Genomic DNA, 57,671 nt, shown 5'->3' on the forward strand with positions numbered 1-57,671 from the left:
ACAAGAACTTGACCACACCAACAGAACCGAAACATACATAAAAGGCGGGTCAAATCTCGGTGGAAATACCGGGTCAGTTCCTACCGGAAATCAACATGCGGTGATCATGAAGAATCCCAACATCATGGCCATGGCTCTCGCTATCTCGGCGCGCCGTCTGGTGGTCGATTATCGTGATTGCTGCCGGCGACCCATTAATTTGGGTTAGCAGTCAGATGCGCTGCCGGTAGTAAGTCTTTCCCCGATTGACGGAGCAACCTGACAACCGGCGGACTCATGGTCGATCAGGGCGAGCTGAATGCGCTGGCCGCGATATCTGGTTGCTGCCGGTCGTGGTTTAAAATCTGCGGCCGGCTGTCATGGATGAGCTTCCACGGTCGTAGCCGCATCCTCCGTCCGCCTTGAGAAATAATTGGCGATCAGCGCGCCCGAGATATTGTGCCAAACGCTGAATATCGCGCTGGGTACGGCGGCAATGGGCGAGAAGTAGGCCGTCGCAAGGGCGGCGCCGAGACCGCTGTTCTGCATGCCCACCTCGATCGCCAGCGCCTTGCGCTTCGGCAATGAAAGGCCGAAAAGCTTGGCGGCAAAATAGCCGAACAAGTAGCCAAAGCCATTGTGCAGGACGACGATCGCGAAGATCAGGAGGCCAGATTGGGCAATCGCGCCCTTGCTGGCGCCGACCACTGCTGCGACGATAAGAACGATACCAACGACGCTGACGATCGGCAGCAACGGCATCGCACCTTTGACAACGCCGGGAATGAGCTTCTGGAAGATGAACCCCAGGGCCAGAGGCAGCAGGATGACCTGCACGATGCTGATGAACATGGATAGCGGATCGACCGGCAGGTATTGGCTTGCAAACATCCAGACCAGGAACGGCGTGACAATCGGCGCAGCGAGCGTGGTGACGCTGGTGCAGGCGACGCTCAATGCCACGTCGCCCTTGGCAAGGTAAGTCATGACGTTACTCGAAGTCCCGCCCGGGCAGCATCCGACGAGAATGACGCCGGCGGCGACTTCCGGCGGCATCGGGATAATTCTTGTGAGGATAACCGCGATCGTCGGCATGATCAGAAAATGCGCGAAGACGCCGATGGCCACTTCAAACGGGCGTTTCAGCAGCTCCCGAAAATCGTCGATCGACAATGTCAGGCCCATGCCGAACATGATGATCCCGAGCAGCCAGACGATGTAAGGTGCAACATGCTTGAACACATCAGGCAGGAAGAAGCCGAGAACGGCAAATACGATGACCCAGAGCGCGAAGGTCCTGCCTACAAAGGTGGAAAAAGATGCAAGTGCTTTCATGATATCCTCACAGTGGCCGTTTCCGCTTTATTCCCGTGAGGCAGGCTGTCAAGCGGCCTGAGACCGGGACCGGTTCCGCGCGCGAAATTTGGATGAGGCGATGCTTTTCTGCATATGCCGGCTAAGTTGCCAATCAAGAGATTCACGGGCTAGGCTTCGATTGGCTTTCCCAGCCTGCATCCGCGCTTTGACTTAACAAGTGCCGTGGCTGGCCGCAGCGATGGAGGAAGTTTCCCATCGCGTGTGAACGCATCCAGCGGGCTTCGTGTTGTCCACTGGCAGATTTCCAGAGGCCGAACGTAAAAGCCTCTTGCAGAAAATCGTTTTTCTGATACGACTCCCCGACATCAGAGGGAGGCATCATGAGCCGCAATATCATTCTCGTCGATCCGCTGCCGCGGACTGTCGATCTCATTATGGAGCCGAGCGTCAAGGCGAGGCTGCATCAACTCGGTGATGTCGTTATCTCCGAGGATCGGCAGATGCCTGCCGATCAGGTCGATGAACTTCTTCCTGATACCGTGTTGATTTTCGGCCAGACCGACATGCCGAAGGAACGTCTTGATCGCGCGCCGAGACTGAAGGCGATCATCAATGTCGAATCCAACTTCATGCCCAATATCGACTATCAGGCCTGTGTTGAGCGGGGCATCTGGGTCATTACGCCGGCGTCTGCCTTTGCGTCACCCGTTGCGGAATCCTCTCTGGCCATGGCCTTGGATCTGGCTCGCGGCATTACGCAGGCTGATCGGGATTTTCGCCAGGGCATCGAGCAGTATGGTCTTGCGGGCAACACAGATACCTTCCGCTTTGCCGGTGCGTCCGTCGGCATCGTCGGTTTCGGAGATCTTGGGCGCCAGCTGCGAGAACTGATCCGGCCGTTCCGCAATCATGTCCGGGTTTTCGATCCCTGGCTGCCGAATGAGATCATCGAGCGGGCCGACTGCGTTCCGGTCGGACTGGACGAGGTTCTTTCGCAGAGCCAGGTGGTTTTCGTCTTTGCAAGCGTGACGAGCGAGAATGAAGGTTTCATCGGTGCGCGCGAATTTGCCATGATGAAGCCGGGGGCTGCCTTCCTGTTGATGAGCCGCGCCGCTGTCGTCGACTTTCCGGCGATGTTGGCCGCCGCTGCTTCCGGGCATATTCGCGTCGCGACAGACGTGTTTCCCGAGGAGCCCGTTGCGGCTGATGATCCGGTTCGCTCTACGCCGGGACTTCTCTTGTCCGCGCACAGGACGGGCGGCACGCAGGATGCGCTATATGCGCTTGGCTCCATGGCGGTCGCGGATGCCGAGCTGATCATGAAGGGCCTGCCGCCGCAGCTTTGCCGGCGAGCCGATCCCGCCACGGCAGCTCGACTGAAGTCGAAGCCGGTGTCGGTGACCTGAGTAAGGGAATTTATATTTTAGAAAATCGATTTTCTAGATCGGGGAATGGTCCCCAAACCCGGTGTTGGATACCGGGCGCGGCGAAGCCGTGATTTATCGGAGGAGAATGATCATGAACAGGATGAAGCTTTTTGCCGCGGCCGCAATCGCGGCGACCGCACTTTTTAGCAGCGTTCAGGCCCAGGCCGCCGACTATGCCGTCATCTTGAAGACGCTCGCCAATCCCTATTGGCAGGACGTCCAGAAGGGCGTGCAGGCGAAAGCCAAGGAACTCGGCGTCGAGGTCGACATCTTCGCGTCGCCGTCGGAGGACGATACGCAGGCGCAGCTGCAGCTGTTCGAAGATGTCCTGAATCGCAACTACAAGGGCGTCGCCTTCGCGCCGATCTCGTCGGTGAACCTGGTGCAGCCGGCAGCGAAGGCCTACAAGGCCGGAATCGCGCTCGTCAATATCGATGAGCAGATCGACATGGCGGCTCTCAAGCAGGCCGGCGGCAATGTCGAAGCCTTCATCACCACCGACAATGTTGCCGTTGGCAAGAAGGGCGCCGACTTCATCATCGGCAAGCTCGGCTCTGCCGGTGGTGAAGTTGCCATTATCGAAGGCAAGGCGGGTGTCGCCTCGGGCGAAGCCCGCAAGAGCGGGGCCACTCAGGCCTTCCAGAGCGCAAAGGGTGTCAAGCTGGTCGCGAGCCAGCCGGCCGATTGGGACCGCCTCAAGGCCCTCGATGTGGCCAGCAACATCCTGCAGTCTTCGCCGGATCTGAAGGCATTCTATTGCGCCAACGATACGATGGCGCTCGGCGTCGTTCAGGCCGTGCAGAATGCCGGCAAGGCGGGCCAGGTCATTGTTGTTGGAACTGACGGTGCGCCGGAAGCAAGAGATTCCGTCAATGCCGGTCGTCTGACGGCGACGGTTGCCCAGGATCCGCAGAAGCTCGGCGCAGATGGTCTCGAACTTGTCGTCGCAGCCGCCAAGAAGGGTTCGCTGACGCCGGTCGATACGCAGGCAAAGCAGGTCGCCGTCGACTCCGTGCTCGTCACCAAATAACGCCAGACCGCCGCGGACTAAACCAACCGCGGCGGCATCTCTCCCGTAAGGAGTATGGCCATGGAGAATGGCGAAAAGACCTTGAAAACTCCGATCGTCAGGATGAGAGGGATTGAGAAGTCCTTCGGCGGCATTCGCGCACTGAAAGGTGTCGATCTCGATATCCATGCAGGAGAAGTTCACGTCGTGCTCGGTGAGAACGGCGCGGGCAAATCCACACTGATGAAAGTGCTGTCCGGCATCTATCAGCCGACCGCCGGGACGATCGAGATTGACGGTAACCCGTTCTCGCAGTTGACACCGGCGGATGCCTCGGAAGCCGGCATCTCCATCATCTATCAGGAACTAAGCGTCATCAACGAGCTCTCGGCTCTCGAGAACCTGTTCGTCGGGCGCCTTCGCACCAAGCGGCGTTTCGGCTTTCCGATGATCGACTGGAAGAGAATGGAGACGGAAGCCCGGGCCATTCTCTCGCAGCTTGGTCTTGACATAAATCTTCGGCGACCCGTCGCCGAGCTTCCGATCGCTCACCGGCAAATACTCGAGATCGCCAAGTCGCTAATGGGCAAGGTCCGGGTTTTGGTCATGGACGAGCCGACCTCGTCGTTGACCAAAATCGAGGTCGACCGTCTGCTTGATCTTGTTCGCAAGCTTCGGGAGCAGGGCATGGCGATCCTGTTCATTTCGCATAAATTCGATGAAGTACGGGCCATCGGCGATCGTTTCTCGGTCTTGAAAGATGGCAGTTCCAACGGCACCGGCCTGATCGCCGAGCACACGAATGACGACTTGATCAGGATGATGGTGGGTCGCGTCGTACAGCAGAAATTCCTTTCGTCCCATCCAATCGACAGAACCGGATCACCGGTGCTTGAGGTGCGCAATGTCACTTCGGCCGATCGCAAACGCGTCAAGGATGTCAGTTTCGACGTGCACCATGGTGAGGTCTTCGGTTTTGCCGGGTTGATCGGCTCCGGCCGGACGGAATTGATGAATTGCCTGTTCGGCGCTGAAAAGCGCGCATCCGGATCCATCGTTCTCAATGGGCGGGATATCACGCCGCGCAATCCCTTGAAGGCGTTGAAGAGCGGCATGGCCTATATCACCGAAAGCCGCAGGCAGACCGGCTTCATGCCCAACTTCACGATCATGGAAAACACCGTCGTTTCCGCGCGCGTCAAGGCATCTCCGCTGCGCGGCGCTCTGGGGCTTGTCTCGTCGCGGGCCGACAGGGCGCTTGCCGAGCGTGAAAGCAAGAGATTGGCCGTCAAGGCCCGGTCCGTCGACCAGCTCGTAACGGAACTGTCGGGCGGCAACCAGCAAAAGGTGCTGGTCGGCAAATGGATGGCGACGAACCCGGAGGTCTTCATCTTCGATGAACCGACACGCGGGATCGATATCGGCGCCAAGGCGGAAATCTACGCGATCATTCGAAAGCTGGCTGACGAGGGCAAGGCCGTCATCGTCGTTTCCTCCGAGCTGCCTGAGATTCTTGCCGTCTGCGACCGGATCGCGGTGTTTCGCGCCGGCTCGATCGGCGGCCTCGTCGAGGGCGCCACCGCCAATGAGGAAATGCTTCTACAATATGCAATCGGAGGAGTTGCCTGATGGGCCGCCTTGAAAAATTCTGGGAGACCTACGGTACTCTCTGCATACTCATCGTCATCCTTGTGCTTTTCAGCATCCTGTCGCCGGCCTACTTCCTGCGCAAGGATAATCTGGTGCAGATCGTGCTTCAGAGCTCGATCACGATCCTTCTTGCCCTGGGTGAATTTTTCCCGATTCTGATCGCCGGCATCGATCTTTCCGTCGGCTCCATCCTGGCGCTTGCAGGTATCGTGACAGGCAAGCTGCTGCTGATGGGTTTCGATCCCTGGCTTGCCGTGCTGATAGGCGGCGCTGGCGTCGGCATTCTGCTTGGAGCCATCAACGGCCTTTTGGTCAATTTTACCGGATTGCACCCCTTCATTATCACGCTTGGCACCAATGCCATCTTCCGCGGCGTCACCTTGATCATCTCAGGCGCTACGCCGGTCTTCGGCTTCCCCTATGCCTTCACGGATGCGCTGACAGGCTCGCTTTTCTACGTTCCGGTGCCGATTATCGTTGCGCTCGCGATGGCGCTGATCCTCTGGTGGATGACCCGGCAGACGCGCCTTGGAAGGAACATATACGCGGTCGGCGGAAACAAGGAGGCGGCGTTCTTTTCGGGGATCGATGTGAAGTTCCATACGCTGATGGTTTTCATGATCTCGGGGCTTTGTGCTGGGCTTGCCGGCGTTCTCAGCACCGCCCGCCTCGGTGCGGCGGAGCCTGCTGCGGGAACCGGGTTCGAGACCTTCGCCATCGCCTCGGCCATCATCGGGGGAACGAGCTTCTTTGGTGGCAAAGGGAGAATTCCCTCCGTCGTCATCGGCGGCCTCATCATCGGCACGATCAGCAACGGCCTCAACCTTCTGCGTGTTCCGACTTTCTACCAGCTCGTGGTCATGGGTGGCCTGATCATCCTTGCCGTCTCACTCGACCGGTTGATCGGTACGCGACGCTAACCTCGTCTTTGATGCCGGGATAGGGATCGTTATGATCGGGTGAATCAATGAGGGTGGCGAGAGTGAAAATGGCAAATACAGGTGCTAAAAAGGCTCCGACGATCAAGGACGTGGCGGCTCTTGCCGGTGTCGCTCCTGGCACGGTTTCGAACGTCCTCACCGGAAAGAAGCTGGTGGCGGAGCCTCTGCGCAAAGCTGTGTTCGATGCCATTGCAACTCTCGACTACCGGCCCAATCACCTCGCCTCCAGCCTTCGGTTCGGGAAAACGAAAACCATCGGGATCGTCGTCCCGGACCTGACCAACCCGTTCTTTTCCGGGCTGGTCAAGGAGCTTGAACTTCGGGCCCTGAAATCGGGGTTTCAGACCCTGCTGATGAGCAGCCATGAAGAGGTCGCGGAAGAGAAGGAGAGGATAAAGGCGCTCGTGTCTCGTCAGGTCGATGGTTTGATCATCTCGTCGAGCGGCGATTCCATCGATCCGTCCCCGAATTCCAGCATCAACGGCGTGCCGACGGTTCTCGTCGACCGGGCTTTTACGGTCGAGGGGTTCGATACGGTGTCTGCCGACAATGAACAGGCTGCATTGACGGGAACGCAGCATCTCATCGATCTCGGCCACAAGCGCATAACCTTTCTGGCGACGGCGCTTGGCCTCGGTAACATGGAGGAGCGTGTATCGGGCTACCGCAAGGCGATGGCTGCGGCAGGCTTGCCGGACGCCAATGTCGTATATGGAGGGCTGACGATCGAGAGTTGCCGGAGCGCGCTGGAGCAGGAGCTGAGGCGCGCTGATCGGCCGACGGCGATCTTCGCGTCAGCCTATGTGGCGACGCTCGGAGCAGCCAAGGCGATCAGGGCGGTCGATCTGGCGTTTCCGAACGACGTATCCTTGCTCGGCTTTGACGACTCCGATTGGATGACCGTTTTGCGGCCCTATGTCAGCACGATCGAGCAGCCCTTGGGGGAACTCAGCGAGGCGTGCTGGGAGATGCTGCAACGGCGCATGAAGAAGCGCGACAGTCCGATGGCGCACAAGCGTGTCACTTGCGCCTTGAGGGCGCGTGAATCCACCCGCAGGGTTGTTCGCAAGCCTGTTCAACCTCCACCCGAAAACTAGCTGTACACGCCGATGACCGTGCGCAGCGACGGCCCTTGGCGATCGCCTTCAAAAGGATATGAGATGACAAGAATTCGACTGGGCATGGTCGGTGGTGGCAGGGGTTCATTTATCGGTGGTGTTCATCGCATCGCCGCACGGATGGATGGATTATACGACGTCGTTGCCGGCGTCTTTTCCTCGGATGCCGAACGCAACAAGGGTTCGGCCGAAGATATCGGCGTTGAAGCCTCGCGTGCCTATGGCAGCATCGAGGACATGATCCGCGGCGAGCAGGGAAGGGCTGATGGCATAGAGGCGGTCGTCATCGCGACGCCGAACCATCTCCATTTCGAAGCGGCCAAGGCGTGCCTCGAGGCCGGCCTGCACGTCATCTGCGACAAGCCGGTGACCGCGACGCTCGAAGACGCGATCGAGCTTGAGAAGATTGTGGGCCGGACAGGCAAGCACTTCTTCCTGACGCATAATTATACCGGCTACCCGATGGTCCGTCAGATGCGTGACATGGTCGCCGCCGGTGAATTGGGAGAGATCAGAACCCTTCATGCCGAATATGTTCAGGACTGGCTGACGGAGCCGATGGAGCAGCGCGGGGCTAAGGGTGCTGAGTGGCGCACGGACCCTTCGAAATCCGGCGCCGGCGGGTCGATCGGCGATATCGGCACCCACGCCTACAATCTGGCCACCTTCGTGCTCGGTCGCCGCCCCTCGCATCTTCTGGCTGATCTCTCGTCCTTCGTTCCCGGACGCCGGCTTGACGATAACGCGTCGATCCTTCTGCGCTACGAGAATGGCGCGAAGGGCACGATGTGGGTGAGCCAGGTTGCGGTCGGCAACGAGAACCACTTCACGTTCCGGGTTTACGGCACCAAGGGCGGCCTCGAATGGGAGCAGGAAGATCCGAACCGGCTCTGGTTTACGCAATATGGCAAGCCGAAGCAGCTCCTCACCCGAGGTGGCGCGCAGGCGACCTCAGGCAATACGGACTCGATCCGGATACCTGCCGGCCATCCCGAAGGTTTTCTTGAGGCCTTCGCCAATCTCTATCGCGACGCTGCGCTGGTGCTTCGTGGCAAGGCGACCGACAGGAAGCTCTCGCTCCCCGGCATAAGAGAAGGCGTGCAGGGGTTGGAGTTTGTCGACGCCTGCGTTCGGTCGTCGTCGGCGAACGGTGCATGGGTGGACGTGCTCGCATGAAGCTGTCGGCAGATATGACATCGCGAGCGATCGTTTCGCTCCATGACGCAATACAGAAAGAGACATTATGACTGTGCAGGGTTTCGGCATTCACGCCGCCATGTGGACAATGACCTGGGACCGCGCCGGCGCGGAGCGGGCGATTGCCGGTGCGGCAAAGCACAAGGCGGATCTCATCGAGATTCCTCTGCTCGACGCGCCTTCCGTCGACGCACGGCATACGCGCGCGCTGCTGGATCGGCATGGCATCCGTGCTGCCTGCTCGCTTGTCTTGCCGCAGCCGGCCTGGGCATCCATTCGCCCGGATGCGGCGATCGCGCATCTCACGACCGCGATGGACAAGGCAGCTGAAATGGGCGGCGAGGCCCTGACGGGCGTCACCTATGGCGGCACGAACGAGCGCACGGGTTTTCCGCCGACGCAGGGCGAGTACGACAATCTTACGCGCGCGCTGGAAGCAGCCGCCAGACATGCGAAGAAGCTTGGTATCCAGCTGGGCGTCGAGGCCGTCAATCGCTATGAAAGCCATCTGATCAATTCCGCCGAGCAGGCCGTTGCGCTGGTCGAGCGTATCGGAATGGACAATGTCTTTGTTCATCTGGACACATTCCACATGAACATGGAGGAGAAGGGCGCGGCCAACGGCATTATCGTGGCACGCGACCACCTCAAATACATGCATATGTCCGAGAGCGACCGGGGAACGCCGGGCGCCGGCAACGTCCCCTGGGATTCGATCTTCACGGCACTTTCGGCCATCGGCTTCAAGGGCGCGCTGACGCTCGAGAGCTTCGTGAGCATGCCGGCTGAAATGGCGGGCGACATCTCGACCTGGCGTCCGGTAGCCCGCGATGCGGAAGAGGTTTTGGATCATGGTGTTGGGTTCTTGCGCGGCAAGGCTGCGCAATTTGGCTTGAGCTGACAGCGGCAGGATCGGAGTTGCTTTGACCACGTTAGAAGAAAATGCTCGCGAGATTGCCGAGATCGCCACGCAGCGGTTTACCGCCGGCGGCGGCCGGAGAGTGCTCGTCGCCATCGCCGGCGCGCCGGGCTCCGGTAAGTCTGCGGTCGCCGAGCGCATCGTTGAGCTGATCGCCGGCAATCACGGCATCAGCGCGGCTTTGTTCCCGATGGATGGCTATCACTATGACGACGCCGTTCTCAAGCAGATGGGCCGCCTTGCCTATAAGGGCGCCATCGACACGTTCGATGCGCATGGCCTGCGCCACATGCTCAATCGCCTGAAGGCGAATGAAGACGATCTCGTCGCGGTGCCTGTGTTCGATCGATCGATCGAGATCTCCCGGGCCGGCGGCAGGCTCATTCCGAAGTCAACGGACATCATCGTCTGCGAAGGAAACTACCTGCTGGCTCGGCAGGCTCCTTGGGACAGGCTGAAGGAAATCTTCGACTTCACCGTCTTTGTCGATGTTGGCGAGGCAGAGCTGCGCGAAAGACTACAGGCTCGATGGCGCAGCTATGGCCTCGATCCGAGCGAGATCGACCGCAAGGTCGAGGAGAACGATTTGCCGAACGGACGCGCGATCATGCAGGGAAGCGCTGATCCCGACCTCCGTATCGACAACAATTGAGCCATCCGGCTGATCGCAGCTGAGGCGATCCACCGACACATCAACACCGCAACCCGGAAAACGAAGGTTTCCGGGAAGCAAGATCTTTTGTGCAAAAAGTAGGAGCATTACCATGAACAAATTGGGTGTACACGCCTTGGTCTGGGAAAAGGGCTGGAGCCACGACGAATGCGAACGGGCGATCGCCAAGTCGGCCGAGGTTGGATACGACTTCATCGAAGCACCGGCGCTCGATCCAAGCTCCATCGATATCGACTTCACGCGCCGGTCGCTGGAAAAGCATGGCATCGGCATCAACTTCTCGCTCGGCCTTGATGCCGACACGGATATTTCGAGCGGCGATATCGAGAAAGGCAAGCGCGGCAAGGCAAAGCTTCTGGAAGCGCTGACGCTTGCGCGCGATGCCGGCGCAACGCATGTCTGCGGCATTCTGCACTCCGCATTCCAGAAGAGCAGCGTTCCGACGACAGCTGCCGGCGTTGCCATGTCTGTCGACATTCTGGGACAGGTCGCCGAAATCGCCGCAAAGAGCCGCATCACGCTCGGTCTCGAAGTGGTGAACCGCTACGAATCCAACGTTCTCAACACCGCCTCGCAGGGTGTTGAGCTCTGCAAGCGCATCGGCGCCGATAATGTGAAAGTGCACCTCGACGTGTACCACATGAACATCGAGGAATCCGATGTTCCCTCCGCGATCAAGGATACCGGCAGCTATCTCGGATATTTCCACACTGGTGACTCCCACCGTGGCTATCTCGGCTCCGGCACGATCGACTTGGCCGGCGTATTCCGCGCGCTCGTCGCCTCCGGCTATACCGGTCCGATCACCTTCGAAAGCTTCTCGTCCCGCGTCGTGGGCCAGCCGCTGGAAGGCATTCTCGGCATCTGGCGCAATCTCTGGGAAGACGGCTACGATCTGGCGTCCCACGCGCTCATGTACACACGCGCCCAGCTGAAATCCGCGACGGAAACACTTCGCCAAGTTGAACGGAGCCGACTGCCGTAACGGCGCAGACCAATGATTATCCGTTGCGGGGTCGACCCTCGCAACGGGCCTTCTTATCGGAACGCGGTGATATCTGAAGGGCGCTAAGCTGAGGGGTGCGCAAGGCGTTGCTATTGGTCAAATGCATTGCCGGACAGGCGTAATCTAGAGGTGATCTCACCATGTTGCCTTGCGTGCTGTACGCGAACAAGCAACATCGGTGCCTGTGCAGTTTATCCACCCCGCCTGTTGAATTCGGAGCCGATCATGAGCGGCTTCTTGTCGAGCCCCTTTTTCATCAGGACTCCGGTATCCGGGCCGAACATTGCGTAAATCGGCATCAGGCTTGCTCCCAGCGCCGAGCCGCGTGCGCCGAGGAACCCTGCGCTGATAACGGGGGCAATAAGGCCCGGTGGTATCATCTCCGCGAAACATCGCTGGATCCGTTCGACAGTGTCTGCAAGCAGAGCTTGCGGCAGCAATCCGTCAATAACCACCGCCTCGACGTCGACAACCGAGATGCTTCCGATAAGCGCCTGTGCCAATGCATCAGCGCAATCCTCCTGCCATTCGGACACAAGTTTTTGCGCCGCTGCCGGCATGGGATCGAGATCACGGACCCGGGTAATATCGAAACCGTTGAATCTCAGATGATGAACGAGGGTAAAAATAGAAGCGCGGTGGAGCAGGACATCGAATTTCCCCGAAGGTTTCGGGACGGAATTCAGTGTCGAGTGCGTTACCGGAAATGGGCCGAATGCGGCTGTGTTGCCGTTCGGGCCGGTCTGCAAGGTGCCGTCGAGAACAAGGCCGCCCCCGACAAAGGTGCTGAGCGAGATGTGCAGGAAGTCGGAATATTGCTTGCCCACGCCATAGACCAGTTCGGCAACCGCCGCCGCAGATGCATCGTTCTCGATCATCACGGGAAGGTCCTGGCTTTCGGCGAAATGCGACCGCAGATCGAAGGTGCGCCACTCCATCTGCACATCGGATGGGAAGCCCAGTTCCTCATCCCACCCGCCGATGAAATAGGGCGCCGAGATGCCGATCCCGATGAGGCGCTTCTGACCATCCCTGCCAAGTTCGCTTCTGAAGCGGGCGATTGCTGCATCACCAAGTTCCTTGATGCCGACCGGATTGGGGTGATCATATTCGTGTGTCTCGAAGGCAACCGTCTCGCCGGAAAAATCCGTCAGAATCGCATCCATCGCCCGACGCCCGACGTGGAGGCCAATGGAATAGGCTCCGTCTTTCGCAAGGCCGTACATCGCCGACGGTTGGCCCTTGCCGCCAAAACGTTTTCCATTTTCAACAAGATAGCCGCCAGCCACGAGGGCGTCGACGATCGTCGCGACGGCGGGTGGGGTGAGGTGCGCGAACCTGGCGATTTCTGCTTTCGAGGTTTCGCCAAACCGGCGAACGGCGTCGAGAACGACGCGCTCATTGTAGTGGCGCAACTGAACAGAGTTACTGCCTTTGCCCGCCATTTTTCCTGCTCCCACGTCTCGAAAACTTGCCCCGATGCGTTCTTTTACGCGCCGCCTGTCGATTGTCAAAAAGACCTTTACGACTGCTCTTGACGGACTTCAACAACAATTATAGTAAACTGCTTTAATAAATACGCCAAAGGGAGCTGGCGTGTCGAAAGAGACTTGGTGAGGACCCCCAAATGATTTCCTGCAAGAGCCAGGCCCCGCATTCCCGCAGCGATACCAGCGGTGTTGACCATGCTTGAGGCAGCGCCCCTCTCGCCTGTGAGCTCGTTGCCGAACAGCGATGGTGTCATTGCATCGCTTGCCGGCGTCACGAAGATATTCTGCGGCACCGTCGCCGTGTCTGATGTCACCATCGAGCTTCGGGCAGGGGAAGTCCTTGCTCTGCTTGGAGAGAATGGCGCGGGCAAGAGCACCTGCGTGAAGCTGCTTGCGGGCGTCCACAGGCCTGACACGGGCGCCGTCCTCATTGGTGGCCAACAAAAGCGGTTTTCGTCGCCGCTTGAGGCGCAGCATTCCGGCGTTGCCGTCATGCACCAGCATCCGGGGCTCTTTCCCGATCTGAGCATTGCCGAAAACCTCTTCATCGGACAGACCGGCACGAAGTGGAAGCTCGACTACAGTGCCATGCAGGCAGAGGCCGCGCGGCTTCTGAGGACTATTGGCCTCGATGCCGACGTTTCCCAGCCTCTTGGCAAGTTGCGGACATCGGAACAGCAGCTGGTGGAAGTTGCCCGCGCCCTGTCGCTCGATGCCCGCGTGCTGATCATGGATGAACCGACTGCTGCACTTTCGCAGCGCGAGGTCGAACGTCTATTCGGCGTGGTGGATGGGCTGCGCAAACGCGGCGTCGCCATGATGTTCGTCGGGCACCGGATGGACGAAATCTACCGCGTCGCCGACCGGATTGCCGTTCTGCGCGATGGGCGCCTCGTCGGCACGGAACTGACGGCGGATCTGTCCCGCGAGCGTGCCATCCAGATGATGGTCGGGCGGTCGCTTGACGGACTGTATCCGCGCCACACCGCGACACCAGGCAATGTCGTGCTCGAGGTCAACAACCTCACGCGAAAGGGCACCTTCGAAGATATCTCGTTCCAGCTGCGGGCAGGAGAAATCCTCGGCTTTGGCGGCCTCGTCGGAAGCGGTCGCACCGAGATCGCGCGGGTGCTCTTCGGCATTGATCAACCCACGTCAGGCACGATCGCGATCGATGGCAATGCTGTCCGCTTCGGGTCGGCAAGCGCCGCCATGGAGCAAGGTATCGCCTATGTCTCGGAGGATCGTATCGGCCAAAGCCTGGTCATGGATTTCTCGATCCTCAACAATGCCTCGCTGACAGTTCTCGACGAGGCAACCAGCGGCGGGATGATGTCGCGCTCGAAAGAGCTCAAGCTTGCCGAGCCGTTCCTCGATCGGCTGCGTCTTCGTTTCAGCTCCTACGGACAGCCGGTCAGCTCCCTGTCGGGCGGCAATCAGCAGAAGGTCGTCCTGTCAAAATGGCTGGCGACCAAGCCGCGGATCCTCATCCTCGACGAGCCGACACAGGGTATCGATGTTCAGGCCAAGGCGGACGTCCATGCGATGATGGCCGATCTTGCCAGCCAGGGCATGGCGATCATCCTCATCTCGTCGGAGTTGCCCGAATTGCTCGGAATGTCCGACAGGATGATCGTCCTGCGCGAAGGACACATTTCGGGAAGGTTCGAGCGCGACGAGGCAACGCAGGAAAAGGTCATCGGCGCTGCGACCGATGCCGTCGTTCAAAAGGTCGATGGCGATCTCGTCGCCAAGCCGGTCCATTCGGGCATCGAGCATGTCGAGCTTCAGCCGCAGCAAAGCCTTCTGAGGCAAATATTCTCGCGCCGAGAATTCGGGCTCGTCGCTGCGATGCTTGCGGTGATCATACCCATATCGATCCTGAATATTCGCATGCTGAGCGGCGCGAACCTTTCCGCCCTGGCCATGGATGCGGGTTTGCTGGTGATCGTTGCCATCGCACAGATGCTGGTGCTGATTACCCGAAGCATTGATTTGTCCGTGGCTGCCATCATCGGCCTTGCCGCCTACGGTGCTGCCTCGACCCTGCATGCTCATCCCGAGATTGGAGTGGCCGGCGGCGTGCTGCTCGCCTGCGGCATCGGCCTGATCGCAGGCACGGTAAACGGGTTGATCATTACCTACGGAAAGGTGCCGGCAATCGTCGTGACGCTGGGGACAATGTCGGTTTTCCGCGGCTTGAACAGCATTTGGGCCGGCGGCACGCAAGTCAGCGCCGATCAGGTTCCGCAATCCTGGCTGGATATGACCAGCGCCAATATCCTCGGTATCCCGGCGATCCTCCTGATAGCCATCGCCACGTTGCTGGTTGCCGGCTACATCCTCCGCTACACCTCGCTTGGCCGCGAACTTTATGCGATCGGCTCCAACCCGGATGGTGCCCGGCTGATCGGCATACCCGCCAGGCCGCGAATCCTGCTGGCCTTTGCGGCGGCAGGTCTGCTGGCGGGCTTCGACGGCGCGTTGTGGGCGTCGCGTTACGCCACCGTCGATGCCCGCGTCGCCTATGGCTTCGAACTCACCGTTATCGCAGCCGTCGTCGTCGGCGGTGTCGCGGTGCGCGGCGGTTCGGGAACGGTGCTTGGCGTTGCCGCCGGTGCTCTGCTGCTGCTGGTCATCAATAACGGCCTGACACTCGTGCGCGTCGATCCACTTTGGCTGCAGGGCGTCTACGGCTTGGTCATTCTCGTCGCCATCGGCATCGACGCCTATGTCGCCCGCCGCGCGTCCCGTGGAGGTGCGCATTCATGACAGACACATCGAAGCACAAGACGGACTTCGTTGCCCGCATCGGCAACTGGGACAATTTCCTTGCCGCCATCACCATCCTTGTCATCCTCTACGCGATTTTCGCCGTGCCGAACTTCGCTTCGACCTTCAACATCTCGCAAGCCGTGGCCGGGATTTCCGAACGGGCGCTGATCGTCCTGCCGATGGTCTTCCTGATCATTGCTCGCGAAATTGACCTTTCGGTCGGCAGCACGCTGGCGCTCACGAGCGTCGTCTTCGGCTTGCTGACGCAGGCGGAGTTTCCCCTTTATCTGGCTATTCCTCTGACCTTGCTCGCAGGTGCCGCTTGCGGAGCGTTCAACGGAATTCTGGTCACGAAGCTGGGACTGCCGTCACTCGTGGTAACGCTGGGTACGATGGCCCTCTTCCGGGGCATCGGATACATCCTGCTCGGCTCTGACTCGATCAACGACTTCCCGGACAGCTTCCTCGATTTTGGTATCAACACGGTGGGCGATACGGCTGTTCCCTGGACCATCGTCCCTTTCATCGTGCTGGCGCCGCTGTTTGCGATTGCTCTTCAGAAGATGCCGCTCGGACGCCGGATCTATGCCATTGGCGGCAGCCCGGAAGCGGCGCGCTATTCAGGCATCCGCCTGGCCCGCACGGTGCTCGGCCTGTTCATCACCTCCGGTGTCGTCTGTGCAGCAGCGGGCATGGTCTATGCCGCGCGTCTTGCCAATGCCCGCGCCAACAATGCGCTGGGCATCGAGCTTGATGTCATCACTATCGCTCTTCTTGGCGGCATCAGCGTTTTCGGAGGCAAGGGCAAGCTGACGGGTGTGCTCTGGGCGCTCCTGCTGTTTGCGACCATCCGCAATGTGCTCGGCCTCCTGCAGATCGGTGGCGATGCACAGGGGACCGTCATCGGCCTTCTTCTGATTGTCTCGCTACTCGCCAGCAATGCAGCGGAGCGGATCTTTGCCAGCGTCAGAACCTATTACTTCAAGCCAAAGGCAAACGAGTAGCCTCCGGCGGCTCGTCTGTTCATTCAAGCCGGATTTTAAGAGGAGGAAACCACATGAAATCCAAGATTTTGACATCGATACTTCTTGCCAGCACCCTGATTGCGAGCGTTGCAACGGCAAGCGCGGAGGATTGCGCGAAGGCTCCCGTGACTGTCGGCTTCCTGCCGAAGCTCGACACCGATCCGTACTTCCAGGTTGCCCAGACCGGTGCCGAAGAGGCTGCAGGCGAGATCGGCGGCAAGGCGATCAAGCAGGCGCCTTCGCAGGCAACCGCCGAAGCGCAGATCGACTTCATCAACAATCTGGTCTCGCAGAAGGTCGGCGTTATCGCCATCTCAGCCAATGACGCGAATGCCGTTGCTCCTGCTCTTCGCCGCGCCGAAAAGCAGGGCGTCAAGATCGTCTCCTATGACTCGGATGTGGCGACGAACGCACGTACGGTGTTCCTCAATCAGGCCGCCGGCGACAGCCTGGCCGAGATGATGCTGGAATCGATGGGCCAGCTCATCAACTATGAGGGCGACTTCGCCATCCTGTCCTCCACGCCGACTGCTGCGAACCAGAACGCCTGGATCGCCTTCATGAAGAAGAAGATGGAAGGCGACAAGAAATACGCCAAGATGAAGCTCGTTCAGGTCGCCTACGGCCAGGAGAGCGAGCAGGTGAACCAGCAGCAGGCACTCGGTCTTGCGCAAGCATTTCCCAACCTGAAGGGCATCATCATCCCGGCCGGCATCGGTCTGCCGGCAGCCGCGCGCGCCATGGATCAGGCCGGTCTTCTCGGCAAGATCAAGCTCACCGGCCTTGCACCCGCGACGTTGATCAAGAAGTACATCCAGGATGGCTCCGTCCAGGATATCTGGTGGAACGTCAAGGATCTCGGATATCTGACCTATTATGCGGCTCAGGCCGTCGCGCAATGCAAGGTTACCGGCAAGGAAGGCGAAACATTCACCGCAGGTCGCCTTGGATCGTATAAGGTCGGAGCAAAGGGCGAAGTCCTGCTCGGGCCAGCCAAGATCGTTACGCCGGCGAATATCGAAGAATTCAAGTTCTGATACGCTTCGGGCAACGCCACTCAGGCGTTGCCCTCGCTTCCATAGAAGGATTTATCATGAAGCCGGTATTGCTCGCGGGCGAGACCTTTCACGTCACGTCGTTTGCCTCCAAGGGCATGGAGGTTGGCGCCTCGTCCCGATACTTAAACGGCGCAACGCGCTACATCGAGGCGCTCGCGGCCCAAGGCATCGAGGTCGTACAAATCGGCGGGGAGCGATGCGAGGCTGAATTCCCAAGGTCACTCGAGGCACTCGCTGAATACTCCGCTGTCGTCATCTCGGATGTCGGTGCGCTGTCGCTGCTCTATACGCCAGAAACCAGAATGGGGCAGCGCTCGGTCAACCGTCTGGAACTGCTTCGCCACTGGGTGGAGCAGGGCGGGGGCTTGATGATGGCCGGCGGCTATACCGGTTTCCAGGGCATGGACGGATCCGGGATGTTCCATGGAACGGCCGTCGAAGACTGCATGCCAGTCGAGATCAGCCCCTATCCGGATGGGCTGGAGGCGCCTGAGGGACTCGATCCATTTGTGGTTGACACCAGCCATCCGGTGCTCGCAGGGCTGAAGTCCTCATTCCCCTTCGTCCTCGGCATGAACCGTGTCGTTGCCCGGGCGAATCTGGAAGAGGCGACGTTGGTCCGCTGCATCAACCGTGGACGTGATCTGCCGCTTTTGGCCGTGCGCGATTATGGCGCCGGAAGATCGCTTGCCTGGATGACCGATATCGGTCCTCACTGGCTGTCGGCCGAATTCATGCGCTGGGAGGGCTATGACATACTGATGGCCAATATGGTTCGTTGGCTGGCTCGCGAAATCTGATCGAACGCGACGACAACAAAGATGGTGCCGGAATTCTCTGCCGCCGCAGTTGGTATTTCCGGCCTTACTCGGCACTACCGAAAATTTTTTTTGAAATTGTCGGCTCCCGACAATCCCAATCGTCCTGCAGAATAGAGTTAACCGCGATGCGCCGGCGCGGATCTCTGCTCTATGGAGCCGGCACGGACGGAGGTAGGAATGACGAAAGTAAAAGTCGCTGGGTTGAGCGTCTCGCTTGATGGTTTCGCTGCGGGCATCGACCAGAGCCTGGATCGCCCGCTTGGTCTGCGAGGCGAGGAGCTTTTTCAATGGTTTTTCCCGACGCGGGCGTTTCGCCAGATGCTCGGAAAAGGCGACGGAGAAACGGGCCTTGATGATCGGTTCGGCCAACGCGCAATGGAAGGCTTCGGTGCCTTCATCCTCGGTCGCAACATGTTCGGGCCCATTCGCGGCGAATGGCCCGATGATCAATGGAAGGGCTGGTGGGGCGACAATCCGCCGTATCACGCGCCGACTTTCATATTGACGCACTACCCCAGACCATCAATCGAAATGCTCGGTGGAACGACATTTCACTTTGTCACCGGCGGCATCGAGGAGGCGCTGCAAAGGGCCCGCAAAGCGGCAGGCGCAAAGGACATCAAGATTGGCGGCGGCGCCGACACCGTGAGGCAATATATTCAAGCCGGCCATGTCGATGAAATTCACCTTGCCTTTTCTCCCGTTGCACTCGGGCAAGGAGAACCGCTCTTTAGCGGCATTGATCTTCACGCCCTGGGATATCGGACAGTCGAACATGTTCCGACGGAGCGGGCCACACATATTGTTCTGGCCAAGTAGAAACGGAAATTGATGGGACTGGTCCCTTGTGAGGTGCCGGTTTTTACCGGCCATCTCCGGCGTCTGCCATTGAGCCGGAGTGGAGCCTTGGTGCTCGACCGCTCAAGTCCGGCCCCAACTCCATTCGAATTTGAACACATCAGCTCGCCACACTCTGGTGGGCTGATGTGGAATGCTTGGCCTCAATCAACGCATCAGGAGCAGTGCCAAGCGATTGTCTCCCTCTTGCCGGCCGGACGTTCGGCATATATATATGCAAAATGTCTATCAGTTCATCCGAAGCATCTTCACACCAAAACATTCCGATGGATGCGCTAAGCGAAGTCTTGCAAGACTTTCGCTTGAGCGGCGTGAACTATGGTCGCTGCGAACTCCGGCATCCCTGGAGCATCGCTTTTCCACAACAGGCGTTTCTTCGCTTTCACTTTGTCAGCCAAGGTCCGTGCTGGATCCACACCGAAGCAGAGGGTTGGCAGGAATTGCGCAAGGGCGATCTGGTGCTGCTTCCGCAAGGCACCGCTCATCGGCTGGCCAGCGCGCCTGATGTTGTGGGAGATTCGCTCGATGGTTGCCAGATAACGAACCTCGGAAGCAATGTGTGCGAGGTGATGCGCGAAGGAACTGGCGCGGCAAGCACGCTTTTCTGCGGTTCCATGGCCTTGGGAGCCTGTGCGCTGAACCCCCTCATCACGCTGATGCCACCCATCATCAAGGGCTGCGACGTGGCCGGCCATGACCCGATCGTAGGTCCGTTGCTCGCGGCCATGACCGAGGAAGCCGCGCAGCCACAGATGGGCAGTGCCACTATTCTCTCCCGAATGGCAGACCTGCTGACCGCCCGGCTCATCCGCTGCTGGGTCCATTGCACGGGAGCCTCGACCACAGGCTGGCTTGCCGCCATCCGGGACCCGCATATCGGGCGTGTCCTTGCGGCCATGCACCGAGATCCGGGCCACAACTGGACCCTCGAAAACCTCGCCGGCTTGGCAGGCCAATCACGCTCGATTTTCGCCGAGCGCTTCAGTGCTGTCCTGGGCGAAGGACCGGCACGTTATCTCGCGCGCCTGCGCATGCAGCTTGCCGGGGAGTTGTTGGGCCAAAACGGTATGTCGGTTGCCGAAGTCGCGGCCCGTTTGGGCTATGAATCCGAAGCATCCTTCGCTCGCGCGTTCAAACGCATCACTAATGTCTCGCCGGGTGTTGTGCGGCGCACAATTTCCCGACGAACAGACATGAATTTCGGATTTTAAGATACATTTCATCCGGTCAGATTGGTCTATGAAGGTATCCAAACCTTGGAGATCTTCAATGACGGATACAACAATACAGCTTGATGGCGCGGCGGAAGACCTTGATGCCATCGCGCCGGTCGCTTGGAGCGCGAAGACCTGGTTTGCGGTCCTTTCACTGGCGGCCACCAGCTTCGCACTGGTATCAGCCGAATTCCTGCCGGCAGGCCTGCTGACGCCGATGGCGCGCGATCTCGGCATTAGCGAGGGAACCGCCGGGCAGGTCGTCACCGCGACGGCTTCCGTCGGCGCCGTGACCGCCTTGTTGAGCAATGTTCTTATCGGCAAAATGAATCGCAAGACGGTGCTGGTCGCCCTCAGCGCCCTGGCGATCGGCTCCAATATCCTGGCGACGGTGGCGACCGATTTCTGGTTGCTCTTGTTGGCCAGAGCGGGGCTCGGTATCGCCATCAGCTCCTTCTGGGCACTTTCGGTTGCAGTCGTCGCGAGACTGGTAGGTGCCAATGCAACGGGTCGGGGCATGGCCATCGTCACCCTCGGCGTCTCGCTCGCCACCATTGCCGCGCCGTCGATGGGTGCGTTGATCAGTGACTGGCTGGGCTGGCGCAGCGCCATGGCGATTACTGCGGGACTGGCCGCGATCGCCATGCTGCTGCAGCTACTTAGCCTGCCGACCTTGCCCGCAACGACAAGCAACAGTCTTGCCGACGTCTTCAGGCTAACGCGGCGTCGCGGGGTACAGCTCGGTATGCTTGCCATCCTTGTGCTGATGACGGGGCATTTTGCCGGCTCGGTCTATGTCCGCCCCTTCCTCGAGCACGTGACGCTCCTGACGACTGGCCCGATTGCGCTGGCATTGCTCGGATTTGGTATCGCTGCCGTCATCGGCAACATCGCCGGTGGTCGCATGGCCGACACCAATATCCACATGGCCCTCGCAGTCACGTCAGCATTGATGGCACTTGCGGCGCTCGCCCTGGTGCTTTGGGGCGCCCATATCGGCGTTGCCTTCGGCTTCGCTACGCTTTGGGGCTTTGCCTTCGGCATGGCACCTGTCGTGCTGCCGACCAACCTGTCCCGCGCGGCGACAGATGCGCTCGAAGCAGCAGGTAGCTTGATGGTCGTTTCCTTCCAGGTTGCCATCACCATCGGCGCGGTTGTCGGCGGCTATGTCGTGGACACCTATGGCCCAACCGGACCTTTGGCTCTGACCGCCGTGCTCGCCGCAGCGACGCTCGCGCTGGCGCTGCTGCAACCTCGCAACTGATCTCTGCCTCTGACGGAGAAACCAGCGCCATCGCAGAGTGTACAGGTTAAAGATGCGGCCAGGCTTGGCCGCATCATGCCGTTCTCCAGCAAGCTGGAATTGCGGGCGGATGAATGAGGAATGTCGGGTCGGGCTCTATAATCGCAACCCTTGCCCCGGCAGTGTTGCCGGGGCCAGATTTCGAAAAAGTATCGTTGGATACCAATGTCTATTTAAGCGAGACGACGCCGGACGCGATATCCGGCAGGGCCGGAATGATGCCGCTCTTGGCGTACCATTCGGCAACCTTGCCGATCTGCGCGACATCTGCCTGTGTGACGGCCGTCGTCGGTGCGGCATTGTTCTCGCCGATCTTTCCTGCAAGATCGGCCGGCACATTCATCTCCTTGACCCAGATGGCGCCGGCCTCGGCCTTGTGGGCAACCGCCCAGGCATTTTCCGACTTGATGACGTCGAAGACCAGCTGCAGCTGATCGGCCTTGGATTGGGCAAACTCCTTGCTTGCGACAAGGACCACCGCATTGTCGGACTTGATGGCGCCGCCGTCGGCAACGACCTTGCCGTCATAGGCTTTCTCGGCGATCGTCAGGAAGGGGTCCCAGGTCGCCCAGGCATCGACGTGGCCTTGCGTGAAGCTCGGGCCGCTATCGCTGGGGCTCAGATAGATGCGCTCCACGGACTTCGGATCGATGCCATTGGTCTCGAGGCCCTGCATCAGCAAATATTCGCCGGTTCCGCCACGATTGACCGCAACCTTCTTACCGGCGAGATCCTTGATGGATGTGATACCCGAGTCTTTCTTTACGACGATCCCTTCCGACCCCGGCGCCATTTTCTGATAGGCGAAAACGACCAGCGGGACCTTGGCCGCCAGCGCCGCAATGGCGGAGGTTGAGCTGCCGGCGGTGATGTCGATGCTGCCGGCATTCAGGGCTTCAAAGGCAGGGGCGGCGGCGGGGAAGGGGCCCGCCCATTCCACCTTGATGCCTTTGTCGGCCAGTGCCTTTTCCAGAGTGCCGCGCGATTTGGCGAGCGTGATGTCATTCGGGCCTCGCAGCCAGCCGATACGCACCACCTGGTCCGCCGCTTGGGCCGCAGGCGCAAGTGTGGCAATGGCGGCCGTCATGGCCATGGCCATGGCGATGAAGAATTGACGTTTGGTGATCATTTTCTGTTCCGATCTGCCGGGATGGCGGGCGTGAGAGCGATTGGTATCAGGCGTGTAAGGGTTCGACGCCGAGATCCGTCAGGAGTTCGGCTTCGATGCGGGCTGCTTCCGGGCTGCTGCGCCGACGCGGATGGTCGAGAGAGACACGAATTTCCTTGGTGAAGCGGCCGCCATCGAGGACGAGGATGCGGTCTGCGAGCGTGATGGCTTCCCCAATGTCGTGGGTGACGAGCAGCACCGCCGGCCTGTGCTTTTGCCAGAGATCGAAGACCAGCCCGTGCATGCGCAGGCGCGTCAGCGCATCGAGCGCGGCAAACGGTTCGTCCAGCAGCAAAATCTCGGGTTCGCGTACCAGTGCGCGTGCAAGGGCGGCACGCTGCGCCTCGCCGCCGGAGAGGGTGAGCGGCCAGGCATTCTGCCGATGCGAGAGGCCGGCATCCTCAAGCGCTTGCGCCGCAACGGATCGCGCATCCCGGCGCTTCACGCCGAGCGTGACATTGTCGGTGACCGTCTTCCAGGGCATCAGCCTCGGCTCCTGAAACACGACGGAACGGCGTTGCGGAAGCTGCAATTGCCGGGCCGGCGCGTCGTCAAGCCCGGCAAGAACGCGGAGCAAGGTGGATTTTCCGGAACCGCTACGCCCGAGGAGCGCCACGAACTCGCCGGCTGCGATCGTCAGATCGATGCCGTCAAGGATTGCGGGACCGCCGAAGGAGCGCGTGAGACCACGGATATCGACTAGAGCCCTCATGCGATCACCTGCGGGCGCCAGCGTAGTGCATAGGCTTCGATCAGGCGCACAAGGCCATCGGTCAGCAGGCCCATGATGGCGTAGACCATGAGGCAGACCACGATGACGTCCGTCTGCAGGAAGTCGCGCGCATAGGTGATGATATAGCCGATGCCGCTTGATGCATTGATCTGCTCGCCGACAACGAGGCTCAGCCAGGCGACGCTTAGGCCGTATCGAACGCCGATGAGCAGAGAGGGGAGGGCGCCGGGAATGATGATGTGGCGGATGATGCCGAATGTGCTCAGGCCGAGCGTGCGGCCGGCCTCGATCAGCTTTCTGTCGATGCCGCGAATTCCGCCATGCAGCGTCAGATAGATCGGAAAGACGGTGCCGAAGGCGACAAGGCCGATCTTTGGCGCTTCGCCGATGCCGAACCAGAGAATGAAGAGGGGCAGAAGCCCGAGGAAGGGCATGGCTTTCAGCATTTGCAACGGCGGATCGATGGCGGATTCGCCGAACCTGGAGAGCCCTGCCGCGAGCGCCAGCACGATGCCGACGACGAGGGCGATGGAGAAGCCGATCAGTACCCGTAGAAAGGAGACTGCGAGGCCCGTCACCAGCTCTCCGGAGATGACCAGCCGTTGCGCGGCGCCGAGGATCTCGCTGGGTGCTGCGAGCGTGCGCGGGGAGAGATAGCCCGTCATGCTGGCGACCTGCCAGAGAGCGATGATGGCAACCGGCGAGACAAGGCGTGCGGCAAGTCGCGCGAACCGCTCACCGCCGGTACGACGCGGAGTAGGACCATCGGCCGGGCGTGAGAGGTTCGGGTCGGTGGTTGAAATCTCAGCCATTCGCGGGCTTCCCGCCGAGATCGCGGTCGAACAGCGTCGACCAGGTGAAGTGCTTGCGTTCCGGGGCGACGCGCTCGACGGGAAGGCGTGGCAACACCAGTTCCCCGAAGCGGTAAGCTTCCTCCAGAAGCGGCATGCCGGAGAGGATGAACGTGTCGACCCCGACCTTCTGGTAGGCTTCCAGTGTCCGGATCACCGTATCGGGCGAGCCGACGATCGCGGTGCCCGGGCCGGGCCGAACCAGGCCAATGCCCGCCCACAGATTGGGAGAGATCTCGAGATCGCGCAGGTTGGCGGGCTTGATGCCGCCATGCATCGCGCTCATCCGCTGTTGACCAACCGAATCCGTGTTGGAGACGAAACGCTGGTTGGCTGCGATCGCCGTCTCGTCCATTTGCTCATAGAGATCCGCGGCTGCTTCCCAGGCCTTTTCGTCGGTCTGGCGGACGATCACGTATAGACGTATGCCATAGTTGAGCTCGCGGCCATGGGCTTCCGCACGCGCCTTCACCTTCTCGACTTTCAAGCCCATCTGCTCAGGCGTTTCACCCCAGGAGAGATAGGTTTCGACATGCTTGGCGGCGACCTCGATGGCACCGTCGGAGGAACCGCCGAACCATAGTGGTGGGCTCTTGATCGCCGACCCGACGGGAAGGGCGAGCTTTGCTCCTACCGTCTGGAAATACTTGCCCTCATGCGTGACGCTTTCTCCGGCCATCAGGCGGTGCCAGAGGGTCAAATACTCGTCGGCCATCTGATAGCGTTCGTCGTGGGGCAGCATCATGCCGTAGGCGCCGAGCATCTTGGCGTCGCCGGAGACGACGTTCAGCATCAGCCGGCCGTTGGAGAACTCCTGGAACGTCGCCGCCATCTTCGCCAATAGCGTCGGCGCGACGAGCCCCGGGTGGAAAGCGATCAGGAATTTCATGCGTTCCGTATAGGGAAGGAGCGCGCCGGCAAGCGGCCAGACATCATGAGCCCCGGTGGCAAAGAGCGCGCCTGTGAAGCCGAGATGGTCATAGGCCTGGGCGAGCTGCTTGTAATAGCCGTAGTCGATGGTGCGCGATCCCTCGGGCTTCCACGGATAGGCGCCATCAGGCGCGCACATGTACCAGAGCACATTCATGTCAAATCTCTTTGTCGCTTGCTGTGTCTATTGTCAGTCTCGCCGGCAGATCACCGTGGGCGAAAAGCGTGTCCGCTTCGGCTTGCTGTTCTCGCAGCAGTGCGGCATCGGCGGCAATCACCTGCCAGTTGCGCTCGGAGACCACGCGCGTCCAGGCCCGCCGCACCGACTCATCGCTGCTCACCGACAGCAGGGCCGCTGCTTTTTCAGGGTCGGCTGTGATCTCCTGGCCAAGGCGCTGCAATTCGCCCGTAAAATCGCTCCTCATCTCCTCGGACAATTGCCGGTCACCAATGGTCCAGAACAGCGAACGGTTCGGGATAAGGTTGCCGCAATGGGCAAGTACGCGGAATTCGCCGCTGACCAGCGACTGCTCCAGATGTGGCGCCATGGCGATCCAGGCCGAGATCTGTCCGGACCTCAGCCCATCACGGGATAGTTCGGGCGTCATATCGAGACGCTTGATATCAGGGAGTTTCAGACCGGCTTCTTCTAGCTGCCGGGCAAGGAAATAGGTGAGGAAAGATCCATCGACCAACGCGACCGACTTGCCTTTCAGATCGTCGATGGTTTCAAGATCCGAGGTTTTTGATACCAAAATCGCCCCGTTTGCCGGCCGGGGCGCCGAAGCAGCGAGATAGGTCACCGACAGACCGGAGGCTGCCGCAAGGATAGGCGGTGTGGAGCCGGTTCCGCCGACGTCGAAATCACCACGCGCCAACTTGGCCGCCGTGTCTCGCCCTTCGATATAGCCGACAAATTCCGCACTCATCCCGGCAAAGGCGCCCGGCCATAGCGATGCGAGCCGGAGATGCAGATTGTTTGGATGATGGCCAATCCTGAAAGCCAAGGCATTCCCCTCGTTGAAAGTTGTTATATAAATATATATATTGACTATGGAATTTGCGGCGAGAAATCTCACGCTGAAAATTTGGACAGGATGAGAAAAATATTCTCATCAAAATCGAGCCGAAACCACACGATGAAGACTGACAACGAGAATGGCGCCCAGCGCAAACCGCATGCTCCCAAGGTAAAATGCCGCGCCATCGGCGCGGCGTCGGACTTTATGAAGGCCATGTCGAACCCGGTGCGATTGGCGATCCTTTGCGTGCTGATGGAGGGGGCAAGGACCGTCGGCGAGCTGGAGCAGATTCTGGACGTCCATCAGCCGACGCTGTCCCAACAGATTGGCGAATTGCGGGATGCGGGGATCATTGTCGGCAAGCGCCTGACCAAGGCTGTCACCTATCGCCTGGCAGACCCGCGCGCAGGCCAGATCATCGGGCATCTTCGGTTGCTGTTTGCCGATTCCGAAGCCTCGGCAATATGGCGTGGCACGCAATTCGAAGCCGCCATCGGCCCCGAGATGGGGTAATGGGGTGAGCGTTTTCTATTTGGCGTTGACGCTAAAGCCTCGAATAGGGCTACCGGGTCATCTCCCACCAAGACCAGGTATTGAGTGTTCGGCGAACGCCGGCCTAATATTGCGCACCAGCAATAGTTGCGACTTGATACGCGGCTAACACCGCATCAAGTTGGCGTTGCACATTCTCCTGTGTCATGCCAGAAGTCACTATCATGGGATGTAATCGAGTCGAGGCTTCCATTGAGTTTAAGTCTGGCAAAGGTCGAGGAACTCGCACCAGATCAGGGTTCGCTTGCGGCGGCGAAGAAGCTTCTCAAACCCTCGACTTGGCCGACGCTCGCTCAGGATGGTTCGGGCCTCTTGTGGGGTGAATGTCAGGGGTCCGGTGCTACTCCCTACAGAATTGCCGTGACCGAAGCGGACGCCGGTTACAAATGCAGTTGTCCGAGCCGCAAGTTCCCCTGCAAGCATTCGCTCGCTCTCATGTGGATGCGTGTCGAAGGTAGGGTCGATTTTTCGACCGGTACGCCGCCGGACTGGGTGAACGATTGGCTTTCGCGGCGACGCGGACCATCCACTATTGCGCCCGCGACCGGCGCGGAAAGGCCGAAGGCTTCGATAGCGGCGGTTGAGGAAACCGAGATCGCAGTCGATCCGAAATCGGAGGCGCGCGCGGCCGCAGCGCGCGAACGCAATCGCCTCGAGCGGGAAGCTGCCATCGCAAACGGACTCGACGAACTGGATGTCTGGCTTGCAGACCAGATGGATGCGGGGCTTGCCGCGTTCCCCTCCAAGGCGATTGCGATGTGCAAGGTCATGGCGCAGCGCCTGTTCGATGCGAAGGCTCCGGGATTGGCCGCTCGCGTGGATACCATACCGGCACGGCTATTTGCGCTAGCGGAGGCGGCGCGACCAACCGCCGTCGTTCAGGAGCTTGGCATGCTGCATCTAATGGCGCAGGCATATCGCCGGCAGGAATTGCTGGCGGAACCATTGCGCCACGATATCAGGCAGATGATCGGATGGACCATTGCGCGCGAGGCACTTCTTGCGGACGAACGGGCGGAGCGGGTTGCCAGCACATGGCGCGTGTGGGCAACTCGCAGCGAGGTACAGCCGGACAAATTGCGCCGGATCGAGACCTGGCTTCATGGAAGCGACCGCCATGCTGTGCTGATCGAATATGTGCCGGTTTCCACCGGCTCTTCCTCAAGCGGCTATAGTGTCGGCGATACGTTTGACGCCGAGCTGGTCTTTTACCCGTCGAGCGTGCCGCTGCGGGCGCTGATTGTCAGGCAGATCACCGGCAGCGACGCGTCCGATGCTCCCCTCGCTTTGCCCACCCACGATCTCGACGTTGCTTACGGTCTCTATGAAGAAGCCCTGATCGAGAAACCCTGGCTTGGCGACTATCCGATCATGTTCCGCGGGGCGCGATTGAAACGGTCAGGTCAGGCCGTTTACCTCAGCGGCAACCAAGTCAATCTGCCACTGGCAAAATCGCAATCGGCGACAAGTTGGCCGCTTCTGCAGTTCGAGGCGATTGACGGCATAGGTCTCTGGGACGGCAGCGAATTGACGCTCTGCTGGTCGGAAACCGCTTTGGGGCGGTGGGTGGCATGAGTCTATCGAAGCTTGGGAATGCGGTCATGCCGAAGCTTCTGGCCGGCACTCAAGACGGTCTGCCGCTCGATGCTCTCGGTGCCGCCGATCCCCTGCAGGCGCTTGCGCTGGCCGGCCAGGCATTGCGCTTCGACCGCCCGCTGCCGCCGGCTCAGTTTCAGGTCGAGGATATCATCGCCGATCAAGCGGCGATCCTGCCGGACGCGTCGAGAGCACTCTTTCTTCGGCTCCTTTCGGGCAAGAACCAGGCATCCGCCCAATTGTCCACGGCAATGGTTCGAGCCCTCGGTGACAAGAAGCTGCGGATGCATCCATTCGACCTGCCCAAACTCGAAAGCTTCGTGAAGACGTATGCGCAGGATCTTGGTGCAGCAGCGCTCGCTTTTTCGCAGCGGGAAACCCCGGTCGCGCAGAAGCAAAGCTACTTCGCCCCGGACCGGCTAAACGACGAGACCTGGATGCTTGCCACGCCGGCTGTGAAATCGGGCTATATCGCTGCCCGCCGGGCCATCGATCCCGATGCCGCGCGGGCGCTGATCGAGGCTGTCTGGCCCACCGAGAGTGCCGAAAGTCGCTTGCGTCTCCTTGGCGCCTTGCGCGGCAATCTGTCGGAAAAAGACACAGCGTTTCTGAAGGGCCTGGAAAAGGATCGGGCGCCGCGTGTTCGTGAAATGGCTCAGCGGCTGCTCGTTCGGTTGCCGGGTTTCGAAGGAGACAATCCGGCGCTGCGCTCGGCACTCGAACGAGTGAAGGTTTCTAAATCCGGTTTGATCTTCAAGAAAGCGGCTCTGTCGCTGGAAGTGCCGGCGACGGTTAAAGACCTCACCAAGATGAGATGGCTTGACGACACATTCGGCTCGGTCGGCCTGGATTTGCTGGCCGCGTCACTATCGCTTTCGGTGGATGCAATGGTGGCCGCGGCTGAAAAGCAGGGTGATCTGCTGACAGCCTTCCTTTTCATGGCAACCCGGGACCGGCGGCTTGACATTGTGAAGATGATTACCGACCGCCATCTTCGCAACAGCTGGGAAGCTTTTTCCGCGTTCGATGCCGAAATGCTAAGCGACTACAACCCCGAGATGCGGCAGCTCTGGGTCGAGCATGTCTTTCAGCCGGACCGGTGGTCCGCCGAGACATCACCCTGGACGATCCGCCTGATGGCGCAATGGCTCGAAGGGCAGGCAACGCAAAACGCCTTTAGCTCGGTCCTGCAGTCAAAGCCGTGGCGCTCGCTGCACAAGGACAGTGCGCGTTATGACCCGAATATTCTCGACGATATAGCCGTTATGTGCCCGCCATCGATGCGTTCGACGCTGCGCAGCGAACTTGCCGCGCTCGATCCCGCCAAGAGCGGCAATGCCTTCCTTTTCCTCGATTTCATGGACAGTCTGGAGACCGCCTATGCCTGAAGCTCAACTTCGCCGTCCTGCAGAGCAGATCTATGCAGGCGAACTGGCTGCACTTGCAAAGGGCGATGATCGTCCAAGACCGGCCAACTGGAAGCTCTCGCCGCAGGCGGTCGTCACCTATCTTCTCGGCGGCACGGCATCCGACGGAAGCGTGATATCGGCCAAATATGTCGGAAACCGGCGGCTGATCGAGACTGCGGTTGCTACGCTGGCGACCGACCGCGCCCTTCTGCTGCTCGGCTTGCCAGGCACGGCGAAGTCCTGGGTTTCGGAGCATCTCGCTGCTGCGATTTCCGGCTCGTCGCAGCGCCTGATCCAGTGCACGGCGGGGACCGATGAAAACCAGATCCGCTATGGCTGGAACTATGCCTTGTTGCTGGCAAAAGGACCATCTCCAGACGCATTGGTCAAAACACCGCTGGTGCGGGCAATGGAGGAGGGCACGCTTCTTCGGCTGGAGGAGCTGACGCGTATGGGCTCGGATGTACAGGATACGCTGATCACCGTTCTGTCGGAAAAGACGTTGCCGGTGCCGGAACTCGATACTGCGATCAATGCCGAGCGTGGCTTCAACATCATCGCCACCGCCAACAATCGCGACAAGGGCGTCAACGATTTATCATCGGCGCTAAAGCGCCGCTTCAATGTCGTAGTGCTGCCATCTCCAGCCACGCTGGAGGAGGAGACCCAGATCGTCGTCAAGCGGGTCGGCGAAATCGGCACCAATCTCAGCCTGCCGCCGATCCAGCCCGCGGACAAGGAACTGGCTCGTATCGTCACCCTTTTCCGCGAAATCCGTGACGGCAAGACATTGAATGGCAAGGTAAAGCTGAAGACGTCCACCGGCACGCTCTCAACCGCGGAGGCAATCTCCGTCGGTGTCTCGGCATGGGCAGAGGCAGCCCATTTCGGAGACGGCCGCATCGACGCCAACGCATTGGCGACCAATATTGTCGGCGCCGTGGTCAAGGATCCGGTACAGGACAGCGTGGCGCTGGCGGAATATCTCGAAACCGTCATGCGCACGCGCGATGGCTGGAACGATCTCTACGAGGCAATCCGCGAGGTCATCTAGGCAATGAAGAGGAAAGCGCATCTTTTCGGCATCAGGCACCATGGGCCGGGGTCGGCGGCGCTTCTAAAAGGCGCGCTCGACGCGCTCGATCCTGCCTGCGTGCTGATCGAGGGATCGCCCGAAGGCGACGATTTGATTCAATATGCCGGTCTCGCCGGCATGAATCCGCCGCTCGCCATGCTGTTCTATGCGACCGATGAGGCCGCGAATGCGGTCTTTGCACCGTTTGCGGAGTTTTCTCCCGAATGGGTTGCCATGCAATGGGCACTTACCCATAAGCGACCCGTCCGCTTCATCGATTGGCCGGCTTCCGTTTCCCTGGCACTTGGCAAGCTTGCCAGGGAGGAGGCGCTTGCCGCGTTTCAAAAGAAACTAGAGGAAGAAGAGGCGGGTGCGGAAACATCCGCAAACACGGAGGCTGTGGTCTCCGATAGTTCGTCTGTGCGCCTCGATCCGCTTGATCTGCTGGCCGAGGCCGCTGGGCATAGTGATGGCGAGAGCTTTTGGAATGGGTTGATCGAGCAGGGCGCCGATAGCCAGTCACCGCTCGAGATTTTCGCGGCCATCGAGACGGCGATGACGGAAGCTCGGCAACACCAGGCCGATGCCGGCGGCATGAGTGAAACCGAATGGCTTCGTGAAAATCGCCGCGAGGCCTTCATGCGGGGCCATATCCGGGATGCGTTGAAGACATATGAGGGCGAGGTTGCCGCCGTCGTGGGCGCCTGGCACATCGGCGGCCTCCGGGCCGAGACGACGGTTGCCGAAGACCGATCCATTATCAGGGACCTCCCGAAAATCAAGGTGGAGGCGACCTGGGCGCCCTGGAGCGATGGGCGCTTAAGCTATGCTTCCGGTTACGGGGCAGGGGTTATTTCTCCCGGCTGGTATCGACATTTGTGGGGTCTTTATTCGGGCGAACGACGCGAAGGGCCGGAAGCCTTTGCCGCAATCTGGCAGGCGAGAACGGCGGCCTTGTTGCGGCAAGAGGGGTTCGACGCTTCGACGGCATCGGCGATCGAGGCCGCCCGGCTGGCGCTTGGGCTTGCGAGCATGCGCGGACTTAGCGTACCAGGCCTTGCCGAGATGCGGGACGCCTCGCTTTCATCGCTTTGCCATGGGGATCATGTGCAACTCGCGATGATCGAGCGCCAGCTTTATATTGGCGACCGTATCGGAGAGATCGACGCCGCGGTTCCGCAAATGCCGCTTGCCAGGGATTTCGAGGCCTGGTGCCGCAAGACGCGTCTGAAGCCCGATGAGGCGGCCAATGATATCAAACTCGATTTGCGCAGTGAGGCCGGTCTCCTCAAATCGACCTTTCTGCACCGTCTCAATCTGATAGGTGTCCATTGGGGCCGGCTGATCGACGCTGAAGCCGGGCGCGGAACCTATCGCGAAATCTGGAAGCTTGTCTGGTCGCCCGATATGTCCGTGGGTCTGGCCGAAGCTCTGGTCTGGGGCCTGACGATCGAGCAGGCAGCGGGGGCAGCGACAATCGATCGAGGCCGCAAGGCGGATGATGTTGCGCAGCTATCGGATCTCGTTCGTGGTGCACTTGTTGCGGATCTTCCGGATGCGGCAAGCGCCTGCATCGACCTTCTGCAGGCCGCCGCCGTGCAGAGCAGCGACATTACGGACCTGATGAATGCGGTGGCGCCCCTCGTGCGCATCGTTCGCTACGGCACTGCCCGGAAATTGCCGGAGCCGGAACTTCGTGCTCTCATCAACGCGCTGAGCGCGGAAGTGAATGCCGGTATCCGGATCGGCTCCCGCCAATTGGATGACGACGCGACCTCGAAGCGGATGATGGCGATGCGCGCCTATGATGAAGCGCTCGGCCTTTTCGCGGATGTCGCTTTGCTGGAGGAATGGCGCCGCCAGCTCGCTCTCATCGTCGATGACGACCAGGTTGTGACGCCGGTCGTCGGCTTCAGCTTGCGCCGGCTGCATGATCTTGGTCTTTGGGATGAAACGCAAATCGCAGCCGCCTTCTCGCGCAAGATCATCGGTGAGACAGCCGCGAAAGCCGGCGCGTTTGTCGAAGCTTTCATCGCGGGGGCGGCAGAAGTCCTGATCCAGGATCAGGCGCTGCTCTTCCTGATTGACGAATGGCTTTGCGGGCTCGACGAGGAGGTCTTCGTGGAGAGCCTGCCACTTCTCCGACGAGCACTCTCCGGCTTCGACCTGATTGGCCGCAAACGCATCATGGAGCGGATTGCGGGTGGAAGGACGGAACGGCCGGTCGCAATGGAGACGACGGAACACAATCCGGCCTTTGAACGCGCACTGCCCTTGCTGAAGCAAATCCTGGGAATGGACGCATGAGCTCAGAACGCATCCGCCGGTGGAAACTGGCACTCGGCGACGAGGATATGGAGGGTCTCGGTGAGCGTGACCAGCGGCTTAGCCGCGCGCTTTCGGCTCTTTACGAATCCGATGGTCGCAAAGGGCGCGGTGGTCTGGGGGCCTCATCGCCGAAAGTTTCGCGTTGGCTTGGCGACATTCGCGAGTTCTTTCCGACGCCGGTGGTGCAGGTCATCCAGAAAGATGCGTTCGAACGCTTCAACCTCAAGGCATTGATGCTGGAGCCGGAGTTTCTCGAGACGCTGGAAGCGGATGTGCATCTCGTCGCAGATCTTATCTCGCTTCGCGGCGCGATGCCCGAAAAGACGATGGAGACCGCGCGAACGGTGGTCGGCAAGGTCGTCGAAGATCTGATGAAGCGGCTGCAGTCACAGACCGTGGAGAAAATAACGGGTGCCTTGAACCGTTCGCAGCGCACACATCGCCCCCGGCATGCGGATATCGACTGGCCAAGGACAATCCGCGCCAATCTTCGCCACTACCAGGCGGATCTCAATACGATCGTGCCGGAAACTCTGGTTGGATTTGCGCGCAAGAGCCGGACCCGTGCCGATCTCGATCACGTCATGCTTTGCGTGGATCAATCCGGCTCCATGGCATCTTCGGTCGTCTACTCGTCGATCTTTGCAGCTGTCATGGCCTCGCTTCCGGTTCTATCGACGAAGCTTGTCTGCTTCGATACCTCGATCGTTGATTTGACAGAGGATCTCTCCGACCCGGTCAAGGTTCTGTTCGGCATACAACTCGGCGGCGGCACGGATATCAATGCAGCGCTCGCCTACTGCGAGACCAAGATCGACCGTCCGAGCAAGACGCATCTCGTTCTCGTTACCGATCTTTATGAAGGTGGAAACGTTGCTTCAATGTTGGCCCGCGTTGCCGGGCTCAAGCATTCCGGCGTCAACGTCATCGTTCTGCTGGCGCTTTCCGACGATGGCAGGCCCAGCTACGATGTTCGTCACGCCGGTGCGATCGCCGCGATGGGCTGCCCCGTCTTCGCCTGCACGCCGGATCAATTTCCGGACCTGATGGCAACCGCGTTGACCAAACAGGATATTGGTCAATGGGCCAGCGCAAACGGCATTGAGCTTGTTCGGGGTTCTTGAGAGCTTTCGTCTCCGTCAGGTGATTTGATCTAAGCAATGACCCGGCGGTGCACCGCGCATGTTGGGCAAATCGCTCAAATGTTGAGCTGCCCAGTTATCTCGCTCTGCTCCCCCTCCCTTTTTCAATGATGCCCATTAACGATGGGCGCAAACGGCCTGGATTGGCGGGCCTTTGGCCGAAATCGACGGAACTGCGTCCTTGTAGACAATTCCATGAAAACCTATTCTCAAAAACAGGAAGCCAATCATGGAAGAAGAAAATGTATCAACTTCACTATTTCCCCGCGAATGCCAATGCAGCTCCACATATGATTCTTGAAGAGATCGGGGAAGATTATCAACTTCTTCTGGTCGACAGAGCGGTTGATGCCCAGAAATCCAAAGAATACCTGAAGATAAATCCGAACGGGCGCATTCCCGCGCTGGTAGATGGCGATCTTGTGTTGTTCGAGTCCGCGGCGATTGTGCTTTATCTTGCCGATCAGCATCCGGAAGCGGGGCTGGCCCCGGCGGTTGGAACTACGGAGCGGGCCAAATTCTATCAATGGCTCACCTTCCTGACGAACTCGCTGCAGGAAGAGCTGATGATCTGGCAGTATCCGGATCGTCTGGCCGGGACGGATGCGGCCGCTGTCGAAATCGTGACGCGGGGAGCGGAAGCGCGCGCAAGCGCCTATCTCGACGTCATCGAACAGCATCTGAAGACGAACGGGCCGTTTTTCCTCGGTGACAAATTGAGCGCTGCCGACTTCTATCTCGTCATGCTCTCGCGCTGGGCGCGCCCGATGGCCAGGCCGCCGCGCAGCCGGCCGTCGATTGCGAGATTGCTGGATAAGCTCACGGCTCTCGCTTCCGTCCGCCGCGCCTATGAGCGCGAAGGCATTACCGACGAAATCTGCTGAGGACCCTCAGCACCAACCTGCCGAGTGCGGGCGTCCGTCGCCTGCTCGGGAAAGGATTTGACATGACCGACCAGTTTCACAGCCGCAACATGCCTGAGCGCATGGATCTTCCCTTTGTCGGACTTGCGACGTTTGCGGGCCAGCCGGCCTGTACCGACTGGGACAAGCTCGACGGCGCCGATGTCGCCATTCTCGGCGTGCCGATCGACACCGCCTCCAGCTATCGTGTCGGCACGCGCTTCGGGCCGCGCGCCATTCGTGAGATGTCGATGTTCCACGGCTTCGGACCGGACGGCGTCTTCGACTTCGAGGACGAGGTCACCTATCTGACGGCCGACGAGGTCAAGATCGTCGATGCCGGCGACAGCGACGTCATTTACGCTGACACCCGGCGCAGCCTTGTCAATGCGGAGCAGGCGGTGCGTGCGCTGCTCGACGCCAAGACGATGCCCTATATTCTCGGCGGTGACCATGCGATCACCATGGCGACGATCGCGGCCTACTCGAACGAGAAGCCGATCCATATCGTCCATCTCGATGCCCATTTCGACTTTATCGATGGCCGCAACGGCATCACCTGGGGCCATGGCAGCCCGATGCGCCGGGCCTCGGAGATGGCGCATGTGAAGGGCATCACGACTCTCGGCCCGCACAATATGGCTGCGGTCAGCAAGAAGGATTACGAGGCGGCCAAGGTCTATGGCACAAATGTCGTGTCGCTCCGCAAGTTCAGGAACATCGGCGCCGCTGCGGCGCTTGCCCATATTGCCGATGGCGAACGCGTCTATGTCTCGATCGATATCGACAGCTTCGACCCATCCATCGCGCCGGGTACGGCGACCATCAGCCACGGCGGCTTCACCTATTATGAGGCGAAGGATCTGCTGCGTGAGGTTGCCCGGCGCTTTGAGGTCGTCGGCGTCGATTTCGTCGAAGTCTCACCGCCTTATGACCCTTCGGGCATCACCTCGCTTCTGGCGGCCCGCACCAGCCTCGATTTCATCGGCTCGATCTTCCATGAGCGCGCAAAGCGACGCGGCTGAACCCGGCTTGCGTCTGGACATCGGCTGCGATTAACCCAGTATGGGCGAGTAGCCGATGTCTGATGCAGGCCGCGAAGGAGGATGAGGGATGGTTGTCGAGGCAAGGACGATTGTCATCGTGGTGCCTGACAACGCGCAGTCCCTCGATGTCTCGGGACCGTTCGACGTATTTCTGGAAGCCAATCGGCAGGCGCCCGAGAAAGCGAATTATCAGATCAAGACCTTCTCTGCGCAACGCGAGCGGACAGTTCGCGCCGGCGGCATATCACTTGTCACGGACGGATCGATCCATGATGATGACAGCAAGATCGATACGCTGCTCATTGCCGGCACGCCCGACTACCAGCAGGCCTATCAAGGCAACGAGCTGCACCAATGGCTGAGGCGGCGCATTCCATCGACGCGCCGTCACGGCTCTGTCTGCACTGGCGCGTTCTTTCTCGCGGCGGCTGGGCTGCTGGACGGACATACGGCAACGACGCATTGGCAGCATGCCGCCGAACTTGCGGATCGCTTTCCTGAGGTAAACGTCGTGCCGGACCAGATTTACGTCGAGGACGGCCCGCTATGGACCTCGGCGGGCGTGACGGCGGGGATAGACCTGGCGCTGAAATTGATCGAGGACGATCACGGCCGAGAGCTTGCGTTGAGGGTGGCGAAACGTCTCGTCGTGTTCCTGAAGCGGCCGGGCGGGCAATCGCAATTCAGCGTCCATCTTGCCGCGCAGATTGCGACCGAGGGCCGGATACAGTCGATCCAGCATTGGATCCTCGATCATCTGTCGCTCGATCTCACGCTGGCTGCGCTTGCGTCACGCACCGCGATGAGCGTCCGCAATTTCTCGCGCGTCTTCTTGCAGGAGACCGGCGCCACGCCAGCGGATTTCGTCGAAATGGCCCGCGTCGATTCCGCGCGCAGGTTGCTGGAAGACACGGAGATGCCGCTGCAAAGGGTGGCCTCGAGCTGCGGCTTTGCCAATCCCGATACGATGCGAAAGGCATTTCTCCGGCGCATCGGCACCGGCCCGAGCGAATATCGCGAAAGGTTCCGACGCTGATATAGGTTGCCAGGGCGCTGATCTTACGCATCAGACGCTTGGGCTTTGAGAAATCTCAGAAAGAGCTGCCCGAGCGAACTGTCGATATCCCCCATATCGCGGACGATCGTCATATGGTCTGCACCGGCAATTGAGACTGGCGGCGAATTGGGTGAAACCGTCTTCGCAAGCAATGCCGCCTGCTCGCGAAAGGGCGGTGTCTCCTGCTCTCCAACCACAATCGTCATAGGCGTTCCCGCTTCGGGTGCGGAGGTGAGGGGCGACCATGCCAATACCTCATCATCGCGAAGATCGATCTCTGCCTGGAGGAAGCTGAAGGGGATTGGCTGGAGGTCGTAGACGCCGCTGACAAGGAAAAGCGACGTGGCCGTCGCGGGCGGCAGCAATGTCTCTGACGAGCCTCGTGCTGCCAGATAGAATGCGAGATGCGCGCCGGCCGAGTGGCCGCTCGCCGATATGGCGTCTGCATCACCGCCAAAACTTGCTGCATTCTGCTTGAGCCAGAGAGCGCCACGGCGAACCTGCTCGACCAGAGATTCCATCCTGAGTGCCGGAAGGCGTCCATATTCCACTATGGCGGCGATCGACCCTGCGGCGCAGATCGTGTTCGCCACGAAGGCATAATCCTCCTTCACGTTGGCGCGCCAGTAGCCGCCATGGACGAAGATATGGATAGGGCGGTTCTTACTGTCCCCATCCGGAAAGAAAAGATCGAGCCGGTCTTGCGGCTCCGGTCCATAGGCGACGTCAGTCATCGAAGGCCAACGCACCCGCGCCCTGTCGCTGGCTTCTTGGTATCCCTCGAAAATGAGGTCGAACTCCGGAACATGTGCCCGGATGCGGAAAGGATCGATTTCAGACATTGGCATCCATTCGAGATGAGCTTGTGTTTGTTCATCGCATAACACCGACCGCCTTCGGTCAATTCCTCTGTCTCAAATGGGCGACTCGGCGGGTCTAATCGCGGTGGCCTGTTCGAAACCCCGCACCTATCCTTTCATCAACGATCGCCCACAGGGCTGGCGACCATATTTGGAGGATAAAATGGGCTCGTATCTGTTTCGAAACGTCACTGTCTGGGATGGCGTCAATGATGAGGCCTATGACGGCGAGGTGCTTGTCGAAGGCAACCGGATCAAGACTGTTGCCCGCGGTGCGAACCAGATCAGCGGCGAGAATGCCGCCGAAACTATCGACGGTCATGGGAGGTTTCTGATGCCGGGTCTGGTGGAGGGCCACTGCCATCTCTCCTTCGTCGGCCCGACGCGCAACCAGGACCTCGGCGAGATACCGCCGGAAGAGCATCTTCTGAAGACATGCCGAAACGCCACCATGATCCTCAATCATGGTTTCACATCCTGCTATTCGGCCGCCTCGGCGAAGCTGCGTATCGACGTGGTGGTGCGCCAGGAGATCGAGGACGGATATCTGGCGGGCCCGCGCTACCGCGCCGCCGGACCGGAGATCACCGTTACCGGCGGTCTTGGCGACGAGCGCAAAGCCCATATGCACGCCGAAAGCTTCGGTATGCTCGCCGATGGCCCGGATGAGATCAGAAAAGCGGTGCGCCTCTGCTGCAGGGAAAATGTCGATAACGTCAAGTTCAACGTATCGGGCGATGAGTTCGTCGGGCACGCGAGAGCAGAGATCGTCTCGCTGTCGGAAGAAGAGCTGCGGGTGGGCGTGGAGACGGCGCATGATTGGGGCAAGCGCGTCGCCTGCCATAGCCGCGCGGCGGAGTCGGTGAAGCGGGCGGTGCGTGCTGGCGTCGACTGCATCTATCACTGCGATTTTGCCGATGAAGAGGCGCTCGACATGCTCGAAAGCGTCAAACATCGTGTCATCGTCGGCCCTGCCTTCGGTCTGGTGCATAACTCCGTGTTCGAGGGAGATGTCGTCGGACTGACGAAGGATGTAGTGGAGAGGATGGGCCTGCTGAGGAAGCTCGAGCACACCGTCGTCACCTATCATGAGATGCGCAAGCGGGGCATGCGTGTGGTGGTCGGAGGCGATTATGGTTTCACCATTACGCCGATGGGACAGAACGCCCGAGATATCGGCCATTTCGTCAAGTTCTTTGGCTATACGCCTGCGGAAGCGCTGAAATGCGCCACCGCCGTTGGCGGCGACCTGATGGGCCACAAGGGCGAACTGGGCGTCATCACCGCAGGCGCGCTTGCGGATATCCTGCTTGTCGATGGAAACCCGTTGCTCGATCAGTCGGTACTGGTCGGGCCGTCAAAGTTCGACATGATCATGAAGGATGGCGGCATGTATCGCGATCCGCGTGGCTCGCAGGCGTGGCGGCCTCATTGATTGCCGCCAGGCCCATCGATCAGCCGCGCAAATAGGCCTGGAGCTCTCTGGCTGTAGCCGTGGCGAGCTCCTCGCATTTATCAGTCTCTTCGGCGCTTGCGCCGGGAGGCAGGGCAACGCGTAGACGGGCGACTTCGGCGTTGTGCGCCTTGATCGGCATGATCAGGGGCGCACCGACCGGCTTGCCTCTGTCCCATTTGGCCGGGTAGCTCAACAGCGTCGTCAGGCTTGCGCCATCGGATGCGAGCAGCGCGATCGACGCATTCGTCTTTTCGCGCAACCAGGGGAGAAGAGTTTGTGCCGGGCCGAACAGCGGCCCGAGATGCACACCAGCGAAAGCGAACACACCTGCCGCCGCGCCCGGAATGAGGCGACCATCTGTCTGCCTTGCAATCAGCCCGGCGGCTTCCATGCGCTTGACCACATCGAAGGCCGTCGAGCGGACGATGCCCTGGCTCTCGATCAGGCTGGCGACGTTCTGGACGTCTCCCTCTGCGACGGATGAGAAAATGCGGGAGAATGCCGCGATCCCGGCGGTTTCCTTGCTCATGCGCCCAACCCACGCTCAGCCGAAGAACGGTTGTGCCGGTTTCCCGGATAGTTGACGCGGAAGGCGGTCGGATTATAGGCCGCACCCAGCCCCGAGCCGAGAATGAGATCGTCTGGCATGTCCCAACGCACCCGTTGTTCCGCCCAGAGATGCGGTTTGGCCGGGTTCGTCTTGCTCCCCCGCGAGGTGACGAAGGGCGAGGCGACATCGAGATATTGCGGAATCCATGAACCCTGCAGGGCCGATAGCAGAATCTCGAACGCGCGGATCCCCATCGCGGGCGGGTAGTCGAACGATGCGAGCGGCACGTTCGCCCCGACGGCCAGCTTGTAGGAAAGATTGAGGTCTCCGCCCGTATGCGGCGGAATATGGCCTGGTCTGTAGCCGGCATCGAGAAATGCCTGGATCGAGCCGGCGGAGTTCAGGCCGCTGTCGCACCAGACGCCGGCAATGCGCTCTCCGTGATGCGCAATCACCTCCATTGCCGTACCATAGGCCTTCTGCCTGTTGAAATTCGTGGAGTTGGCGACAACAGTCTGAATGTTCGGATATTGCGCCAGGATTTGCATGGCCGCCATCTGTCGGCTCTGGGTCAATTCTGGATCCGCATGGCCGAAGAGCATCATCACCAGGCCGTTGCCATCGAGCGTATGCGCCAGCCATTGCGCCGTCAGTCTTCCTATGGCGACGTTGTCCGAGGTCACGAAGCTTGCGCAGGAAAGGTTCGGCGTTCCCCCGCGTTCGACGAACACGACCGGAACACCCTGCCGCATCAAATGCGCCGAAACCGGAGCCAGCTTTCGCGGCGAAACGGCGCTGACGAGAAGACCGTCGACACCGCTCCCGGCCAGAGAGAGGATATCCTCGGTCTGCTTTTCCGCATCGCCATTTGCGTGGACGACCGTCACGTATTCCAGCACGTCCTGCAGTCTTGATGCAGCAAATTCAATGCTGTGGACCAGCGCGACCTGCCATGGATTGTCGGTGGCGCCGTTGGAAAAGCCGATGCGGAAACGCTTGCGCCTTGGCATGATCGCCGGCCTCGACAGGGCAGGCGGGGTCGATGATGGCATTTCAGGGAGGAGGGCGACGGGACGAACGGCCTCACCCAGAAGGTGGTCCCGTTTTCTGTCGTCGGCTTGCGCGGCGGCACACAGGGTGGAGATGAGTTTGCGGGCAATCGGCCCGACACTGATCTTGCCCCTGGAACAGACGACGATGCCATGCTGGGCAAGGACTCTCGTCATGCGGTGAAAGCTGGCGCGGGGTATTCCGAGCTCCGTCGCCAAGGCCGTGCTTGGGCCGCTGCCGCCACGCCGGGCGAGTGCCGTGACGATATCGATTGCGGCGTCGACGCCGTTGCGTTGCCTACCAGCCATATCGTCTCCTCCTACGACACTGCCAGGAAGAAGACGCGCCGGAAAACGATGGGAGTCAACAGGAATGTCTCAAATGCTGGACTGGAATCCGAGATCATCTCGACGCTGTCATATGGTGAGAGATTTTCCGCTTTGATCGAAGGCGTGAACACGCCGCGGCTGGAAGCGGATGCCGACCGCATCGCCCATGGCGGCGGCGGAATCCCGGGGTGCACGGACAGTGACCAGACTGCCGTCTGCCAGGGTGACATAGGCAAACGTATCCGATCCCAACCGCTCGACAACATCGATCCGCCCATCGAGATGACCTTCTCCTGGTGCGGAGAGGGATATGTCTTCAGGCCGGATGCCAATGTGAGCAGCGCCAGCCGGCATATGGGCCAGAGACATCCCGGCGACCTGCGCGGGAAGCACGTTCATTTTCGGAGAGCCTATGAACTGGGCGACGAAGAGGTTGGCGGGGCGTTCGTAGAGTTCGAGCGGGCTTCCCGTCTGCTGAATGATACCCTTGTCGAGCACGACGATGCGATCGGCGAGCGTCATTGCCTCCGTCTGGTCGTGCGTGACGTAGATCATCGTCGCGCCAAGGCGCTGGTGCAGCTTGGCGATCTCCAGACGCATCTCGATGCGCAGTGCCGCGTCGAGGTTGGAAAGCGGCTCGTCGAACATGAAGGCAACGGGTTCGCGGACGATCGCGCGCCCGATCGCCACCCGCTGGCGCTGCCCGCCCGACAGTTCGCGCGGCTTCCTTTCCAGCAGGTTCGTCAGCTGCAGAAGGGCCGCGACCTTGTCGACCTGTTCCTTGATTTCTTCACGCGGCACCTTCGCCACTTCCAGCCCGAAGGACATGTTGGCGCGAACGGTCTTGTGCGGATAGAGCGCGTAGGATTGAAAGACCATCGCCAGTTCGCGCTCGGCCGGACCGAGCGCCGTCACCTCGCGGCCATCGATCAGGATGGCCCCGCCTGTGGCTTCTTCCAGCCCGGCCACGAGGCGCAGCAGGGTCGACTTGCCGCTGCCGGATGGCCCGACAAAGACGACGAATTCTCCATGTTCGACCTTGAGATCGACGCCGGGAATGATGTTGACCGCGCCGAATGATTTCCGGACGGACTTGAGTTCTATGATTGCCATGGAATCTGCTCCGAATTGTTGGAAGGCCGCTAGGCCTTGACGCCGCCCGAACCGAGGCCGCCCTGCCAGTAGCGCTGCATGAGCAGAAAGGCTGCAATGACAGGCAGGATGCTCACCAAGGCTCCCGTCATGACGACGGAGAAGAGCACGGACCCGCCGCTGCCGGCCGTTGCGAGCTGGTACCATTGCGACAGGCCCACCGTGACCGGGAAATTTTCGGACGAGCTGAGCATGACGAGCGGAAGGAAATAATTGTTCCAGGTGGAGACGAACGCCAGGATCAGCACTGTCGCAAAGCCGGGTGTCAAAAGGCGAAAGGCGATGCTGGAGAAGATATGAAATTCGCCGGCGCCATCGACGCGGCCTGCCTCGATGAGTTCATTGGACAGAGCATCCTGCGCATAGACACGCATCAGGAAGACGCCGGGCGGGAAGACGAGCGAGGGCAGGATCATCGCCAGCGGCGTATTGACCAGGCCCACTTTCGACAGCAGCAGGAAGATCGGAATAACCAAAGCTGTTTGCGGGATCATCACGGCGCCAAGCACGAGCGCGAACATCAGGCGCTTGCCGGCGAATTCGTATTTCGCAAAGGCATAGCCGGCGAAGGTAGCGAAGAACGCAGCCCCAATTCCGGAAATACCCGCATAGACCACTGTGTTGAGAAGCCAACGAGAAAAGATGCCGTCCTGAAAGGTGAAGAGGTCGCGAAGGTTCTGAAGCAGCTGGAAGTCGCTCGAGAACCACAGCCCGAAGGTACCAAAAAGATCGGCATTCGACTTGGTCGAGGAGACGATCACGTAGAGCAGGGGTATGAATGTGTAGATGAAATAGAGGACCAGGAAGCCGGTCAGCAGCCGCCGGCTGCGCCGGAACGAAGGTGAGTTTGCGGTCTTTGAAACAATGGTCATCGTGCCGTTCTCCGGTTCGCGACGAGCATGAAACTGTAGGAAGCGATTGCGACGATGCCGCCGAGCACGAAGGAGATCGCAGCCGAATAATTATATTGCTGATTGGTGAAGGCGAGGGTGTAGGCGTAGTAGTTCGGCGTGTAGTGGCTGTTGATGAGCCCGGGCGCGAGCGTGCGGATCAGATAGGGCTCGGTGAAGAGCTGAAGCGTGCCGATGATCGAGAACATGATCGTGACGATGACGGTTGGCATGATCAGCGGCAGCTTGATACTCAGCGCATGCCTGAGGCCGCTGGCGCCATCCACGGCCGAGGCTTCTTCGAGATCCTGCGGAACCGCCTGAAGCGCGGAATAGTAGATGATCATGTTATAGCCCATGTATTCCCAGACGGCGATGTTGGCGATCGACGGCAGGATGGTGGATTCCGAGAGGAAATTCGGCGCCGGCAGGTTGAGAAGCGTCGCCAGTTGCGAAAACGGACCGAAGGCCGGGCCGTAAAGATATCCCCATAGCAGTGCGGCAATCACCGCGGGTACGGCATAGGGAATGAAGAAGCTTACACGGAAGAAGCTGCGGCCAAAGACCCTGCCGCTGTCGAGGATCAGCGCATAGACAAGCGCCAGCCCCAGCATGACGGGGATCTGCATCGCTCCAAACTTGAAGAGCACAAGGACGCCCTCCCAGAAGGACTTGTCGGCTAGCGCGCGCAAATAGTTTTCCGCCCCGACGAAACGGTTCCCCGCGGCCAGCGTTTGCCGGAAGAGGCTGAGCCAGAATGCATAGGCGAGAGGCGCGATAAGGAATGCCGCAAAGAGCAGCATGAAGGGAAAGACAAAGAGATAGGGGGCGACGGATTTGCTGACATAGATCCGGCCGCGCCGCTTCGCTCCATGAGCATCGGGCATGGGTGCTTCCTGAAAATATCGTGTCGTAAGGCGGGGAGGGGCCGGGAGGGCGGTCACCTCCCCCATCGGGATCAGGAAACCGTGAAGCCCTGATCCTGAGCGTAGCTCACGACCTTGTCCTGCAGCCTGTCGAAGGCATCCGGCAATGTGCCCTTGCCTGCAATCGCCGCCGAGAATTCATCCAGGATCACCTGGTTGACATAGTCCTGGAATGGAGCGAATTCGAAGCTGGGATCGACCTGGTTTTCGGACACCGCAAAGATCTCGTTCACGGCCTGGCCGCCGTAGAAATCGTACTTGTGCCCCATGAGTTCCTTGTCATCGATGAGTTCCTTGAGAACAGGGAACAGGAACTGCTTGGTATTCCACAGGCGGGCCGCCTCTGGATCGCTTCCCATAAACGCGGCAAACATGGCCGCCTCCTTGGGATGCTTGCATGAGGTCATCACCGCGATGGTCGAGCCACCGAGGTTTGCCGTGATCTTGTCGCCGGCCTTCCATTGCGGCAGCGACGCGGCTTTCCATTTGCCAAAGCTCTTCTTCATCGATTGCTGCATGAGGATCGGCGCCCAGGCGGCAGTGACCCAGGTTGCATAGGTGCCGTTGTCCAGTCCCGCGAACCACTCGGTCGTCCAGACCGGCTTGGTATCGATGGCCTTCGCATCGAGCAGCTTCTGCCAGTAGGCTCCCCATTTCTTGGCGATATCGTCGTTGAGCTTGATCCGGATATTCGTCCCTTCGGTATGGAACGGGCGCCAGCCCGCCTGCCATAGCAGCGCGACGACCCAGCCGGGATCGGCGGCGCCGAAATCGGTGAGGTATGTCCCCGGCGCATCCTTTGCCAGTTTCATCGCGGATTCCGCGAAGGCATCCCATGTGTCGGGCGGGGTGATCTTGTGCGTGTCGAAAATGTCGCCGCGATAAAGCACGCCCATGGGGCCGCTGTCCCACGGAACGCCATAGACCTTGTCGCCGTCGCTGACGGCTTTCCATGTCCAGTCGATGAATTTGTCTTTCGAGGAATTCACGCCGGCGCCGATATCGGCAAGCGCGCCGAGCTGCCTGAAGCTCAGGACCGAGTTGAATTCCATCTGCGCGAGGTCGGGCAGGCCGCTTCCCGCCTGCAGCGCATTGCGCAACTTCACATAATGCGGCGCACCCTGGCCGACGTTTTCGACCTTGACCGTTATGTTTGGAAATTTCTTGGTGAACATGTCGGCCTGGACCTGGGTGTCCGGTGTCCATGCCCACATGGTGAGCTCGACCTTCTCCTGGGCGTTTGCAAAGTCAGGTAGTCCCATCAGCATCGGAGCGGCAAGCCCAAGGCCCGTCGCCTGCAGGAAATCGCGCCGTCCCAGCGCGCCTCCGAAAAGTCCTTTTCCAATCTTTGTCATTTTTGTTCCTCCTCAGACGTCGGGCTTCATGGCATGGCGTGATGAACAGGATTGCTGTGCTTCCGCGATCGGCAGCATGGCCTCGACGCCCAAGACGCACCAGAAAAGCGGATGGCTGTCAAAGCACCGGACGACCCCGCGAGGCCGATTGTCGCAAACTGCGGACTCGCGGCGAAGCTTTGGTCCGGACCTTGATCGGGACGGCTGAATCACCTCGAAATCATGCCGTCGACGGTGTTGTTACGGATGACGTGGATTTCCCAAATGCCGGACTCGGAAAGCGGAAACGGCATGGCCGCAATCGGCATCCGCGACTAGGTCTTGTCGGCAGTTCGCTGCAATATCCATCCGGATGCAGCGCCAATGAACATCAGGCGGGACGAGGCATGGCAGGAAAAAAATGGAACGTCGGCATCATCGGATGCGGCCACATATTCGACGCGTATGCGCGTCTCTCAAGCGTCTTTGAACCGATCAATCTCGTCGCATGCTCTGATGTCGACATGGCGATCGCGCAGAGGCGGGCGCAGCAATATGGCCTCTCGGCTCTCGCCGTTGACGACCTTCTTGCGCGTCAGGATATCGAGGTGGTCATCAACCTGACCAATCCCGCCAGTCACGCCGCCATTACCGAGGCGATCCTGAAGGCCGGCAAGCACGCCTATACCGAGAAGCCTCTGGCTCTCACAATGGTGGATGCGAACAGGCTGCTCGAGGTTGCCGAAAAACACGGGCGCCTCATCGGTTCCGCGCCCGATACCTTCCTTGGCGGTGCCCATCAGGCGGCACGACGCCTGGTCGACGAGGGGCGGCTGGGTGAGGTGAAAAGCGGAAGCGCGCACTTCATGAACCACGGCATGGAACACTGGCACCCCAATCCCTTTCCCTATTTCCAGGTCGGAGCCGGTCCGGTTCTCGATATGGGACCTTATTACATTACCGCCCTCGTCGCTCTTCTCGGCCCCGTGCGTCGGGTGATCGCCATGGCGACGAAATTCTACGAAGAGCGCTATGTCAGCGCGGATGGGCCGGCCAAGAATACGGTGGTCCCCGTCACCACGCCGACCACGAGCCAGGCGCTGATCGAGTTTCGCTCGGGCGCGCAGATCCACTTCTCGGTGAGCTACGACAATTGGGGGCATGGACACAGTAATCCGATCGAGCTGCATGGCACTAAGGCCTCTCTCATGGTTCCCGACCCCAACTATTTCGGCGGAGCGCTTACCCTCATCGACGCCGGCGGGCGCCAGGGGATCGACACCGCAACCACGGTCTTCGGAAATCTCAACTGGCAGGAGCCGGCGGGCGCAACGATCAGCAACTATCGAGGTCTGGGGCTTGCCGACCTTCTTGCTGCAGCCGAAAATGGCCGCACGGCAAGAGCCTCTGGCCAGCTTTCGCGCCATGTTCTGGAGATCCTGCTTGCCATCATCAAGTCGGCCGAGATCAACGATTTCGTGGCAATCGAAAGCACGGTCGCGCGGCCGGAGCCACTTGGCGAAGACGATGCCGCCCTGTTGAAGGCGGCAGACGCTCCATCCACATTCGCAGCATAAACGAGGCCCGCCCATGTCCCGCTATTCAATCTCCTTCCAGCTCTATTCCTCCCGGCTTTTTCCGCCGATCGAGTCTCATCTCGAATATCTTGCCGAGGTCGGCTACGACGCCCTCGAGCTTTGGCTGCCTGCCTACGAAACCAACACGGCCGATTTCCGCAGGCGGATGGATGCTGCCGGCCTGGCGTGTTCTGGTATCCATATGCCGCTGGTCGGGCTGATCAACGAACCGAAGAAATTCTTCGACTATGCGCACGCGCTTGGGACCAAAACATTGATCCCGCCCTACATCCCGGCGGCCGACAGAAGCGCGACGGCCGATGGATGGCGGCGGGTGGGCGAAAGCCTGCGCGTCGGCGCAGAGGCGGCCAAGAAGGAAGGCCTCAAGGTCGCCTGGCACAATCATGACTTCGAGTACCATCGTCTGGAAGATCGCAGCCGGCCGATCGATATTCTGCTTGACGCGGCTGGGCCTGATGTCGATTTCGAGATCGATATCGGATGGGTCACGCGCGGCTGGGCGGATCCTGCGCAGGAGCTGCAGAAGTATGCCGACCGGATCTCCACCATTCAGCTCAAGGATACCGCACCTCCCGGAACTGCCCTCGACGAAGGTTGGGTGCCAACGGGTGATGGCATCATCGACTGGAAGGCGCTCTATCCGCTGTTTGCGAAGACGCGCGCGGATGTCCTCGTGGTGGAGCACGACAATCCGACCGACTGGAAGGTGCTTGCGAAGCGGTCCGTCGACTATATCAAGGCGCTGATCGCCTGATCTGGGGTTGTCGGCCGGTCCGCACTCGCCATCATTGTCGCTTCCCGAGCATCCAGACGAGATAGGGTGCACCGGCGAAAGCGGCAAAGAGCCCGAGTGGCAGTTCGTAGGGGAATGTCAGGGTGCGTGCGCCGAGGTCGGCGATCACCATCAGGGTGGCGCCGATCAGAACGGAGGCGATAAGCCTGGTGTCGGCACGCTCAAACCCGGCGCGTTGGGCAATATGCGGTGCCATTAATCCGACGAAGCTCAGAGGCCCGACAAGGAGCGAAGCGGCGGCCGTTGCGACCCCGGCCGTGATCACCATCAGTGTGCGCGCATTGGAAAGCGGCATGCCGAGCGCAAGCGAGGTTGCTGATCCGAGCGGCAGGATTGTCAGCCATCGCGTGAAGAACAGTCCTGCTATCAGTACCGCGACTGTGAGGCCGGCCAGGAACAGAGCGGTTCCGGGCGTCGCGGCTGCGGCCGAGCCGCCGAGCCAGGCAAGGATCTGCCATGACCGTTGATCGCCGACAGCGAGCAGCGCGCTCAATATGGCCGAGCTGAAAGCGCTGATCGATATGCCGGCGAGGAGCAGCCGCTCCGGCGGGAGATCTCTGCGGTTGGCAAAGAGCGAGACCACGAACAAGACGAGAGTTGCGCCGCAGCCGGCGCCAAGGAAGAGTTCGGGAGTGCCGGGGTTTGCAAACACGCTGACGGCTACCGCAAAACCGACACCGGCGCCACCGCTGACGCCCAGAACCTCGGGGCTTGCCATTGGATTGGCGGTCAGGCGCTGGAGGATCGCACCTGCCATGGCAAGCAGGCCACCGGCCGAAGCGGAGGCGACCAGACGCGGCCATCGGGCCGGCAGCAACTCCCAGAAGAGGTCGCCGCGCAGCAGCATCCATCCATCCGGTAGCCTCGCAACGACCAATGTGATTGCGGCAAGCAGCGGCAGAAGGCTCGCAAGACCGATCAGGCGCAGCAAGGTCGCGTTGCGCATCACGGCGGTGTCCGACTGTTGGTGTAGTTCCGTGGTGCGCACCTGGGGAAGCAGCCACAGCAGCAGCGGGCCGCCGATCAACGCTGTCACCGATCCCGTCGGGAAGGTCTCGCCCGCCGACGAGGCGAGCAGTTGAACGATGCCGTCGCACAGCCAGAGCAGGAGGCCGCCGGCCACGGGGGACAGGAGGAGAATGTTGCGAGCGGTCCTGACGCCGAGCAATCGCACGAGCGCCGGGGCGGCAAGGCCGATGAAGCTGACGAGGCCGACGGCGGCGGCAACGCCGGCGCTGAGCGCGACGGCGAGGCTTGCGATGGCAATCCGCATGCTCGTCAGGGTGACACCCAGCGATCGTGCGCTGGTGTCACCCAGGCCGAGCAATGTGAGGGGGCGCACCAGCAGCGCTGTGATCACCAGGCCAAACAGCAACTCGATGCCAAGGGTGAGGGATGTCGACCAGTCCTGCTGGCTAAGCGAACCGCCGTTCCACGTGACCAGCGACATCAGGTACTCGCCCTGGGACAAGGTCATGGCTGCAGCCAGGGCACTACAGGTGATGCCGACAAGCATGCCGGAAACCACCATCGTCACCGGTTCGAAACCTCGCTGCCAGCCGAGAAGGAAGACGATCGCTGTCGCGACTGCGGCTCCCAGAAGTGCAACCAGCGCCCTATAGCCGTCGAGCACCGAGGGCAAGAACAGGGTCGCGGTGACGATCGCAAGCTGTGCGCCGGAGGAAACGCCGAGCGTCGATGGGTCTGCGATCGGATTCCTGAGCAGGCGCTGGAGAAGCGCACCGGCAAGCCCAAGGGCAGCGCCGGCCAGAATGGCGACGACCGCGCGCGGCAGGATCGCGTAGGCGAGGATGACCTGCTCCATCGTCATCCGCGTGGAGTCGAAGGGTAATGAGGGCCAATCGGCAAGCGGTAGATGGCCGAGCGCCACTGCCAGAAAGAGCCAGATCGAGATTGCGAGCGCCAGAAGTGGAATGGAGAAGGTAGTCGGCCTGATCACAGCGTCTCTCCGCTGGACACCAGCATCGCCTGTTTGAGAAGCCGCATGAACCGGGCCGCGGCGACGATGCCACCATAGGGATTGATGTTGTCGAGCATGAGGACACGGCCGGCGCGGACCGGCGGCAGCGACTGCCAGATGATGCTGTCTTTCAGGCTGTTCCGTGCTTCCACAGGTATTTCCGAGATGACGACGATACGGGCGTCAGGCTCGGCAGCCAGGTTTTCGAGCGGCACGGGAGCCGCAAACGTATAGCGGGACCGATCCTTCCAGGCATTGCGCAATCCGAGCCGCACAAGGATGTCACCAAACATGCTGTCGGCGCCGAAGACCCTGACATGCCGGCTATCGCCGACATTCACGAGATAGGTCGGGCGTGCGGCAAAGGCCTGCAGGCTGCGGGCGGTGTCCTCGACGAGCATTGCCTGTGTCTGAAGGACATCGCGCCCCTTGTCGCCAAGGCCAAGGTCAGCCGCGAGCGTGATCACGGCGTCGAGAGCCTTCTGATAGGGCGGTTCTCCCCGCACATAGAAGGGAAGCGACAGAACCGGCGCGATCGAGCGATAGATCGCCTCGTAGCGGGCATAGAACGGCGAAATGAGAATGAGTTCGGGCCGCAGCAGGCGAAGCAGCTCGAAGTTCGGTGATCCCCGCAGGCCGAGGTCGGCGACCTTGTCATCCAGCGCGGGCTCGATGGCATCCTTGCGGAACTGCACGAGTTCGGTAGCAGCGATCGGCATGACGCCGAGTGCGACCAACGTCTCCAGCATGGCCCAGTCGATCGCCACGACACGCCGTGGCGTCGAGGCCCGCGCGACACCCGGAACGGAAAAGGCCGCCAGAAGGGCAAGAGCCTGCCGGCGGCTGATATGCGAAGCAAAAGGGCCGCCTCGTGCCGGATCGTCAATTACCATTGAAAGGTCAGCTTGCCCATGACCGTCCTGCCATCGCCATAGGTGCAGCCGAAAGAGCTGCAGCTTGCAACATAGTTCTTGTCGGCGATGTTCTTGACGTTGAGCGAGGCCGTCATGTTGTTTTTCTTGTAGTGGATCGCCGCATCGAAAAGCGTGACGCCGTCGAGATTAAACGTATTTTTGGTATCTCCATAGCGCTGCCCAACATAGCGCACACCGCCGCCGATGCCAAAACCTTCCAGCGCGGTATCCTGGGCAAAGCTATAGTCGAGCCAGAGGCTGGTGGACTGTTTGGGAACATTGTCGGGGCGATTGCCATCGTCGTTGCCGCCGGCAATTTCCGCCTTCATGTAGGTATAGGCGGCGCGCAGGTTGAGCCCTTCAGCAAGGCTGGTCACGCCTTCCAGTTCGATACCCTTCACCCGCACTTCGCCGATCTGCTCGGTCGTCGTGCCGCCGCTCGGCAGCGCCACCGTGGTCGGGACATTTCTCTGGCGCAGATCATAGGCGGCGACCGAGAAGAAGCCGTCCCAGCCGACGGGCTGGTACTTGACGCCGACTTCGACCTGCTTGCCGGTCGTCGGGTCGAGAAGCTGGCCGGTCGAGGGCACAGGCACCGGTTCGAAGGACGTTGCATAGCTGATGTAGGGTGCGATGCCGTTGTCGAAGAGATAGCTGAGGCCCACGCGTCCCGTCAGCTTCTGGTCGTCCTTGTCGAGCGAGCGTGTGACGCCGCTCAATCGATTGGTCGATGTTCCCGACGTATCCGCCCAGTCCTGCCGGAGCGCTGCCGTTGCGCGCCAATTATCGTATGCAAGCTCGTCCTGGGCATAGATCCCGACCTGCGTCATGGTGGAATCGACATAGGTGCTCAGGGTCGGCGAGATCAGACGGACGAAACCGTAGACGGGATTGAAGGCATCCAGCGACGTCGCGCGCCAGAACTGCGTGCCGACATTGTTGTCATAATAGCGGTAGTCCAGACCTAGAAGCGTCTTGTGCTCGACCCCGCCGGTATTGAACTCGGCGATGAGGTTGTTGTCGACGTTGAATGTGTTCAGCAACTCGTCCTGAATGGTGGCGTTGCGGTTGATGGTCCGGCCATTTGCGGCAAGCCCCGCCGTCGACATGCCGAGCGCCTGGTAGCGCCAGTCCAGGTTCTGGTAGCGAAGGTTCTGCTGGAAAGTCCAGGTGTCGTTGAGACGGTGCTCCAGCTCGTAACCCAGATTTGTCAGCGTCCGGTTCGACCTGTCGAAACTGTCGTCGCCAACGAAGAAATCTCGTGACAGGCGCTTGGCGCCCGATCCGTAAAGGGTAAGGGCAGCTGGCAGGCTTGACGGCGTGCTCGGATTGTCGTGCTGAACGCTCGTCAGTATCGTCAGCTTCGTATCTTCATCGGGTTTCCAGGTCACTGCCGGGGCGATGAAATAGCGGTCATTGTTGAGATTATCCGTCTGCGCACCGGCTGCTCTTACCAATCCGGTCAATCGATAGGCGACGTCCGAATCCTTTCCGAGCGGTCCGCCAACATCGAAAAAGGCGCCATATGTGTCGTAGCTGCCGACCTGCACGCCGAATTCACCGAAGCTTTCGAAGACTGGCCGCTTGCTCACCAGGTTGATGATACCGCCGGGATTGCCTTGGCCATACATGACGGAAGCTGGCCCGCGCAGCACTTCGATGCGTTCAAGCATGTAGGGATCGATTGGAGGCGCGCCGGCGGTGCGCATCAGTCGCAGCCCGTTCAGGAATTGAGCCTGGCGGCCGTCAAAGCCGCGAATGCGCGGTGAATCGAATCTCGGATCGGAGCCAAAGGGTTCGCCGCTGACCCCGGGAATATAATCAAGGGCCTGGCCGAGCGTTTCGGCATCCTGCGATTTCAGCTGATCCGTGGTGATGACGGAAATGGATTGCTGCGTTTCAATCAGCGGCGTTCCGGTCTTGGTGGCGGTCGCGCTCGTCTTGGCGACGAAACCCTTTACCGGCGCGGTCGGATCCTCGTTCTGGTTGGATTGAATAACGATCGGGGCAAGCGCTGTCGTGCCAGCATCCTGAGCGGCTGCCGTGAAAAAGGGTGCGCTGAGGACGGTAGCCAGCGCGGTGGTCGAAATAAGGTTGCAGAAACTAAGAGAACCGATCATCGGAGGTCCATATACATTAAAAACTGGACCTTTTTAATCATGTTATTTTCAGAATTCCAATAAATGGCACTCGAATTTTTCATAATTGCTGATTATGAAATTGGCGAGCCTTCACAGCCCTCAATTTCTCCACGGGAGATGGTATTGGCACGCCCGGAAGCAGGTTTCGAACTCAGGCATCTCAGATATTTCGTGACCCTGGTCGAGGAACGGAATTTCGACCGGGCCGCGGTGCGTCTCGGCATTGCCCAGCCGGGCCTCAGCCAGCAGATCATCAGCCTCGAAAAGATCGTCGGAATGCCGCTTCTCGACAGGAGCCGCAGGGCCGTCAAGCTCACCCATTCAGGCGAGATCCTCTTTCAGGAGGCCAAGAAGGTTCTTGCGCAAACCGAGGCAACCGTTGCCGCCATTCATAGGGCCGGGCGTGGGGAGAGCGGGCGTATTTCGATCGGCTATGTGGCATCGGCCGCCTATTCCGGCGCTGTCGTCCATGCCATTCGCAACTTCAAGCGCGATCATCCCCATGTCGAGATCGAGCTGCAGGAGATGGAACTGCGCCAGCAGTTGCAGAGGATCGCGGATGGGCTCCTCGATTTCGGCTATATCCGATCTCCGGCGCCAATACCGAGCGGGGTCACCGTTCAGGTCATTCTTCGCGAGCCGTTGATCGCGATGCTTCCCCGTGACCATGAGTTCGCCGGGCATGCCATTGACGACCTTTCGGAGTTTCGCGCCGAGACATTCATCACGCCGCGCCAACCGCCAGAAATCGGATTTCATCGAAGCACGCTGCAGGCATGCCGGGAAGCGGGCTTCGAGCCCATAGTCAAGGCTAGCGCCCATGATTTTACCGAGATAGCAGCTCTGGTCGGGATAGGCACCGGCATAGCGCTGGTGCCGCAATCCATGCGTTGCGCCGATCTTCCCAACATCAGTTATCAACCCGTAGAAGGGGTGGCGGCGACGTCGGACGTTGCCATTGCCTATCGAAAGGGCGAGGGTGCGCCTGCCGTCAAGGCCTTCATCGCCAAGCATCGCGCCCAGGTTCGATCAGGCGCCGCATAGAGCGGGTTGCCGGCCTGTGGATGAATGTGATTGTCTGCGACAACTTAGCGGCTTTCTGGGATATCTTTGCGACATATCCCGGCTATAATGTAGATCTTGGTTGAACCACCTGAAGGCGTTCGATTTGTGCGAGGAAGTTCCTATGCAGCCGAGCAAAAGCGTATCCATCGACGAATTGCCTGAGAACACCGCTCTGGCGGTCTATGAATTGATCGCCCGCACATTTCGGGAATATTCCGAAGTTCTTTACATCAGCGTGTCGGATATTACGGATGAGGGCGTCCGCATCGGTGGCGTCGAAATCACCATCCGCAAGACCGCCGAAGATATCATTCCCCAGGTCGCCGGGTTGCCTGAACCCGGCCAACAGCCCCTTCATCTCGATTGAAGGCCGGCGCTCGCCGGCTGTGCTTCGATGCGTCGATGAAATCAGACATTGTCAAATGTATCAAACTATAGCTGAAACCGCTGGGTGCCTCTGATCTGGCGCGGCACCTGAATACAATCTGATACATTTTCCTCATTTGCCGGCAAAGCTATGCGACAAAGCCGACGTAGCCTCCCCTCGTGAGCAAACAGCTTGAAGAGGAATAGAGGCCATGATCGCCAATCCCGTGTCCGGCTCCTACAGATCCGGCCGAAGCTTGCTGGTGCGTCATAGCGCCAAGCTTGGCTTGACCCCTCCCTCGTCTCAAGTCGGTTGCCGACGGAATTTGCCGCGCAATCTGCGCTCCGCTGCGCGGTCGTACCGCTACGCTCGATAAGTTGCCGAGCGGCCGCCCAGGCAAAACCGCCTGCGATTTCAACCGCGCAAATTCGCGCGGCACGGCGCCGAAACAACGGCCGCTCCATCCTTCAATCGGATTTAGGTCTGAACCCAATGAGGACTACATGAGAGAATATCTACTGCGAGCAATTGCTTCCGGCACTCTGGCGATAATATTGGCCGGCTGCAGCGAGCAACCGGCACAGCAGGCCAATCGTGCGGCAGCAAAGCCCGAGATCAGCGCGGTGACATTGCGCCCGCAGTCGGTCGCGATTACGGCAGAACTGCCCGGTCGCATCAGCGCCAATCTCGTCGCCGAAGTCCGTCCGCAGGTCGGTGGCATCATCCGCAACCGCAACTTCAAGGAAGGCAGCGAGGTCAAGGCCGGTGACGTGCTCTATGAGATCGATCCGGCTTCCTACCAGGCTTCCTATGACAGCGCCGCCGCCGCGCTGCAAAGGGCGCAAGGCGCAATTCCGAATGCCCAGGCCCGGCTCGATCGTTACAAGGGCCTGAGCGCTCAGAGTGCCGTTAGCCAACAGAACACCGACGATGCGCAGGCGACGCTCGTGCAGGCCCAGGCGGATGTGGCCTCCGCCAAGGCAGCTCTGGAAACGGCGCGGATCAATCTCGACTACACCAAAATTCGCGCACCGATCTCCGGGCGCGTCGATGCATCCACCGTTACCGTGGGCGCGCTCGTCACGGCCGAGCAAACGACTGCGCTGACCACCATCCGGCAACTCGATCCGATCAATGTCGATGTCACCCAGTCGAGCACAAATCTGCTGAAATTCCGCCGTGCGGTGGAGGAGGGCCGTCTGAAGACCAGCGGTGACAATGTCTCCGTTCATTTGACGCTCGAAGATGGCAGCCGATACCAGCAGACCGGCCGGCTCGAATTCTCCGAAGCGGCAGTTGCCGAGACTGTCGGGACGATCAATGTGCGGGCCATCTTCCCCAACCCCGGGCGCGTGCTCTTGCCCGGCATGTATGTGCGGGCGACCATTCAGGAGGGGGTTGCCGAAAACAGTTTCCTGGTGCCGCAGCGCGCCGTTTTCCGCAACAGCAAGGGCGAGCCTACGGCCTTCTTCGTGAATACGGACGGAAAGATCCAGCAGCGTGCGCTCACCATCCAGCGCAGCATTGGCAATAGCTGGCTCGTGGCCGAGGGAATAGCGGAGGGGGATCGCGTCGTCGTCGAAGGCAGCCAACGCGTGCGCGATGGCCAGGAGGTCAATGTCGCATCGGTCACCGTTGACGATGCAACGGGGAATCTCGAGCAGCTGGCTGCAGCCAACACTCCCGCCTCCGGACAACAGAACAAGGCCGACGTCGCGGATAGAACCGCCGTTACCGGCTCGACGAACTGAGGGAAGCCGATGTCTCGTTTCTTCATCGACCGGCCGATCTTTGCCTGGGTTATTTCCATCGTCATCATGCTGGCAGGTGCGCTGTCCATCCTGACGCTCTCGGTCTCGCAATATCCGCAGATCGCGCCGACGACGGTTCGCATCACCGCCACCTATTCCGGCGCCGATGCAGCCACTGTCGAAAACTCGGTGACCAAGGTCATCGAGCAGGGCATGACCGGCATCGACAATCTCGACTATATGACGTCGACCTCTACCGCGACGGGTCAGGCATCGATCTCGCTGACCTTCACTAACAAGGCCGATCCTGACGTCGCGCAGATGCAGGTGCAGAACAAGCTGCAGCTGGTCACCGCGCAATTGCCGCAAACCGTGCAGAATACCGGCATTACCGTCTCCAAATCGACGACCAGCTTTTTCCTGGTCGCGGCCTTTGTCTCGACCGACGGAAAGCTCGCGCCGACCGATCTTGCCGACTATATCGACAGCACGTTCAACGACACCTTGAAGCGCGTGCCGGGTGTTGGCGACACCACGCTCTTCGGCGCGCGCTATGCCATGCGCATCTGGGTGGATCCGGACAAGCTCGCCAAATATCAGCTGATGACGTCGGATGTCATCGCGGCGATCACGGCGCAAAACGTCCAGGTCTCGGCCGGCCAGCTTGGCGCGTTGCCGCAGCTCGGCGGCCAGCAGCTCAACGCGACGGTCACAGCCGGCAGCCGTTTCCAGACGACGCAGGAATTCGAGAATATCATCTTGAAGAGCCTGCCCGACGGCTCGCTGGTGCGCATCAACGATGTCGGCACGGTGCAGCTCGGCGCCGACAGTTACGTGACATCAGGCGTCTATAACGGTCTGCCTGCAGCCGGTATTGGCCTCAGCCTGGCGACCGGTGCGAATGCGATTGATACGGCTGCGGC

At 60.2% G+C, this 57,671-nt stretch carries 50 protein-coding genes (1 of these 50 running past the window's edge); 33 read left to right on the forward strand and 17 right to left on the reverse strand.

The features are described 5' to 3' along the window. A partial coding sequence (locus A6U86_RS35770; RefSeq protein WP_206744088.1) for a hypothetical protein occupies positions 1–208 on the forward strand: 208 nt, incomplete at its 5' end. Positions 209–357: 149 nt separating this feature from the next. On the opposite strand, the gene A6U86_RS20940 is transcribed toward A6U86_RS35770, so the two are convergent. Continuing rightward, positions 358–1,314, reverse strand: coding sequence for a bile acid:sodium symporter family protein (locus tag A6U86_RS20940; protein ID WP_068394902.1), 957 nt, complete (start codon positions 1,312–1,314; stop codon positions 358–360). 362 nt (positions 1,315–1,676) lie between these two features. Between A6U86_RS20940 and A6U86_RS20945 the strand changes: the two genes are divergently transcribed. From A6U86_RS20945 to A6U86_RS20985, 9 genes are all read left to right on the forward strand, one after another. Further along, complete coding sequence (locus A6U86_RS20945; RefSeq protein WP_068394903.1) at positions 1,677–2,702, forward strand: hydroxyacid dehydrogenase; 1,026 nt, start codon at positions 1,677–1,679, stop codon at positions 2,700–2,702. Positions 2,703–2,814: 112 nt separating this feature from the next. Next, a complete protein-coding gene (gene alsB, locus A6U86_RS20950; RefSeq protein ID WP_068394943.1) occupies positions 2,815–3,753 on the forward strand; it encodes a D-allose transporter substrate-binding protein in 939 nt (312 codons plus the stop codon). Positions 3,754–3,813: 60 nt separating this feature from the next. Further along, on the forward strand, positions 3,814–5,361 hold the full coding sequence (locus A6U86_RS20955; RefSeq protein WP_198929076.1) for a sugar ABC transporter ATP-binding protein: 1,548 nt from the start codon (positions 3,814–3,816) through the stop codon (positions 5,359–5,361). Then, on the forward strand, positions 5,361–6,302 hold the full coding sequence (alsC, locus tag A6U86_RS20960; protein WP_068394904.1) for a D-allose ABC transporter permease: 942 nt from the start codon (positions 5,361–5,363) through the stop codon (positions 6,300–6,302). The genes A6U86_RS20955 and alsC overlap by 1 nt, the downstream gene beginning before the upstream one ends. Before the next feature lie 68 nt (positions 6,303–6,370). Beyond that, a complete protein-coding gene (locus tag A6U86_RS20965; protein WP_068394905.1) occupies positions 6,371–7,420 on the forward strand; it encodes a LacI family DNA-binding transcriptional regulator in 1,050 nt (349 codons plus the stop codon). A 63-nt stretch (positions 7,421–7,483) separates the two neighbouring features. Continuing rightward, entirely contained in the window at positions 7,484–8,617 is a 1,134-nt protein-coding gene (locus A6U86_RS20970; protein WP_244510032.1) for a Gfo/Idh/MocA family protein, read from the forward strand. A 73-nt stretch (positions 8,618–8,690) separates the two neighbouring features. Beyond that, entirely contained in the window at positions 8,691–9,539 is an 849-nt protein-coding gene (locus A6U86_RS20975) for a sugar phosphate isomerase/epimerase (RefSeq protein WP_068394945.1), read from the forward strand. A gap of 22 nt (positions 9,540–9,561) precedes the next feature. Continuing rightward, positions 9,562–10,209, forward strand: coding sequence for a nucleoside/nucleotide kinase family protein (locus A6U86_RS20980; RefSeq protein WP_068394907.1), 648 nt, complete (start codon positions 9,562–9,564; stop codon positions 10,207–10,209). Positions 10,210–10,321: 112 nt separating this feature from the next. Then, a complete protein-coding gene (locus A6U86_RS20985) occupies positions 10,322–11,215 on the forward strand; it encodes a sugar phosphate isomerase/epimerase (protein ID WP_068394908.1) in 894 nt (297 codons plus the stop codon). 212 nt (positions 11,216–11,427) lie between these two features. On the opposite strand, the gene A6U86_RS20990 is transcribed toward A6U86_RS20985, so the two are convergent. Next, positions 11,428–12,681, reverse strand: coding sequence for an ROK family transcriptional regulator (locus A6U86_RS20990; protein WP_068394909.1), 1,254 nt, complete (start codon positions 12,679–12,681; stop codon positions 11,428–11,430). A gap of 240 nt (positions 12,682–12,921) precedes the next feature. Here A6U86_RS20990 and A6U86_RS20995 point away from each other — a divergent pair, with 240 nt between their 5' ends. From A6U86_RS20995 to A6U86_RS21025, 7 genes are all read left to right on the forward strand, one after another. Continuing rightward, on the forward strand, positions 12,922–15,498 hold the full coding sequence (locus A6U86_RS20995) for an ATP-binding cassette domain-containing protein (protein ID WP_068394910.1): 2,577 nt from the start codon (positions 12,922–12,924) through the stop codon (positions 15,496–15,498). Next, a complete protein-coding gene (locus A6U86_RS21000; protein WP_068394911.1) occupies positions 15,495–16,505 on the forward strand; it encodes an ABC transporter permease in 1,011 nt (336 codons plus the stop codon). The genes A6U86_RS20995 and A6U86_RS21000 overlap by 4 nt, the downstream gene beginning before the upstream one ends. Before the next feature lie 53 nt (positions 16,506–16,558). Then, on the forward strand, positions 16,559–17,563 hold the full coding sequence (locus tag A6U86_RS21005; protein ID WP_068394912.1) for a rhamnose ABC transporter substrate-binding protein: 1,005 nt from the start codon (positions 16,559–16,561) through the stop codon (positions 17,561–17,563). A gap of 56 nt (positions 17,564–17,619) precedes the next feature. After that, on the forward strand, positions 17,620–18,384 hold the full coding sequence (locus tag A6U86_RS21010; protein WP_068394913.1) for a glutamine amidotransferase: 765 nt from the start codon (positions 17,620–17,622) through the stop codon (positions 18,382–18,384). 198 nt (positions 18,385–18,582) lie between these two features. Beyond that, complete coding sequence (locus tag A6U86_RS21015; protein ID WP_068394914.1) at positions 18,583–19,224, forward strand: dihydrofolate reductase family protein; 642 nt, start codon at positions 18,583–18,585, stop codon at positions 19,222–19,224. 260 nt (positions 19,225–19,484) lie between these two features. Then, on the forward strand, positions 19,485–20,474 hold the full coding sequence (locus A6U86_RS21020; protein WP_141683769.1) for an AraC family transcriptional regulator: 990 nt from the start codon (positions 19,485–19,487) through the stop codon (positions 20,472–20,474). A 58-nt stretch (positions 20,475–20,532) separates the two neighbouring features. Next, positions 20,533–21,741 (forward strand): MFS transporter, encoded by a 1,209-nt coding sequence (locus tag A6U86_RS21025; protein ID WP_068394916.1) that lies wholly within the window; start codon positions 20,533–20,535, stop codon positions 21,739–21,741. Positions 21,742–21,949: 208 nt separating this feature from the next. Here the strand turns inward: A6U86_RS21025 and A6U86_RS21030 are convergent, their stop codons facing one another. Genes A6U86_RS21030 through A6U86_RS21050 form a run of 5 tightly spaced genes read right to left on the reverse strand, consistent with a single transcriptional unit; the run spans position 21,950 to position 26,469 of the window. Next, positions 21,950–22,909 (reverse strand): aliphatic sulfonate ABC transporter substrate-binding protein, encoded by a 960-nt coding sequence (locus A6U86_RS21030; RefSeq protein ID WP_244510034.1) that lies wholly within the window; start codon positions 22,907–22,909, stop codon positions 21,950–21,952. 46 nt (positions 22,910–22,955) lie between these two features. Next, complete coding sequence (locus A6U86_RS21035; protein ID WP_068394917.1) at positions 22,956–23,660, reverse strand: ABC transporter ATP-binding protein; 705 nt, start codon at positions 23,658–23,660, stop codon at positions 22,956–22,958. Beyond that, on the reverse strand, positions 23,657–24,493 hold the full coding sequence (locus A6U86_RS21040; protein WP_068394918.1) for an ABC transporter permease subunit: 837 nt from the start codon (positions 24,491–24,493) through the stop codon (positions 23,657–23,659). Before A6U86_RS21040 ends, A6U86_RS21035 begins: the two co-directional genes overlap by 4 nt. Beyond that, positions 24,486–25,619 (reverse strand): LLM class flavin-dependent oxidoreductase, encoded by a 1,134-nt coding sequence (locus A6U86_RS21045; RefSeq protein WP_068394919.1) that lies wholly within the window; start codon positions 25,617–25,619, stop codon positions 24,486–24,488. The genes A6U86_RS21040 and A6U86_RS21045 overlap by 8 nt, the downstream gene beginning before the upstream one ends. A gap of 1 nt (position 25,620) precedes the next feature. Continuing rightward, on the reverse strand, positions 25,621–26,469 hold the full coding sequence (locus A6U86_RS21050; protein ID WP_068394920.1) for an ABC transporter substrate-binding protein: 849 nt from the start codon (positions 26,467–26,469) through the stop codon (positions 25,621–25,623). A gap of 132 nt (positions 26,470–26,601) precedes the next feature. On the opposite strand from A6U86_RS21050, the gene A6U86_RS21055 reads away from it, so the two are divergent. The 9 genes from A6U86_RS21055 to A6U86_RS21095 all read left to right on the forward strand — a co-directional run bounded on the left by A6U86_RS21055 (position 26,602) and on the right by A6U86_RS21095 (position 37,570). Further along, a complete protein-coding gene (locus A6U86_RS21055) occupies positions 26,602–26,997 on the forward strand; it encodes a metalloregulator ArsR/SmtB family transcription factor (protein ID WP_244510036.1) in 396 nt (131 codons plus the stop codon). Positions 26,998–27,228: 231 nt separating this feature from the next. Further along, positions 27,229–28,611 carry an SWIM zinc finger family protein gene (locus A6U86_RS21060; RefSeq protein ID WP_068394921.1) on the forward strand — a complete coding sequence of 461 codons (1,383 nt, stop codon included), beginning with the start codon at positions 27,229–27,231 and terminating at the stop codon, positions 28,609–28,611. A gap of 26 nt (positions 28,612–28,637) precedes the next feature. After that, entirely contained in the window at positions 28,638–30,020 is a 1,383-nt protein-coding gene (locus A6U86_RS21065; protein WP_141683770.1) for a DUF5691 domain-containing protein, read from the forward strand. After that, the gene (locus A6U86_RS21070; RefSeq protein ID WP_068394923.1) at positions 30,013–31,095 is read left to right on the forward strand and encodes an AAA family ATPase; all 1,083 of its coding nucleotides are present in this window, start codon (positions 30,013–30,015) and stop codon (positions 31,093–31,095) included. The genes A6U86_RS21065 and A6U86_RS21070 overlap by 8 nt, the downstream gene beginning before the upstream one ends. A 3-nt stretch (positions 31,096–31,098) precedes the next feature. After that, a complete protein-coding gene (locus A6U86_RS21075; protein ID WP_068394924.1) occupies positions 31,099–33,423 on the forward strand; it encodes a DUF5682 family protein in 2,325 nt (774 codons plus the stop codon). Then, positions 33,420–34,568, forward strand: coding sequence for a VWA domain-containing protein (locus A6U86_RS21080; RefSeq protein WP_068394925.1), 1,149 nt, complete (start codon positions 33,420–33,422; stop codon positions 34,566–34,568). The genes A6U86_RS21075 and A6U86_RS21080 overlap by 4 nt, the downstream gene beginning before the upstream one ends. 47 nt (positions 34,569–34,615) lie before the next feature. Then, a complete protein-coding gene (locus A6U86_RS21085) occupies positions 34,616–35,470 on the forward strand; it encodes a glutathione S-transferase family protein (RefSeq protein ID WP_244510038.1) in 855 nt (284 codons plus the stop codon). Between the two features lie 62 nt (positions 35,471–35,532). Continuing rightward, positions 35,533–36,513, forward strand: coding sequence for an arginase family protein (locus tag A6U86_RS21090; protein WP_244510040.1), 981 nt, complete (start codon positions 35,533–35,535; stop codon positions 36,511–36,513). 88 nt (positions 36,514–36,601) lie between these two features. Then, positions 36,602–37,570 carry a GlxA family transcriptional regulator gene (locus A6U86_RS21095; RefSeq protein WP_068394927.1) on the forward strand — a complete coding sequence of 323 codons (969 nt, stop codon included), beginning with the start codon at positions 36,602–36,604 and terminating at the stop codon, positions 37,568–37,570. Between the two features lie 23 nt (positions 37,571–37,593). Here A6U86_RS21095 and A6U86_RS21100 read toward each other — a convergent pair whose 3' ends face one another. Beyond that, positions 37,594–38,433, reverse strand: a complete 840-nt coding sequence (locus A6U86_RS21100; protein WP_068394928.1) for an alpha/beta hydrolase — start codon at positions 38,431–38,433, stop codon at positions 37,594–37,596. A 181-nt stretch (positions 38,434–38,614) separates the two neighbouring features. Between A6U86_RS21100 and A6U86_RS21105 the strand changes: the two genes are divergently transcribed. After that, on the forward strand, positions 38,615–39,886 hold the full coding sequence (locus A6U86_RS21105) for an amidohydrolase family protein (protein WP_068394948.1): 1,272 nt from the start codon (positions 38,615–38,617) through the stop codon (positions 39,884–39,886). Between the two features lie 19 nt (positions 39,887–39,905). Here A6U86_RS21105 and A6U86_RS21110 read toward each other — a convergent pair whose 3' ends face one another. The 6 genes from A6U86_RS21110 to A6U86_RS21135 form a co-directional block, all read right to left on the reverse strand. Further along, positions 39,906–40,436: a helix-turn-helix domain-containing protein gene (locus A6U86_RS21110; RefSeq protein WP_068394929.1), complete on the reverse strand. Its 531-nt coding sequence runs from the start codon at positions 40,434–40,436 to the stop codon at positions 39,906–39,908. Then, the gene (locus A6U86_RS21115; protein ID WP_068394930.1) at positions 40,433–41,815 is read right to left on the reverse strand and encodes a substrate-binding domain-containing protein; all 1,383 of its coding nucleotides are present in this window, start codon (positions 41,813–41,815) and stop codon (positions 40,433–40,435) included. The genes A6U86_RS21110 and A6U86_RS21115 overlap by 4 nt, the downstream gene beginning before the upstream one ends. A gap of 108 nt (positions 41,816–41,923) precedes the next feature. Next, entirely contained in the window at positions 41,924–42,949 is a 1,026-nt protein-coding gene (locus tag A6U86_RS21120; RefSeq protein WP_068394931.1) for an ABC transporter ATP-binding protein, read from the reverse strand. A 29-nt stretch (positions 42,950–42,978) separates the two neighbouring features. Next, positions 42,979–43,860, reverse strand: a complete 882-nt coding sequence (locus A6U86_RS21125; RefSeq protein ID WP_068394932.1) for a carbohydrate ABC transporter permease — start codon at positions 43,858–43,860, stop codon at positions 42,979–42,981. Further along, positions 43,857–44,765 (reverse strand): carbohydrate ABC transporter permease, encoded by a 909-nt coding sequence (locus tag A6U86_RS21130; RefSeq protein ID WP_068394933.1) that lies wholly within the window; start codon positions 44,763–44,765, stop codon positions 43,857–43,859. Before A6U86_RS21130 ends, A6U86_RS21125 begins: the two co-directional genes overlap by 4 nt. Before the next feature lie 71 nt (positions 44,766–44,836). Next, positions 44,837–46,159, reverse strand: coding sequence for an ABC transporter substrate-binding protein (locus A6U86_RS21135; RefSeq protein ID WP_068394934.1), 1,323 nt, complete (start codon positions 46,157–46,159; stop codon positions 44,837–44,839). A gap of 386 nt (positions 46,160–46,545) precedes the next feature. Here A6U86_RS21135 and A6U86_RS21140 point away from each other — a divergent pair, with 386 nt between their 5' ends. Together A6U86_RS21140 and A6U86_RS21145 are read left to right on the forward strand one after the other, a co-directional pair. Continuing rightward, positions 46,546–47,715 carry a Gfo/Idh/MocA family protein gene (locus A6U86_RS21140; RefSeq protein ID WP_068394935.1) on the forward strand — a complete coding sequence of 390 codons (1,170 nt, stop codon included), beginning with the start codon at positions 46,546–46,548 and terminating at the stop codon, positions 47,713–47,715. Between the two features lie 13 nt (positions 47,716–47,728). Further along, entirely contained in the window at positions 47,729–48,490 is a 762-nt protein-coding gene (locus A6U86_RS21145) for a sugar phosphate isomerase/epimerase (RefSeq protein ID WP_068394936.1), read from the forward strand. Positions 48,491–48,521: 31 nt separating this feature from the next. On the opposite strand, the gene fhuB is transcribed toward A6U86_RS21145, so the two are convergent. The 3 genes from fhuB to A6U86_RS21160 are packed head-to-tail and all read right to left on the reverse strand — an operon-like array spanning position 48,522 to position 53,544. Then, the gene (fhuB, locus tag A6U86_RS21150; protein WP_275507285.1) at positions 48,522–50,465 is read right to left on the reverse strand and encodes a Fe(3+)-hydroxamate ABC transporter permease FhuB; all 1,944 of its coding nucleotides are present in this window, start codon (positions 50,463–50,465) and stop codon (positions 48,522–48,524) included. Between the two features lie 20 nt (positions 50,466–50,485). Then, positions 50,486–51,403, reverse strand: a complete 918-nt coding sequence (locus tag A6U86_RS21155) for an iron-siderophore ABC transporter substrate-binding protein (protein ID WP_068394938.1) — start codon at positions 51,401–51,403, stop codon at positions 50,486–50,488. Continuing rightward, a complete protein-coding gene (locus tag A6U86_RS21160) occupies positions 51,397–53,544 on the reverse strand; it encodes a TonB-dependent siderophore receptor (protein ID WP_068394939.1) in 2,148 nt (715 codons plus the stop codon). The genes A6U86_RS21155 and A6U86_RS21160 overlap by 7 nt, the downstream gene beginning before the upstream one ends. Positions 53,545–53,688: 144 nt before the next feature. Here A6U86_RS21160 and A6U86_RS21165 point away from each other — a divergent pair, with 144 nt between their 5' ends. From A6U86_RS21165 to A6U86_RS21180, 4 genes are all read left to right on the forward strand, one after another. Continuing rightward, positions 53,689–54,609, forward strand: coding sequence for a LysR family transcriptional regulator (locus A6U86_RS21165; protein WP_234906330.1), 921 nt, complete (start codon positions 53,689–53,691; stop codon positions 54,607–54,609). Between the two features lie 142 nt (positions 54,610–54,751). Further along, entirely contained in the window at positions 54,752–54,997 is a 246-nt protein-coding gene (locus tag A6U86_RS21170) for a hypothetical protein (protein WP_068394940.1), read from the forward strand. Positions 54,998–55,500: 503 nt separating this feature from the next. Beyond that, the gene (locus A6U86_RS21175) at positions 55,501–56,748 is read left to right on the forward strand and encodes an efflux RND transporter periplasmic adaptor subunit (protein WP_068394941.1); all 1,248 of its coding nucleotides are present in this window, start codon (positions 55,501–55,503) and stop codon (positions 56,746–56,748) included. Between the two features lie 9 nt (positions 56,749–56,757). After that, on the forward strand, positions 56,758–57,671 hold part of the coding region annotated (locus tag A6U86_RS21180; RefSeq protein ID WP_068394942.1) for an efflux RND transporter permease subunit (this coding region is incomplete at its 3' end). Its footprint extends 1,663 nt past the window's final position; 914 of 2,577 annotated nt are visible.

It is taken from the genome of Rhizobium sp. AC27/96, from assembly GCF_001692325.1.
GTDB lineage: Bacteria > Pseudomonadota > Alphaproteobacteria > Rhizobiales > Rhizobiaceae > Rhizobium.

Excerpts from the sequence above, each read along its gene's own strand:
- A6U86_RS21040 (WP_068394918.1), bottom strand. The coding sequence starts at position 24,493 with ATGGCTGAGATTTCAACCACCGACCCGAACCTCTCACGCCCGGCCGAT.
- A6U86_RS20940 (WP_068394902.1), bottom strand. The coding sequence starts at position 1,314 with ATGAAAGCACTTGCATCTTTTTCCACCTTTGTAGGCAGGACCTTCGCG.
- A6U86_RS21100 (WP_068394928.1), bottom strand. The coding sequence starts at position 38,433 with ATGTCTGAAATCGATCCTTTCCGCATCCGGGCACATGTTCCGGAGTTC.
- A6U86_RS20970 (WP_244510032.1), top strand. The coding sequence starts at position 7,484 with ATGACAAGAATTCGACTGGGCATGGTCGGTGGTGGCAGGGGTTCATTT.
- A6U86_RS21055 (WP_244510036.1), top strand. The coding sequence starts at position 26,602 with ATGAAGACTGACAACGAGAATGGCGCCCAGCGCAAACCGCATGCTCCC.
- A6U86_RS21105 (WP_068394948.1), top strand. The coding sequence starts at position 38,615 with ATGGGCTCGTATCTGTTTCGAAACGTCACTGTCTGGGATGGCGTCAAT.
- A6U86_RS20955 (WP_198929076.1), top strand. The coding sequence starts at position 3,814 with ATGGAGAATGGCGAAAAGACCTTGAAAACTCCGATCGTCAGGATGAGA.
- A6U86_RS21070 (WP_068394923.1), top strand. The coding sequence starts at position 30,013 with ATGCCTGAAGCTCAACTTCGCCGTCCTGCAGAGCAGATCTATGCAGGC.
- A6U86_RS21110 (WP_068394929.1), bottom strand. The coding sequence starts at position 40,436 with ATGAGCAAGGAAACCGCCGGGATCGCGGCATTCTCCCGCATTTTCTCA.
- A6U86_RS20965 (WP_068394905.1), top strand. The coding sequence starts at position 6,371 with ATGGCAAATACAGGTGCTAAAAAGGCTCCGACGATCAAGGACGTGGCG.
- A6U86_RS21135 (WP_068394934.1), bottom strand. The coding sequence starts at position 46,159 with ATGACAAAGATTGGAAAAGGACTTTTCGGAGGCGCGCTGGGACGGCGC.
- A6U86_RS21020 (WP_141683769.1), top strand. The coding sequence starts at position 19,485 with ATGTCTATCAGTTCATCCGAAGCATCTTCACACCAAAACATTCCGATG.
- A6U86_RS21030 (WP_244510034.1), bottom strand. The coding sequence starts at position 22,909 with ATGATCACCAAACGTCAATTCTTCATCGCCATGGCCATGGCCATGACG.
- A6U86_RS21160 (WP_068394939.1), bottom strand. The coding sequence starts at position 53,544 with ATGATCGGTTCTCTTAGTTTCTGCAACCTTATTTCGACCACCGCGCTG.
- A6U86_RS21125 (WP_068394932.1), bottom strand. The coding sequence starts at position 43,860 with ATGACCATTGTTTCAAAGACCGCAAACTCACCTTCGTTCCGGCGCAGC.
- A6U86_RS21075 (WP_068394924.1), top strand. The coding sequence starts at position 31,099 with ATGAAGAGGAAAGCGCATCTTTTCGGCATCAGGCACCATGGGCCGGGG.
- A6U86_RS21010 (WP_068394913.1), top strand. The coding sequence starts at position 17,620 with ATGAAGCCGGTATTGCTCGCGGGCGAGACCTTTCACGTCACGTCGTTT.
- A6U86_RS21145 (WP_068394936.1), top strand. The coding sequence starts at position 47,729 with ATGTCCCGCTATTCAATCTCCTTCCAGCTCTATTCCTCCCGGCTTTTT.
- A6U86_RS20990 (WP_068394909.1), bottom strand. The coding sequence starts at position 12,681 with ATGGCGGGCAAAGGCAGTAACTCTGTTCAGTTGCGCCACTACAATGAG.
- A6U86_RS21090 (WP_244510040.1), top strand. The coding sequence starts at position 35,533 with ATGACCGACCAGTTTCACAGCCGCAACATGCCTGAGCGCATGGATCTT.
- A6U86_RS21115 (WP_068394930.1), bottom strand. The coding sequence starts at position 41,815 with ATGGCTGGTAGGCAACGCAACGGCGTCGACGCCGCAATCGATATCGTC.
- A6U86_RS21155 (WP_068394938.1), bottom strand. The coding sequence starts at position 51,403 with ATGGTAATTGACGATCCGGCACGAGGCGGCCCTTTTGCTTCGCATATC.
- A6U86_RS21000 (WP_068394911.1), top strand. The coding sequence starts at position 15,495 with ATGACAGACACATCGAAGCACAAGACGGACTTCGTTGCCCGCATCGGC.
- A6U86_RS20985 (WP_068394908.1), top strand. The coding sequence starts at position 10,322 with ATGAACAAATTGGGTGTACACGCCTTGGTCTGGGAAAAGGGCTGGAGC.
- A6U86_RS21005 (WP_068394912.1), top strand. The coding sequence starts at position 16,559 with ATGAAATCCAAGATTTTGACATCGATACTTCTTGCCAGCACCCTGATT.
- A6U86_RS21065 (WP_141683770.1), top strand. The coding sequence starts at position 28,638 with ATGCCGAAGCTTCTGGCCGGCACTCAAGACGGTCTGCCGCTCGATGCT.
- A6U86_RS21015 (WP_068394914.1), top strand. The coding sequence starts at position 18,583 with ATGACGAAAGTAAAAGTCGCTGGGTTGAGCGTCTCGCTTGATGGTTTC.
- A6U86_RS21120 (WP_068394931.1), bottom strand. The coding sequence starts at position 42,949 with ATGGCAATCATAGAACTCAAGTCCGTCCGGAAATCATTCGGCGCGGTC.
- A6U86_RS21095 (WP_068394927.1), top strand. The coding sequence starts at position 36,602 with ATGGTTGTCGAGGCAAGGACGATTGTCATCGTGGTGCCTGACAACGCG.
- A6U86_RS21025 (WP_068394916.1), top strand. The coding sequence starts at position 20,533 with ATGACGGATACAACAATACAGCTTGATGGCGCGGCGGAAGACCTTGAT.
- A6U86_RS20995 (WP_068394910.1), top strand. The coding sequence starts at position 12,922 with ATGCTTGAGGCAGCGCCCCTCTCGCCTGTGAGCTCGTTGCCGAACAGC.
- A6U86_RS20945 (WP_068394903.1), top strand. The coding sequence starts at position 1,677 with ATGAGCCGCAATATCATTCTCGTCGATCCGCTGCCGCGGACTGTCGAT.
- alsC (WP_068394904.1), top strand. The coding sequence starts at position 5,361 with ATGGGCCGCCTTGAAAAATTCTGGGAGACCTACGGTACTCTCTGCATA.
- A6U86_RS21170 (WP_068394940.1), top strand. The coding sequence starts at position 54,752 with ATGCAGCCGAGCAAAAGCGTATCCATCGACGAATTGCCTGAGAACACC.
- A6U86_RS21175 (WP_068394941.1), top strand. The coding sequence starts at position 55,501 with ATGAGAGAATATCTACTGCGAGCAATTGCTTCCGGCACTCTGGCGATA.
- A6U86_RS21080 (WP_068394925.1), top strand. The coding sequence starts at position 33,420 with ATGAGCTCAGAACGCATCCGCCGGTGGAAACTGGCACTCGGCGACGAG.
- A6U86_RS21035 (WP_068394917.1), bottom strand. The coding sequence starts at position 23,660 with ATGAGGGCTCTAGTCGATATCCGTGGTCTCACGCGCTCCTTCGGCGGT.
- A6U86_RS21140 (WP_068394935.1), top strand. The coding sequence starts at position 46,546 with ATGGCAGGAAAAAAATGGAACGTCGGCATCATCGGATGCGGCCACATA.
- A6U86_RS21130 (WP_068394933.1), bottom strand. The coding sequence starts at position 44,765 with ATGCCCGATGCTCATGGAGCGAAGCGGCGCGGCCGGATCTATGTCAGC.
- A6U86_RS21045 (WP_068394919.1), bottom strand. The coding sequence starts at position 25,619 with ATGAATGTGCTCTGGTACATGTGCGCGCCTGATGGCGCCTATCCGTGG.
- alsB (WP_068394943.1), top strand. The coding sequence starts at position 2,815 with ATGAACAGGATGAAGCTTTTTGCCGCGGCCGCAATCGCGGCGACCGCA.